This window comes from Infirmifilum lucidum (assembly GCF_014876775.1).
Classification (GTDB): Archaea; Thermoproteota; Thermoprotei; order Thermofilales; family Thermofilaceae; genus Thermofilum; species Thermofilum lucidum.
Genome location: NZ_CP062310.1, coordinates 394,596 through 451,242, shown reverse-complemented (window position 1 = coordinate 451,242; position 56,647 = coordinate 394,596). Strand labels below are relative to the sequence as shown.

The 56,647-nt window shown below is 55.4% G+C and carries 62 protein-coding genes (2 of these 62 only partly in view); 38 read left to right on the top strand and 24 right to left on the bottom strand.

Annotated features, from left to right (window positions below):
• On the top strand, positions 1-1,278 hold the 3' portion of the coding sequence (locus IG193_RS02485; protein ID WP_192819321.1) for a molybdopterin biosynthesis protein. The gene continues 678 nt to the left of window position 1, outside the view; only the last 1,278 of its 1,956 coding nucleotides appear in the window; its start codon lies beyond the left edge, outside the window; it ends in the stop codon at positions 1,276-1,278.
• Here the strand turns inward: IG193_RS02485 and IG193_RS02480 are convergent.
• The 4 genes from IG193_RS02480 to pstS form a co-directional block, all read right to left on the bottom strand.
• The gene (locus IG193_RS02480) at positions 1,275-2,042 is read right to left on the bottom strand and encodes a phosphate ABC transporter ATP-binding protein (protein WP_192819320.1); all 768 of its coding nucleotides are present in this window, start codon (positions 2,040-2,042) and stop codon (positions 1,275-1,277) included. The genes IG193_RS02485 and IG193_RS02480 overlap by 4 nt on opposite strands.
• Positions 2,042-2,881 carry a PstA family ABC transporter permease gene (locus IG193_RS02475; protein ID WP_192819319.1) on the bottom strand — a complete coding sequence of 280 codons (840 nt, stop codon included), beginning with the start codon at positions 2,879-2,881 and terminating at the stop codon, positions 2,042-2,044. Before IG193_RS02475 ends, IG193_RS02480 begins: the two co-directional genes overlap by 1 nt.
• Positions 2,878-3,759, bottom strand: coding sequence for a PstC family ABC transporter permease (locus IG193_RS02470; protein ID WP_218042166.1), 882 nt, complete (start codon positions 3,757-3,759; stop codon positions 2,878-2,880). Before IG193_RS02470 ends, IG193_RS02475 begins: the two co-directional genes overlap by 4 nt.
• Positions 3,760-3,835: 76 nt before the next feature.
• A complete protein-coding gene (gene pstS / locus IG193_RS02465; RefSeq protein ID WP_192819317.1) occupies positions 3,836-4,948 on the bottom strand; it encodes a phosphate ABC transporter substrate-binding protein PstS in 1,113 nt (370 codons plus the stop codon).
• A 117-nt stretch (positions 4,949-5,065) separates the two neighbouring features.
• Here pstS and IG193_RS02460 point away from each other — a divergent pair, with 117 nt between their 5' ends.
• The 7 genes from IG193_RS02460 to IG193_RS02430 all read left to right on the top strand — a co-directional run bounded on the left by IG193_RS02460 (position 5,066) and on the right by IG193_RS02430 (position 10,709).
• Positions 5,066-5,845 (top strand): KaiC domain-containing protein, encoded by a 780-nt coding sequence (locus tag IG193_RS02460; RefSeq protein WP_218042165.1) that lies wholly within the window; start codon positions 5,066-5,068, stop codon positions 5,843-5,845.
• Between the two features lie 83 nt (positions 5,846-5,928).
• A complete protein-coding gene (locus IG193_RS02455) occupies positions 5,929-6,855 on the top strand; it encodes an SDR family NAD(P)-dependent oxidoreductase (protein ID WP_192819316.1) in 927 nt (308 codons plus the stop codon).
• A 9-nt stretch (positions 6,856-6,864) separates the two neighbouring features.
• A complete protein-coding gene (locus IG193_RS02450) occupies positions 6,865-7,641 on the top strand; it encodes a biotin--[acetyl-CoA-carboxylase] ligase (protein WP_192819315.1) in 777 nt (258 codons plus the stop codon).
• A 13-nt stretch (positions 7,642-7,654) separates the two neighbouring features.
• The gene (locus tag IG193_RS02445; RefSeq protein ID WP_192819314.1) at positions 7,655-8,488 is read left to right on the top strand and encodes an MBL fold metallo-hydrolase; all 834 of its coding nucleotides are present in this window, start codon (positions 7,655-7,657) and stop codon (positions 8,486-8,488) included.
• Positions 8,489-8,544: 56 nt separating this feature from the next.
• A complete protein-coding gene (locus tag IG193_RS02440; RefSeq protein WP_192819313.1) occupies positions 8,545-9,006 on the top strand; it encodes a helix-turn-helix domain-containing protein in 462 nt (153 codons plus the stop codon).
• Positions 8,972-9,166 (top strand): hypothetical protein, encoded by a 195-nt coding sequence (locus IG193_RS02435; RefSeq protein ID WP_192819312.1) that lies wholly within the window; start codon positions 8,972-8,974, stop codon positions 9,164-9,166. The genes IG193_RS02440 and IG193_RS02435 overlap by 35 nt, the downstream gene beginning before the upstream one ends.
• Positions 9,167-9,191: 25 nt before the next feature.
• Complete coding sequence (locus IG193_RS02430) at positions 9,192-10,709, top strand: B12-binding domain-containing radical SAM protein (RefSeq protein WP_192819717.1); 1,518 nt, start codon at positions 9,192-9,194, stop codon at positions 10,707-10,709.
• A gap of 86 nt (positions 10,710-10,795) precedes the next feature.
• Here IG193_RS02430 and IG193_RS02425 read toward each other — a convergent pair whose 3' ends face one another.
• Genes IG193_RS02425 through IG193_RS02410 form a run of 4 tightly spaced genes read right to left on the bottom strand, consistent with a single transcriptional unit; the run spans position 10,796 to position 14,871 of the window.
• Positions 10,796-11,122, bottom strand: a complete 327-nt coding sequence (locus IG193_RS02425) for a DUF134 domain-containing protein (RefSeq protein WP_192819311.1) — start codon at positions 11,120-11,122, stop codon at positions 10,796-10,798.
• A gap of 50 nt (positions 11,123-11,172) precedes the next feature.
• Positions 11,173-12,738, bottom strand: a complete 1,566-nt coding sequence (gene guaA, locus IG193_RS02420; protein ID WP_192819310.1) for a glutamine-hydrolyzing GMP synthase — start codon at positions 12,736-12,738, stop codon at positions 11,173-11,175.
• Positions 12,728-13,822, bottom strand: a complete 1,095-nt coding sequence (locus IG193_RS02415) for an amidohydrolase family protein (RefSeq protein ID WP_192819309.1) — start codon at positions 13,820-13,822, stop codon at positions 12,728-12,730. The genes guaA and IG193_RS02415 overlap by 11 nt, the downstream gene beginning before the upstream one ends.
• Positions 13,822-14,871, bottom strand: coding sequence for an IMP dehydrogenase (locus IG193_RS02410; protein ID WP_192819308.1), 1,050 nt, complete (start codon positions 14,869-14,871; stop codon positions 13,822-13,824). The genes IG193_RS02415 and IG193_RS02410 overlap by 1 nt, the downstream gene beginning before the upstream one ends.
• A gap of 82 nt (positions 14,872-14,953) precedes the next feature.
• Here IG193_RS02410 and IG193_RS02405 point away from each other — a divergent pair, with 82 nt between their 5' ends.
• From IG193_RS02405 to IG193_RS02395, 3 genes are read left to right on the top strand one after another with little or no spacing between them, the layout of a single operon-like run.
• Positions 14,954-15,913, top strand: a complete 960-nt coding sequence (locus IG193_RS02405; RefSeq protein WP_192819307.1) for a phosphate signaling complex PhoU family protein — start codon at positions 14,954-14,956, stop codon at positions 15,911-15,913.
• Between the two features lie 26 nt (positions 15,914-15,939).
• Positions 15,940-17,205: a putative sugar nucleotidyl transferase gene (locus IG193_RS02400; protein WP_192819306.1), complete on the top strand. Its 1,266-nt coding sequence runs from the start codon at positions 15,940-15,942 to the stop codon at positions 17,203-17,205.
• A gap of 41 nt (positions 17,206-17,246) precedes the next feature.
• Positions 17,247-17,663: a hypothetical protein gene (locus tag IG193_RS02395; protein ID WP_192819305.1), complete on the top strand. Its 417-nt coding sequence runs from the start codon at positions 17,247-17,249 to the stop codon at positions 17,661-17,663.
• Here IG193_RS02395 and IG193_RS02390 read toward each other — a convergent pair.
• Together IG193_RS02390 and IG193_RS02385 are read right to left on the bottom strand one after the other, a co-directional pair.
• Positions 17,644-18,078, bottom strand: a complete 435-nt coding sequence (locus IG193_RS02390) for a ParB N-terminal domain-containing protein (protein ID WP_192819304.1) — start codon at positions 18,076-18,078, stop codon at positions 17,644-17,646. The genes IG193_RS02395 and IG193_RS02390 overlap by 20 nt on opposite strands.
• A 74-nt stretch (positions 18,079-18,152) precedes the next feature.
• Positions 18,153-19,166, bottom strand: coding sequence for a phosphate uptake regulator PhoU (locus IG193_RS02385; protein WP_192819303.1), 1,014 nt, complete (start codon positions 19,164-19,166; stop codon positions 18,153-18,155).
• Positions 19,167-19,381: 215 nt separating this feature from the next.
• Between IG193_RS02385 and IG193_RS02380 the strand changes: the two genes are divergently transcribed.
• From IG193_RS02380 to IG193_RS02285, 20 genes are all read left to right on the top strand, one after another.
• The gene (locus tag IG193_RS02380; protein ID WP_263971732.1) at positions 19,382-19,792 is read left to right on the top strand and encodes an NADH-quinone oxidoreductase subunit B family protein; all 411 of its coding nucleotides are present in this window, start codon (positions 19,382-19,384) and stop codon (positions 19,790-19,792) included.
• The gene (locus IG193_RS02375; RefSeq protein ID WP_192819302.1) at positions 19,779-21,407 is read left to right on the top strand and encodes a hydrogenase large subunit; all 1,629 of its coding nucleotides are present in this window, start codon (positions 19,779-19,781) and stop codon (positions 21,405-21,407) included. Before IG193_RS02380 ends, IG193_RS02375 begins: the two co-directional genes overlap by 14 nt.
• Positions 21,404-22,099: a 4Fe-4S binding protein gene (locus IG193_RS02370; protein WP_192819301.1), complete on the top strand. Its 696-nt coding sequence runs from the start codon at positions 21,404-21,406 to the stop codon at positions 22,097-22,099. The genes IG193_RS02375 and IG193_RS02370 overlap by 4 nt, the downstream gene beginning before the upstream one ends.
• A gap of 7 nt (positions 22,100-22,106) precedes the next feature.
• Positions 22,107-23,075: a complex I subunit 1/NuoH family protein gene (locus tag IG193_RS02365; protein ID WP_192819300.1), complete on the top strand. Its 969-nt coding sequence runs from the start codon at positions 22,107-22,109 to the stop codon at positions 23,073-23,075.
• Entirely contained in the window at positions 23,072-23,509 is a 438-nt protein-coding gene (locus IG193_RS02360; protein WP_192819299.1) for a hypothetical protein, read from the top strand. Before IG193_RS02365 ends, IG193_RS02360 begins: the two co-directional genes overlap by 4 nt.
• Positions 23,506-23,805: an NADH-quinone oxidoreductase subunit NuoK gene (locus IG193_RS02355; RefSeq protein WP_192819298.1), complete on the top strand. Its 300-nt coding sequence runs from the start codon at positions 23,506-23,508 to the stop codon at positions 23,803-23,805. Before IG193_RS02360 ends, IG193_RS02355 begins: the two co-directional genes overlap by 4 nt.
• Before the next feature lie 2 nt (positions 23,806-23,807).
• Positions 23,808-25,478: an NADH-quinone oxidoreductase subunit 5 family protein gene (locus tag IG193_RS02350; protein ID WP_192819297.1), complete on the top strand. Its 1,671-nt coding sequence runs from the start codon at positions 23,808-23,810 to the stop codon at positions 25,476-25,478.
• A gap of 3 nt (positions 25,479-25,481) precedes the next feature.
• Positions 25,482-26,771 (top strand): complex I subunit 5 family protein, encoded by a 1,290-nt coding sequence (locus IG193_RS02345; protein WP_192819296.1) that lies wholly within the window; start codon positions 25,482-25,484, stop codon positions 26,769-26,771.
• Positions 26,772-26,907: 136 nt separating this feature from the next.
• Positions 26,908-27,264, top strand: coding sequence for an NADH-quinone oxidoreductase subunit A (gene ndhC / locus IG193_RS02340; RefSeq protein ID WP_192819295.1), 357 nt, complete (start codon positions 26,908-26,910; stop codon positions 27,262-27,264).
• Positions 27,265-27,277: 13 nt separating this feature from the next.
• On the top strand, positions 27,278-27,796 hold the full coding sequence (locus tag IG193_RS02335) for an NADH-quinone oxidoreductase subunit B (protein WP_192819294.1): 519 nt from the start codon (positions 27,278-27,280) through the stop codon (positions 27,794-27,796).
• Positions 27,774-28,253: an NADH-quinone oxidoreductase subunit C gene (locus tag IG193_RS02330; RefSeq protein WP_218042164.1), complete on the top strand. Its 480-nt coding sequence runs from the start codon at positions 27,774-27,776 to the stop codon at positions 28,251-28,253. The genes IG193_RS02335 and IG193_RS02330 overlap by 23 nt, the downstream gene beginning before the upstream one ends.
• The gene (locus IG193_RS02325; protein ID WP_192819293.1) at positions 28,237-29,457 is read left to right on the top strand and encodes an NADH-quinone oxidoreductase subunit D; all 1,221 of its coding nucleotides are present in this window, start codon (positions 28,237-28,239) and stop codon (positions 29,455-29,457) included. The genes IG193_RS02330 and IG193_RS02325 overlap by 17 nt, the downstream gene beginning before the upstream one ends.
• A 5-nt stretch (positions 29,458-29,462) precedes the next feature.
• Positions 29,463-30,485 carry an NADH-quinone oxidoreductase subunit NuoH gene (nuoH, locus tag IG193_RS02320; protein ID WP_192819292.1) on the top strand — a complete coding sequence of 341 codons (1,023 nt, stop codon included), beginning with the start codon at positions 29,463-29,465 and terminating at the stop codon, positions 30,483-30,485.
• The gene (locus IG193_RS02315) at positions 30,478-30,954 is read left to right on the top strand and encodes a NuoI/complex I 23 kDa subunit family protein (RefSeq protein WP_192819291.1); all 477 of its coding nucleotides are present in this window, start codon (positions 30,478-30,480) and stop codon (positions 30,952-30,954) included. The genes nuoH and IG193_RS02315 overlap by 8 nt, the downstream gene beginning before the upstream one ends.
• A complete protein-coding gene (locus tag IG193_RS02310) occupies positions 30,941-31,438 on the top strand; it encodes an NADH-quinone oxidoreductase subunit J family protein (protein WP_192819290.1) in 498 nt (165 codons plus the stop codon). Before IG193_RS02315 ends, IG193_RS02310 begins: the two co-directional genes overlap by 14 nt.
• A 5-nt stretch (positions 31,439-31,443) precedes the next feature.
• Positions 31,444-31,749: an NADH-quinone oxidoreductase subunit NuoK gene (locus IG193_RS02305; protein ID WP_192819289.1), complete on the top strand. Its 306-nt coding sequence runs from the start codon at positions 31,444-31,446 to the stop codon at positions 31,747-31,749.
• Positions 31,742-33,256 carry a complex I subunit 4 family protein gene (locus tag IG193_RS02300; protein WP_192819288.1) on the top strand — a complete coding sequence of 505 codons (1,515 nt, stop codon included), beginning with the start codon at positions 31,742-31,744 and terminating at the stop codon, positions 33,254-33,256. Before IG193_RS02305 ends, IG193_RS02300 begins: the two co-directional genes overlap by 8 nt.
• A 15-nt stretch (positions 33,257-33,271) precedes the next feature.
• Positions 33,272-35,350: an NADH-quinone oxidoreductase subunit 5 family protein gene (locus IG193_RS02295; protein ID WP_192819287.1), complete on the top strand. Its 2,079-nt coding sequence runs from the start codon at positions 33,272-33,274 to the stop codon at positions 35,348-35,350.
• Complete coding sequence (locus IG193_RS02290) at positions 35,344-36,702, top strand: NADH-quinone oxidoreductase subunit N (protein WP_192819286.1); 1,359 nt, start codon at positions 35,344-35,346, stop codon at positions 36,700-36,702. Before IG193_RS02295 ends, IG193_RS02290 begins: the two co-directional genes overlap by 7 nt.
• Positions 36,703-36,852: 150 nt before the next feature.
• Complete coding sequence (locus IG193_RS02285; RefSeq protein ID WP_192819285.1) at positions 36,853-38,139, top strand: glutamine synthetase family protein; 1,287 nt, start codon at positions 36,853-36,855, stop codon at positions 38,137-38,139.
• 2 nt (positions 38,140-38,141) lie between these two features.
• Here IG193_RS02285 and IG193_RS02280 read toward each other — a convergent pair whose 3' ends face one another.
• Positions 38,142-38,936: a sugar isomerase domain-containing protein gene (locus IG193_RS02280; RefSeq protein ID WP_225876107.1), complete on the bottom strand. Its 795-nt coding sequence runs from the start codon at positions 38,934-38,936 to the stop codon at positions 38,142-38,144.
• Positions 38,937-39,130: 194 nt separating this feature from the next.
• On the opposite strand from IG193_RS02280, the gene IG193_RS02275 reads away from it, so the two are divergent.
• The gene (locus IG193_RS02275) at positions 39,131-39,892 is read left to right on the top strand and encodes a hypothetical protein (RefSeq protein ID WP_192819284.1); all 762 of its coding nucleotides are present in this window, start codon (positions 39,131-39,133) and stop codon (positions 39,890-39,892) included.
• Positions 39,893-39,987: 95 nt separating this feature from the next.
• Here IG193_RS02275 and IG193_RS02270 read toward each other — a convergent pair whose 3' ends face one another.
• The 3 genes from IG193_RS02270 to IG193_RS02260 form a co-directional block, all read right to left on the bottom strand.
• Positions 39,988-41,241 (bottom strand): RNA-guided endonuclease InsQ/TnpB family protein, encoded by a 1,254-nt coding sequence (locus tag IG193_RS02270; RefSeq protein WP_192819283.1) that lies wholly within the window; start codon positions 41,239-41,241, stop codon positions 39,988-39,990.
• Positions 41,228-41,659 carry an IS200/IS605 family transposase gene (tnpA, locus tag IG193_RS02265; protein WP_192819282.1) on the bottom strand — a complete coding sequence of 144 codons (432 nt, stop codon included), beginning with the start codon at positions 41,657-41,659 and terminating at the stop codon, positions 41,228-41,230. The genes IG193_RS02270 and tnpA overlap by 14 nt, the downstream gene beginning before the upstream one ends.
• Positions 41,660-41,820: 161 nt before the next feature.
• Positions 41,821-42,528 carry a nucleotidyltransferase family protein gene (locus IG193_RS02260; RefSeq protein WP_192819281.1) on the bottom strand — a complete coding sequence of 236 codons (708 nt, stop codon included), beginning with the start codon at positions 42,526-42,528 and terminating at the stop codon, positions 41,821-41,823.
• A 117-nt stretch (positions 42,529-42,645) separates the two neighbouring features.
• Between IG193_RS02260 and IG193_RS02255 the strand changes: the two genes are divergently transcribed.
• Positions 42,646-42,927 (top strand): transcriptional regulator, encoded by a 282-nt coding sequence (locus tag IG193_RS02255; RefSeq protein WP_192819280.1) that lies wholly within the window; start codon positions 42,646-42,648, stop codon positions 42,925-42,927.
• A 138-nt stretch (positions 42,928-43,065) separates the two neighbouring features.
• Here IG193_RS02255 and IG193_RS02250 read toward each other — a convergent pair whose 3' ends face one another.
• Positions 43,066-44,799: a hypothetical protein gene (locus IG193_RS02250; protein ID WP_192819279.1), complete on the bottom strand. Its 1,734-nt coding sequence runs from the start codon at positions 44,797-44,799 to the stop codon at positions 43,066-43,068.
• Between the two features lie 153 nt (positions 44,800-44,952).
• On the opposite strand from IG193_RS02250, the gene IG193_RS02245 reads away from it, so the two are divergent.
• Complete coding sequence (locus tag IG193_RS02245; RefSeq protein ID WP_192819278.1) at positions 44,953-45,636, top strand: hypothetical protein; 684 nt, start codon at positions 44,953-44,955, stop codon at positions 45,634-45,636.
• Positions 45,637-45,735: 99 nt separating this feature from the next.
• On the opposite strand, the gene IG193_RS02240 is transcribed toward IG193_RS02245, so the two are convergent.
• Positions 45,736-46,488, bottom strand: coding sequence for a polysaccharide deacetylase family protein (locus IG193_RS02240; protein WP_192819277.1), 753 nt, complete (start codon positions 46,486-46,488; stop codon positions 45,736-45,738).
• 371 nt (positions 46,489-46,859) lie between these two features.
• Between IG193_RS02240 and IG193_RS02235 the strand changes: the two genes are divergently transcribed.
• Complete coding sequence (locus IG193_RS02235) at positions 46,860-47,732, top strand: glycosyltransferase family 4 protein (protein WP_192819276.1); 873 nt, start codon at positions 46,860-46,862, stop codon at positions 47,730-47,732.
• On the opposite strand, the gene IG193_RS02230 is transcribed toward IG193_RS02235, so the two are convergent.
• A complete protein-coding gene (locus IG193_RS02230) occupies positions 47,666-48,616 on the bottom strand; it encodes a glycosyltransferase (protein WP_192819275.1) in 951 nt (316 codons plus the stop codon). The two genes, IG193_RS02235 and IG193_RS02230, sit on opposite strands and share 67 nt — an antisense overlap.
• A 96-nt stretch (positions 48,617-48,712) precedes the next feature.
• Between IG193_RS02230 and IG193_RS02225 the strand changes: the two genes are divergently transcribed.
• From IG193_RS02225 to IG193_RS02215, 3 genes are all read left to right on the top strand, one after another.
• Positions 48,713-49,747: a glycosyltransferase family 4 protein gene (locus IG193_RS02225; RefSeq protein WP_225876106.1), complete on the top strand. Its 1,035-nt coding sequence runs from the start codon at positions 48,713-48,715 to the stop codon at positions 49,745-49,747.
• A 242-nt stretch (positions 49,748-49,989) separates the two neighbouring features.
• Positions 49,990-50,394 (top strand): HEPN domain-containing protein, encoded by a 405-nt coding sequence (locus IG193_RS02220; RefSeq protein ID WP_218042163.1) that lies wholly within the window; start codon positions 49,990-49,992, stop codon positions 50,392-50,394.
• Complete coding sequence (locus IG193_RS02215; RefSeq protein ID WP_192819272.1) at positions 50,364-50,858, top strand: nucleotidyltransferase domain-containing protein; 495 nt, start codon at positions 50,364-50,366, stop codon at positions 50,856-50,858. The genes IG193_RS02220 and IG193_RS02215 overlap by 31 nt, the downstream gene beginning before the upstream one ends.
• 113 nt (positions 50,859-50,971) lie before the next feature.
• Here IG193_RS02215 and IG193_RS02210 read toward each other — a convergent pair whose 3' ends face one another.
• The 7 genes in view from IG193_RS02210 to IG193_RS02180 are tightly spaced (at most 38 nt apart) and all read right to left on the bottom strand, a layout consistent with a single transcriptional unit that may run on beyond the window.
• Positions 50,972-51,889 (bottom strand): glycosyltransferase family 2 protein, encoded by a 918-nt coding sequence (locus IG193_RS02210; protein ID WP_192819271.1) that lies wholly within the window; start codon positions 51,887-51,889, stop codon positions 50,972-50,974.
• Positions 51,890-51,909: 20 nt separating this feature from the next.
• Positions 51,910-52,461: a DUF1616 domain-containing protein gene (locus IG193_RS02205; RefSeq protein WP_192819270.1), complete on the bottom strand. Its 552-nt coding sequence runs from the start codon at positions 52,459-52,461 to the stop codon at positions 51,910-51,912.
• A 1-nt stretch (position 52,462) separates the two neighbouring features.
• Entirely contained in the window at positions 52,463-52,957 is a 495-nt protein-coding gene (locus IG193_RS02200) for a DUF1616 domain-containing protein (RefSeq protein WP_192819269.1), read from the bottom strand.
• Entirely contained in the window at positions 52,954-53,370 is a 417-nt protein-coding gene (locus tag IG193_RS02195) for a hypothetical protein (RefSeq protein WP_192819268.1), read from the bottom strand. Before IG193_RS02195 ends, IG193_RS02200 begins: the two co-directional genes overlap by 4 nt.
• Positions 53,371-53,408: 38 nt before the next feature.
• The gene (locus IG193_RS02190) at positions 53,409-54,101 is read right to left on the bottom strand and encodes an ABC transporter ATP-binding protein (protein ID WP_192819267.1); all 693 of its coding nucleotides are present in this window, start codon (positions 54,099-54,101) and stop codon (positions 53,409-53,411) included.
• Complete coding sequence (locus tag IG193_RS02185; RefSeq protein WP_192819266.1) at positions 54,082-55,641, bottom strand: hypothetical protein; 1,560 nt, start codon at positions 55,639-55,641, stop codon at positions 54,082-54,084. Before IG193_RS02185 ends, IG193_RS02190 begins: the two co-directional genes overlap by 20 nt.
• Positions 55,634-56,647, bottom strand: the 3' portion of a protein-coding gene (locus tag IG193_RS02180) for a hypothetical protein (RefSeq protein WP_192819265.1). 84 nt of this gene lie beyond the right edge of the window; only the last 1,014 of its 1,098 coding nucleotides appear in the window; its start codon lies off the right edge, out of view; its stop codon occupies positions 55,634-55,636. The genes IG193_RS02185 and IG193_RS02180 overlap by 8 nt, the downstream gene beginning before the upstream one ends.

Genomic DNA, 56,647 nt, shown 5'->3' with positions numbered 1-56,647 from the left:
GCGAGGCCGAAGATATACGAGAAGGCGCTGGACGACCCCAAGATGATAGAGGAGTACGTTCACAGAGCGCTGGAGGAGAACGACGTCGTAGTGACTATCGGGGGTACAAGTGCAGGCCTAGAGGACTACACTTACCGCGCACTAGCGAAGCTGGATCCAGGCATAATTATACACGGTGTCCGGGAGAAGCCGGGGCGCCCGCTTGTCGTGGCCCTCCACAGGGACAAGATAGTCTTGGGCCTACCGGGCTTCCCGATGTCATGCCTGCAAACAGTGTACCTGTACTTGATCCCTATAGTCTCGAAACTCCAGGGCATGCGTGCCCCACCCGTGAAAACAGTAAAGGCCGAAGTGGCCCTGCCGGTAAGGGGGGAGCCGGGGATACGCGTATTTGTACCAGCAGTAGTCACGAGCGACAGAGAGGTTCTTAGAGCATTCCCGTTGCCCGGGCACAGCGGGCGCGTCTCGTCCGTAGCGCTTTTCGACGGCTTCATAGTTGTACGGGAAAACGAGGAGTTCAAGCCGCAGGGATCCACCGCAGAAGTCATGCTCAATCCGTTTGCTAGGCAGTATGCAGTGAATGTTATAGGGAGCCACGACCCCCTGCTACAGGACATGGTCAAGGACGTAATAGGCGAGGCTGCTAGGCTCGTTAACATCGGGAGCACTGGCGGTCTACAGGCTGTCAAGAGCGGGATAGCAGACCTCGCGGGAACCCATCTCCTGGATCCCCAGACAGGCGAGTACAACATTTCTTACGTAAAAGCTTACGGCATCAGGGACGCTGTCCTAGTGAGGGGCTTCCTCCGGGAGCAGGGCTTCGTATTCAGAAGGGATTTAGGCCAGGTAGACTCGGTCTGGGACGTAGTCGAGCGGGATCTGCACTTCGTGAACCGCAATCCTGGGAGTGGGACTAGGGTGCTGATCGACAAGATGCTAGAGGAAGAGGCCAGAAAGAGAGGCATGCCTGTTGACGAGTTGAAGACGGGACTAAGGGGCTACACGTTTGAAGTAAAGACGCACGAGGCTGTGGCATACCTTGTAGCCAGGGGTGTCGTGGACGTGGGGGTGGCTATAAGGCTCGTAGCCGAGAAATACAATCTCGGTTTTAGGAGCCTTGCGTGGGAGAGGTACGACGTACTGGTGAGCAAGAAATCGCTGAAGAAACCGGAGGTCGTGGCCCTAGTTGAGAGGATTAAGGGCCTATCTCAGGCAGACCTTGGCAGTTACCCAGGCTACAGGGTAGACGGGGAGACGGGGCGAGAAATAGAGTTCTAAAAGGCCGCCCTTGCCTCAAGAACTAGGTTGTTAATCAGTTCCTGGTAGGGCGTCGAGAGCACTGCACTAATAGACCCCTCTCTGACTACTCTACCCATGAAGAGGATAGCGCCCCTGCTCGCGACTCTCTCGGCCTGGCCAGGGTCATGGGTCACGATGACTATAGTTATCTCTCTGGAGAGTTCTCTAATGACCTCCTCGATTCTCCTGGCGTTCACTGGGTCAAGGCTCGCTGTAGGCTCGTCCATGAGCAACACTTGAGGCCTGAGGGCAAGTGCCCTCGCGATGCAGAGCCTCTGCTGCTGTCCTCCGCTCAGCGTTGAGGCAGGCTCTCGGAGCCTGTCCCTCACTTCCTCCCAGAGCGAGGCCTTCTCGAGAGCCCACTTCACGAGCCTCTCTAGCTCTCTCCCCTTGGCCAACCCATGCATCTTGGGGCCTATTGCCACATTATTGAATATACTTAAGTGCGGGAATGGGTTTGGGGTCTGGAAGACCATCCCGGTTAAACGCGAGAGCCTGTCGGGGCTCATGGAGTCCCCGTAGACGTCCAGGCCCAGAAGCTCGACTCTCCCAGACACACGTGCCCCAGGCCTTAGCAGTATAAGGCGGTTTATTGTTCTGAGGAGGGTTGACTTCCCGCATCCAGACGGCCCCATGATCGCGTAGACAGAGTTTCGCGGGACTTCCAAGTTCACGTTATAGAGAACCTGCTTAGCACCATACCACACGTTCACGTCGCGGAGCCTGATTGCAACCTCTCCCATCAGAACCTCACCCGCCCGGCAAGCCTCCTAGTAGCGTAGGATAGAACTACTGAAGACACCAGCAGGATGCTCGCGGCTGTCCAGGCGAGAGCTCTGTAGTTCTCGTAGGGGGTCACGCTAAACCTGTAGATAGCCAGTGACAGGGTGTTTGAAGGCCCCGTGAGGCCGTAGAACCCGTACAGTGCGAAACCCGCCGTCAACAGTACGGGCGCCGTCTCCCCCAGAGCCTTCATAAGCCCTAGCAGGATCCCGGATAGCACGCCCGGCCTAGCCATCGGAACCAGTATTAGCCAGACAGTCTTCCACCTAGGTAACCCCAGAGAATACGCCGCCTCCCTGTAGTCGGGGGGTATCGAGTTTATCGCCTCGCGAACCTGGGTCACGATGAAGGGCAGGATGGCTATAGCCAGGCTGGTAGCCCCCGCGAGCGCAGAGTAGCTCTTCATCGGTACGCATATGACGCTGAAGACGAAGAGCCCGATAACGATCGTAGGTATCTCGGACAGCATGTACACGACGAGCGAGAGGACGCTCGGGAGTAAACCTTCACGGGTCTCGCTGAGGTACACGCCCACCACTACGCCGAGTGGAGCGGCCAAGAATAGGGCGAGGCCCGCTACGAAGAGCGTGCCGACTAGGATGGGGCCGATGCCCCCGAGCTCGCCGCCGGGCGGGCCTGGGGGCGCTACCAGTACTTTAATCCCCTCCGAGACAAATGCGGTGGTGGCTCTCGCCAGCGACACGGCAGCAATATGCGTGACGCTGGAGAGGAAGGTGAGAGTTGCGAGAGACGCGAATACTAGGAACGCCCTGTCTAGCAGGAGCCTCCCGATCCTCATTTTCCACCACCCCTACTGACAAAGCCTACAAGCTTCATGCCAGCGAGTATGAACACTGCGTTCATCAACAGCATCACTAGCGCGGCGCCGTGTAATGCGCTCAGCATGTGGCCGTAGAGCGGCGCCTCTGTGGCATAGTTTACAATGAGGCTCGAAACAGTGATGCCCGGCTCGAAGGGGTTTAAAGGCGCGTTGAAAGAGTTGCCGACAACAAGGCTAACGGCAGTGGTCTCGCCCACGCACTTGCCGAAGCTCAGTAGAATCGTGCCGGCGAAAGCTCCTCGGACAAACCCCCAGCTCACCGCGAACCTCTCGAAGCCGTTTGCCCCGAGACTGTAGAGGGCCTCCCGGTAGGTGAACGGTATAGACCTGTATGCCTCGCCTATGATTAGGGAGGCATAAGGCGCGTTCATGACAGCCAGGACAACAGCGCCCGTCATGATAGACTGGCCCGTAGGCGAGCCCCCCTGGAACAGCGAGGAGGCCATGTTCCTGACCACTGGGGCGACAGCATCCAGCCCCCACAGGCCGTAGACGACTGTTGGCAGAGCCGCAGCGTAGAAGATCAGGCCTTGGAGGGCCTCGCCCAGCCTAGCAGGGAGGTACTCGAGGGTGAACGCAACGAATCCTAGCGAGAGTAGGGAGAGAATAAGCGTGGCGAGAGCCGACACGTACAGCGTCCCAAGTAAGGCGGGAAGGATCCCGTAGGAACCGCTCTGCGGATCCCATGCTGATGTCAGTACAAACCGGACGCCTTCCTCCAGGATTATCGGCGCGGAACCGATCGCAAGAGTGGCTGTAATACCAGCTAAAATAGCTATAACGGCTAGGGCGAAGGGCAGCGACGTTACGGTGAACTTATCCACAGCCACCCTCATACTTCGCTACAAGAAACCTATAGAGAAATATATACTTTTCCTCCAAAATATGTAGAAAGAATATTAAATATATAGTCTATGGTTTAGCCAGCGACTCGGCTACAGCAATGCCCACATCCCTGAACACTTTGCCTATAGGGGCGTACCCCTCAGCAATGTTCACTCTCTCCTGCCCCTCCGTGAACACCCACTTTAAAAAGAGTGACAGCGCCTCAGCCTTTTCCGGGGGGTAGGCATCCCGGAACTTGACGATCACATAGCTTACGGAGACAATGGGGTAGGCACCGCTCACTCTGACGTTGAGAGTTTTATCTAGGATGTCGACGCTACTGACATCGCCTGAGGGGTCGAAGCTGACACTTGCACTCTCGACAGCTCTCAGGACAGACTCCAGGCTAGGCGTTACGAACTCTCCTACCGCGTTCTCCAGCGCAAACACACCCAGACCTCTGGCGTACGCAAGCTCGACGTAGCCGAGTGAGTATGGAGTGTTTCTCACTGTTTGGGCTACGCCGGGATTGCCCTGAGCGCCGATGCCCCTCCCAATCCTGTCGAGCGGCCACTGCACGGTTAGGCCCGACCCAATCCTGTCCCTCCACTCGGCCGAGATCTTGGACAGGAACCTGGTGAAGACATACGTTGTCCCGCTTGCATCGCTCCTGTGCACAAAGATTATCTTCGCGTGGGGGAGCTTGACGCTCGGGTTTAGATCCGCTATGCGGGGGTCGTCCCAGTGCTCTATCCTCCCGAGAAGGATATCGACGAGAACATTCTGTGTCAGCCTGAGCGTTACATTACCGGCCTCTGGGACGTTGTAGATGATTGCAATCCCGCCGGCAACCCATGGTAGCTGGTAGACTTTGCCGTATAAGCTCTTTGCTCTCTCCCAGTCGTCTGTTTTCAGGGGGACATCGCTGCATGCAAAGTCTACGACTCCCTGAAGGAAGTCTGATAGTCCCTTGCCGCTACCACCCCCCGCGTACTCTATTTTGATGCCTGGATACTTCCTGCTGAATGCAATAACCCACTTGTTTACCTGCTCCTGCGGGAACGTGGCGCCACTACCGGTGAGCAGGACAGGTTGCTTGGCACCCGAGCCCCAACTAAGTAGTAAATATAGCGAGAGGGCGGCAACTGCCAGCACTACCGTAAACAGTAGGACTTTCCACATACTACTCGTGGCTCTCACGGGATCGAAACTAAATACCTCTAAATAAATATTTCACTTACTATAGAGAGAAATATAGGTGTGGGAGGGGAAGCAATACATTTTTAGACAAAGCCCGGGGTTTCTAGACTGAGGAACTTGGAGAGATTGTCTACCGGGATCAGAGGCCTCGACGAGATACTTGCCGGCGGCGTACCCGAGGGCTTCTTCGTCGCACTAGTGGGGATGCCGGGTACTGGTAAGACTATTGCGTGTCTTCACTTTATAAACGCTGGCCTCGCCCTGGGCGAGAAGGCCATATACGTGACGACAGAGGAGAGCAGGGAAAGCATAATACGCCAGGCGGCGCAGTTCGGCATGGACTTCGAGAAAGCTGTGCGGGAGGGCAGGCTGATAATAATAGATGCTCTAATGCGTGCGTCGAGCGACGAGTGGAACCTCAACCTTGTTACAGTCGAAGAGATGCTGGACAAGGTGATAGAGGCGAAGAAGAGGCTTGGGCTGAAGGCGAGGAGGCTCGTTATAGACTCTATGAGCGCGTTCTGGCTAAGGGCCCCTGTGAAGGCCCGTGAGGAGAGCTATACAGTCAAGAGGATACTGGCGAAGTGGAACCTGACGGTGTACGCTACATCCCAGTACGCAATTACCACTGGCGGGGCATTCGGGTGGGGCCTCGAGCACATCGCGGACGGCATTATACACTTCAAGCGCCGCATAATAAACGGCGTCCTTACCAGGTACATTATCGTGGAGAAGATGAGGCAGACCCCCCACGACCTCCGGGCATGGGAGATCGCCATAATCGACGGCAAGGGGCTAGTCCTCTTGAACCCCCTGACGCGTAGGCTGGAGGACGAGGCCCTGCCAGAGAAGGTCTCCAGGAGGATTAAGAAGGTCTTGAGCGGGGAGGGCCAGTAAACTATTCACTCTCCCGGCAGGAGGGGCAGCTAGCGGAAAGCATAAGGGGAGGGGTAGGGCAAGGCAGGTAGAGGCTCTGGGGTATGGCCACAGTTATAGTTACTGGAGGCGCGGGCTTCATTGGGCACAACGTAGCTCTGTTCCTCGCCACTAAGGGCTACGAGGTAATCGTTGTCGACACGCTTGAGAGGGCTTCGCGCCAATCCGTAGAGAAGCTGAGGGCGAGAGATTTGCCAATCCTCCAGCTAGACGTCAGGGACAGGGCTGCTATCGGGAAGGCTATACGCGGCGCAGACTTCGTAGTCCACGCCGCCGCATACGTAAGCGTCGAGGAGTCCCTGGAGAAACCTGAGCTATACATGGAGAACAACGTCCTCGGGACACTATCCGTTGCTAGAGCTTGCCTCGAGGCGGGAGTACCTCTGGTGTACCTGAGCTCGGCTGCAGTCTACGGAGACCCGGAGAGACTACCCATAGACGAGGGCCACCCAACTAAGCCCCTCTCACCATACGGCTTGAGCAAGCTTTTCGGCGAAGAGGTTCTCAAGCTCTACGGCAGGTATGGCCTGGAGTACGTGGTACTCAGGCTCTTCAACGTCTACGGCCCAGGCCAGACCAGTAGCTATGCAGGGGTAATAACGAGGTTCGTTGAGAGAGCTGTCAGGAGGCAGTCACTCATAATATATGGCGACGGCACCCAGACACGCGACTTCATACACGTCGGGGACGTGGCCAGGGCAGTGGGACTAGCGCTAGAGAGGAAGCCCTTCGGGGAGAAGATTAACATTGCCAGCGGGAGGCCAGTCTCCATAAACGAGCTTGCCTCCATCGTGAGAAGGCTGGCTTGCGAGGAATGCGGGGTCGAGTACGCGCCGCCCAGGCCGGGAGACATAAAGCACAGCTACGCCGACATCAGAAAGGCGCAGAGCCTCCTAGGCTTTCAACCCTCTATAAGCCTGGAAGATGGGCTTAGAGACCTGTTGATCTCGTATACGGGTAGCCCGGGATAGGGTGCGGGCATGGAAGAGTCAGTCAGGGAGAAGCTCCGCTCTCTATGGCCAGGGCTCGAGACCCACTTCGCGGAGACCTGCAGGGAGTCCTCGCAGGACATAGCACGCAGGCTGCTGCGCCCCGGGAGGCCTTGTCTAGTCGTGTGCAGCGAAATCCTGGAGGCACGCGGCCGCATGGGCAGGAAGTGGCTTGCCCCCAGGGGAGGGCTCTGGTTCAGCCTCGCGCTAGGGCCACTACAACTAGAGAATCTGGGGCTCCTGGCTCTCGCGTGTGGGGTCTCTGTAGCGAAAGCTATAGCCCGGCTGACAGGACTGGAGGTGAGGCTCAAGTGGCCGAACGATGTCTTGGTTAGGGAGAGGAAAGTCGCGGGTATACTCGTGGAGGCGTTTCAAGCCGAAGGCGGCCTGGTCTACGTGTTGGGCGTGGGCGTCAACGTCAACAACCTCCTGCCCGGCGAGATGGCAGGAGTTGCCACGAGCCTCGTGTACGAGACGGAAAATCCCCCCGAAAGGGGGACATTACTGGTAGAGATCCTGGCAAGCCTAAGAGAATACCTCCAAGAGATTGTAGAAGGCCATGTGGAGAGGGTCATCAGCGACTACCGGGGGCTTTCGGCAACTATCGGCCAGAGGGTGAGAGTGAGGCTACCTGGAGGGGTAGAGTTAGAGGGTAAGGCTGTTGACGTAGATGAAGCTGGGCGGCTTGTAGTCGAGACGATGAGGGGCGTTTTCTCTGTAGAGGCTGGGGATGTAGAGCACCTGCGCCACACAGATATAGGCTCTTAACTCATTCATCCGTGTGCTAGGCCAAGTCATTATCCTAGTGGACGACTCTGCCTTCGGGACTAGAGGCCTCTTAGCGGAACATGGTTTCTCGGTGCTTATCTCCTACAAGGGGAAGAGGGTTCTCTTCGATGCTGGGCAGATGGGGGTGCCGCTCCTACTCAACGCTTCAGCCTTAGGCATCAACTTGGCACACCTAGATGCCGTTGTTCTGTCGCACGGGCACTACGACCATTCAGGAGGTCTCTACACACTAACGCGCGTACTCCGCGGTAAACCCCTCCTAGTCGCGCACCCCCTTGCGCTCAAACCCTCCCTGAAAATTGAGGGGGGCGAGAGGCGAGACGTAGGGATCCCCTACTCTGCTGCTTTCCTGGAAGAGCACTTCCAGCTCACCCTAAGCGAAGGTGTTCTAGAAGTTGCTCCGGGCGTGTACTTCCTCGGAGAGATTCCGAGGTACTATCCAGACCTAGTAAGCCACATCCCCGGAGTATACACGGTGAGTGAAGAGGGGCTCTCACAGCACACCTTTGCAGATGATACCGCAGTAGCGGTAGACCTCGGGGAGGAGCTACTCGTCGTGGCGGGCTGTAGCCACAGCGGAGTAGTCAACATAGCCCTCCACGCCAGCAGGCTCCTAGGGAAGCCCCCGAGCACAATCCTGGGAGGCCTCCACTTGTCGGGAAAGCCTCTAGATTTCCTCGACAAAGTTCGTGAAAAGTTAAAGGAGATTGGCGTGGTTAAGGTGTACCCTGGCCACTGCACGGGCACCGTGGCAACAGTGAAGATTCTGGAGAGATTTAGAGGAGAGGAGCTCGGAGTAGGTAAAGTAATCGACTTTGATCATTAACTGGCGTTATTAAAGCAGTTTTTTGTACTGTTTTTCCAGTTTTCTGTGGAAAGATTATGTTGCCGGTAAATATCCCGAGTAGCATTCTCCATGAGGCTATAGCTGTGCTGTCGGGGACGTTTGCCCCCCTCAACCTGCCAAAGTCGAGTTCACTTATACTGGCGTTGCTCTACACTCTCGGAAGACCCCTCGACTGCATTGAGATCCAGCAAGCCACAGGTTACAGCAAGTCCGCCGTCTCTGCCGCTCTCCGCGTGCTCGAAAGCCACAGGCTCGTCCACAGGGTTAAACGTGGAAGGAGGAGCGCCTACGCCCCCTCGCACTCGCTAGCTAAGCTTCTAACCGAGGCGCACGTAAGGATGCTTAGGTCGGCTAGGGAGCATCTACACGAGATATCCAAGCAGATTCCCAAACTCAATGATAACATTGCGAGGCTCGACTCTGAGCTATCTAATGCCATACGCATCCTGGAGGCTGGTATCCGTGGAGCTCAGAGCGAGAGTGGCTTCAAAAAGTGACGTCCTCAGAGTTATAAGCGAAGCCAGGAGGAACAGCGTCAAGAGGCTAGTACTCGAGATTGTTGCACAGAACCCCGCAGAGGCAGCCGAAGTCGTCCGTGAGGCGCTTGGGGAGGTAATACCTTTCACGATCGAAGTCAGGGTGGTGAGGAGTGTTTGACGTAATAATAACCTCAGACCGCTCCATGATGACGAACCACCACAGGAAGGAGTTCATAGGCTTCTTCACAACAGCTCCGCCGGTCGGGATGCCAGAGTGGGCTTGGATGTGGCTCAGCGCGCCAAAGCTTAAGGTCGACAAGTACGGGAGACCTGTCGAGGCCCCGTACGGCTTGAGGAAGGTTGAGGCGAAGCTCCTCGAGGAGGGCTTCAACGCAGCAATCATAGACCCCGATTACATTGACCGCTACCTCAAGAGCGCCAAAGTGCTGATGGTCGGCCACCACGACTACTTCGCTATGAACTCGCCAAGCGTGGAGTGGTGGGCCATCACGGGACAGGAACCCATCAACAGCAGGAGCTTTAAGAGGCTCATGCGCATGCAGAGCATCCGGGAGGCTAAGAGGAGGGGCCTCAAGATCATAGCAGGAGGGCCCGCGGCCTGGCAGTGGCTCTGGCAAACCGAGTACTGGAGGGAGTTCGGCGTCGACACAGTCGTCGACGGCGAGGCTGAAAGGGTCATAGGCGACATAGTCCGAAAAGCCCTTGAGGGCGACGACCTGCCAGCCTACGTCTACGTAGGACCAGAGGACGCGCCAAGCCTCGAGGAGATCCCAGAGATAAAAGGCGCCAGTATAAACGGGCTTATCGAAATCATGAGGGGGTGTCCGAGGAGGTGTAGGTTCTGCCCCGTAACGCTCAGGCCGCTGAGGTACTATCCACTGGAGAAGATAGAGAAAGAACTACAGGTGAACGTGAAGGCGGGTATACGTTCAGGAGTCATACACTCAGAGGACGTCCTCCTGTACGGCGCTAGGGGCATCGAGCCTAACCCCGGCGCACTCATAAAGCTCCACAGCCTCGTTAAGAGGTACTACAAGACTCTGGCATGGAGCCACGTTACCCTAGCTGGAGTGAAGTACGCAGAGGAGAAGTACAGGCTGATAACCAGGCTAACCGAGATAATATACGACGACCACCAGGACTGGCTTGGCGTCCAGGTCGGGCTCGAGACGGGCTCGCTGAGGCTTGCCAGGCTAATAATGCCGGGCAAGGCAGCACCCTACCCGATCGAGAAGTGGCATGAAGTCGTCGAGGACGCGCTAGCCATAATGCACGACAACCGCATAGTTCCGGCCTTGACGCTAATCCTCGGCATCCCCGGCGAGACGGAAGACGACTTGAGGCAAACCGCCGAGCTGTTAGATAAGATAAAGGACTACAGGAGCCTCGTAGTACCGATGTTCTTCGTCCCGATGGGCTACCTCAAGAACCACGAGGGCTTCATAAGGGACAGGGTCACCGAGGCCCACGTAGAAGTCATGTGGCGTGCACTGCAGCACTCGCTGAAGTGGGGCGAGGAAATCGCCTTCAAAATGTATTTCAGGTCGCCGAAACACTTGCCCTTGAGACTTCTCTTTAAGGCATTCCTCCTCTACGTCAAGTCGAAGACGAAGGAGCTAGAAAGCTTAATGAGAGAACAGGGCACCTCAGCCCTGCTAAGGCCGCAGCCAGCACTAGCTGTACAAGCAACCCGAAGGTAGCCTTTTATCCTCCCAAGGCAATTTGTACTCGATGATGAATGACTCCAATGCCCGAGGGGATGGGGTATGGTGACAAGTCTGAAATCTCAAGATACTTTAATTATAATTATAGGCCTCTTCTCAACTAACGCCTGAACCAGCTTCTTCCTGGCCGACTCTACTGTTCTCCAAAGCGTACCTCGTGAAACCCCCATCTTGGCGGCAGCCTCGTCCTGTGTGAGGTCTTCGAGGTACACGAGCCTAAGAGCCTCGACCTCGTCGGGCGTGAGCACGATCGGCTCACCCGGCAGTTCCACCCCGTTCTCGTCGACGGGGATAAAAGACACCCTCGGGATGGATCCCCAGATCCACCTCCCCTTAGGCGGCCTGCCCCTCCTGCAGCCTTTGCGCCAGATCCAAGGTGGGCCGTGCATGCAGCCTCTCTAGGCTTATCTCTCTGCCCGGAAAAAATAAAGGTTTACCGCTACTCGAACTCTATCGTAGCAGGTGGCTTGTGCGTGATGTCGTAGAGCACTCTATTGACGCCTTCAACCTCATTTACGAGCCTCTCAGCAACGTGCTCGAGGAACTCCCACGGCAGCTTGGCGAAACTGGCGGTCATGGCGTCCTCGCTCTCCACCACGCGTAGGGCTAGGGCATACTCGTAGCTCCTCTCGTCCCCCTTAACCCCCACTGTCCTAATTGAGAGAAGCGCGGGGAAGGCCTGCCACACCCTTTCATAGAAGCCCGACTTCCTAAACTCCTCCTCTACTATCCTTGTTGCCTTCCGCAGTATTCTAAGCTTCTCCTCTGTGACCTCGCCTACTATCCTGACGGCGAGGCCGGGACCCGGGAATGGGTGCTGCGTTACGATCTCGTCCGGTATGCCTAGGCTCCTGGCTATCTTCCGCACTTCATCCTTATAGAACTCAGACAACGGCTCAACGATCTCTAGGCCAGGTATAGCCTCCATAACCACGTTATGGTGGCTCTTAATCCTGGCTGTAGCCTTCCCAGTCGCTCCACTCTCAACTCTATCCGGGTATATTGTGCCCTGGACGAGGTACTTGAAACCCCCCACTTTCCGGTTTAGCTCCAGCGCCTTCTCCGCGAACACTTCTGCAAAAGTCTTGGCTATAATCCTCCTCTTCTCCTCTGGGTCTGTAACGCCCCTAAGCCTCTCCAGGAAGAGCCTGCTAGCGTCCACATAGAACACGTTCTTAAACCCCAGCTTCTCCAGAGTCTTCAACGTCCGATCGCTCTCGCTCTCGCGCAGTAGCCCTGTGTTGACGTGCACGACGTAGATGTTGTCACTGCCGATAGCCCTCTGAACCATCACAGCCGCTGTCAGGGAGTCGACACCGCCACTAACTGCTACTAGGGCTTTACCGCTCAGCCTTCTCCGCAGGTCGGAAATCACCTCTGCGGCCACGTCCTCCACGAACCAGTTGGGCTTCAGCCCTGCCACCCTCCTGAGAAAGTTGTCGAGGATTACTCTGCCGTACTCGGTGTGCCTGACCTCGGGGTGGAATTGCACGCCGTAGACCGGCAGTGTCTTGTGGCGGAAAGCGGCTACTTCGGAGTAGTCCGTGGAGGCTATGACTTCGAGCTCTTCAGGGAGCCAGACAACAGCGTCGCGGTGGGACATCCACACCCTCTGGGAAGCCGGCGTTCCGTGAAAGATAGGGTCGCCTGTAAGCACTCTCAACACGCTTAGGCCATACTCGGCTTTATCTTTCCGCGCCACGCGCCCGCCGAGCATGCTGGCTATAAGCTGGTGGCCGTAGCATATGCCTAGGAGAGGCATCCTGTTGTTGATTATGTACTCGAAAACCTCTCTCCTCGGCTTGGGGCTACCCTCAACATATATGCTTGCAGGGCCCCCGGAGAATATGACGGCGAGCGGGCTGGCCTGCAGGAATTCGTCGAGGGTAACGTCGTACGGGACGAGTACTGAGTAGAAGTTCAGTTCTCTAACTCTCCTCGCAATAAGGTGGGCGTACTGGCCGCCGAAGTCCAGTACGGCCACGCTACTCCTTCTAGACTCCATACCTTTCAAAAGCCAGCCTCACAGCTTCTTCTTTAAGCTTTTCAATATCTCTCCTCCCAATACCCATCCGGGGAATGGCTCCTTCGCCGACTACTAACTGCCCACTCACAATAACAGCCTTAGGCCTCGCCTCACCCCTAATAACCTTGTCGAGGCCCTCGTCGAACGCAACGATATCGCCCACGCCGTTCATGCCGAAAACCCTATAGCCCCCAGAAGTCGCCTTCCTGAGGAGCTCCAGGCTTGGGCCGTGTACGCGGACAGCGTCCCTGTAAGCCGCGAGTATAGAGCCCGTGACAAGCGGCCAGTCACTGCCCAGTGAGTCGAAGAATTCCAGGCCCTTAAGCGTCCTACCGTACAGGTAGAGGTTGGATGTAGGACAGTGGACAACCCTTAGCCCCAACTGCTTGCAGTTCTCGGCCCCCTCGATGCAGTGGACGGCTATGACGTTCCTCGGAGCTTCTCCAAGCACTTCGACTAGAGCTCTACTCTCGTCGACGCCCTCCGAGAGGTGGAGAGCGAAGGGTACGCCGAGCTTCGTAGCCGTCTTGTAGGACGCCAACAGGTAAGATTTCCCGGCTTTCCTCAACGAGTGCACGAAGAACCCCATGTTGAAGTACCCGTCCCACCTTGAGAGGTTGCGCACGTACTCGGCGTAAACATGCTCCGGCGTACTCCACCCGTCGCTCTCCATAACTGTAGGCAGTAGTACGACACGCGGTGCAACTGGTAGTGCTAAGAGGGCCGCTACGTTACCCTCGAGGCTCCCCGTCAGGGCGACGAGAGTAGCTCCGTCGACCAGCGAGGATAGGATAGCGGCCATGGCCAGCATCGACGAGAGCTCTCTGTCCCTCCTTATACCGGCCTCGTCTACTCTAAGCCTCCTATTCTCGAGCCACTCATAGGAGTGTCTCCACAAGCCAGGCCCGCCGACATCCACGACCTGCGGGTGTGCGTGCGCGTCGGCGAACCCAGGGGAAACTGCACTCTCGAAAAACAGGTCTTCGCGCCCCCCGTACACTATCTTCACGTTCCTCCTCAGGACGCCGTGGTCAAAGAACTCGCCAACCTCTACAACTCCCATCAATACCTCACCTCGAATAAGCCTCTAGGCCCGCTCTCCCTTACACCGGCGCCTGTAAGCCTAACAAAGACGCTCTTTTCCCTGAGCTCAGCTAGGCTCCTGGCTCCAACGTACCCCATCCCTTGTCTTATCCCGCCAGTTATCCACTCAACGACTCTAGCCACGCTGCCCCTACACTCGACAAGTCCCTCTACGCCTTCAGGTACTCTCTTGAACTCCCCGTACCTCGTAGACCCGCTCGCAAGCGCGCTACGGCTCCCCATCCCTCTGTACACCTTGAAGCACTTCCCGTCTCTCACTACGAGAGCCCCCGGGGCTTCGTCTGTACCGGCTAGGAGGTACCCCAGCATCACGGCGTCGGCGCCCACAGCCAGGGCTTTCACTGCGTCTGCCGGCTTCTCTATGCCGCCGTCTGCCACGACGGAAACGCCGTAGCTCCGGGCTGCGTCGGCAACTTCTGCTATGGCGCTGAGCTGGGGGCGGCCGACACCGGCGACTTCGCGCGTCGTACAGGCGTGCCCGGGGCCTACACCGACTCTAAGCGAGGAGGCGCCGGCCGCGATGAGGGCCTCTGCGGCCTCTCCCGTGACAATGTTCCCGGCCATGACCTTAGCGCCTAGGGCCACGTACCTCTTTGTCGCCTCTATGACGTTCCTGCTGTGCCCGTGGGCAGTATCTACGACGATTATGGAGACACCCACGTCCAGGAGCTTACCAACCCTCTCGTCGTCGAATGGTCCCACAGCGACACCCACAGGTATCTTCTCGTCGACAGCCTCCCTCACCACGGAGAAAGCCTCCTCGAGTGGGAGGTTCCTAGGGAGTACTCCAAGCCCCCCGAGCCTCCCCAGCGACAGAACCATTTCTCTACCTGTAACAGTATCCATTGGGGAGCTTATGATGGGGATCTTTAGGGTTAGGCCGGGAGCTATTCTCGTGGATATGTCGATTTCGTCTAGTCTGACGTCAGAGTACCTGGGTAGCAGTAGCACGTCGTCGAAGCTCAGAGCGAGTTCTGCATTCTTGAGTTTCTCTACAAGCAGTTCCATGTTAAAACAGCACAGTACTAAGCCTATAAGTGTACTCCCTATACAAAACTAATTTATTAATGCATGTATATACATGTTATGTATGAGTCTGGCCAGGAGAATAATCAGGCTGGGAAGAGCGAGCCTGTCGATAACACTGCCTAGAACATGGGTCGAGAAGAACAACCTGAAGGAGGGGGACACCGTCTTCGTCGAGGACTACGACAACTATCTATTAATATCTCCGGTGCGACGGCACGAGCAGTTCAAGGAGGAGGTGAAAGTGCTGGAGGCGACGCCTGGGGACGAGGACTCCCTTGAAAGAATGATTATAGCGCTCTATCAGGCGGGATACACTTCTATCAAGGTCGTCTCGAGGTCGGGGAGAGTGACTCCAGAGCTCCGCGACAGCGTGCGAAAGACCCTTAAGAGGCTTGTTGGCCTCGAAGTGTTCGAGGAAGGGTCTGACTACATCCTCCTGCAGATGGTTGCTGACGCGTCCTTGATTGAGATACCGAAGGTCTTGGGCAGGATGGAGGTTCTAGTACTCAATAGCATAAGGGATTTAGAGGAGTTCGTAGCTACGGGCGATACGTCGTACCTCAGGGACATCATAGAGAGAGACGAGGAAATAGACAAGTTCTACTTCCTCCTAAGCCGACAGGTAGCCTTATCCATAATGTACAGCTGGTACTCTCCGAAAGTAGGCGTCCGGAATAAGGCCCTCCTACTCCCCCTCTTCAATTACGGGAAGACCCTGGAGAGAGTTGGAGACGTGATAGCGAGCATAGCTAGGATAGCCCACCTAGTGAACATAAGCGCAGACTACGTCCAGCTGATAAGGTCTTCCTTCGAGAACGCCGTAAGAGCCTTCAAGACGGGCGAGGAGGGGGCTAAGCTCGAGATAATGAAAGCCTACAGGGACTATTTCAGCCACTTCGAGCCCTCAAGCCTCCTAGACCACCTGGTCGGGAACATACTGTCCCTAGCGCTCGACATGCTGGAGTCAAGAGTTGAGATGGAGGTCTTCGAAGAGTTTTCAAACTACATATCGCAACCTTAATTTCGCAGGCTATACACTTCTAATAGGTGTTCACTATCGCTGAAGGAAGGGAGAGAACCCTAGTGGTTTTCGAAAGCCCCGAGGACGCGGCAAACCTAGAGCCGCTAACCCTTACCCGCCCTGTTTTCCTCCTCAAAGCCGGCCCTAGGACAGTACTAGAGGAGATAAAACTAACCCTGGGCACACCTAGCGTCCTTTATACGAGGCCTTACCTCGCAGAGCTGGTGTTCAGGCAGACAGGCATACCTGTAAACTTGAAGGGCCGCCTGCGGAACGTCATCGCTGTAAACGCGAGCTACATCCCCCTGGGAGGGGTGGAATGCGGCTTCGGCGAGGCCTACTTCTACAGGGGTAAGCTTGTCTACGCCTGCATAAGGGAGCTCGTGATAGACGAGCCCTCCAATGCGGCGGAAGTAGTAGCCGAGGCCTCGACTAGGCTCGGGGCACAGGAGTTGAAGGAAGCGCTTACGGTGATCAGGCTCTGGGATCTCCCTAGGCTCGCGCACGCCACTATACCGCGCGAAGCTAAACGCCTTCCCTGGACTCCAGCCACCCCTAGCGGTGTAAGCCTAGTCGGGGAGCCCTCCCGTCTTTACGTTCACCCTGAGAGCAGGGTAATCCCGCCTGTCACTGTTGACACGAGCAAGGGTCCGGTGATCATCGAGGCCGGAGCAGTAGTAGGTTCATTCACGTACATAGAGGGGCCAGCGTACATCGGGGCCGGGACGACTGTTAGGGCCTCGACGGTAATAAGGGCTGGTACAAGCATCGGTGAGAAGTGCAGGATCGGCGGAGAAGTTTCTGAGAGCATTGTACACGGGCACAGTAACAAGGCCCACGACGGATTCCTCGGGGACTCCTATGTTGGGGAGTGGGTCAACATAGCGGCCGGGGCGATAACCGGTAACCTCAGGAACGATTACGGCGAGATCGTATTGTATACCCTGAAAGGGTCTATCAGAACCGGCGAAATCAAGGTTGGGTCGTTTATCGGCGACCACGCAAGGGTAAGCATCGGGACAATGCTCAATGCCGGGACAATAATTGGAGTAGCGTCGAACGTCATTGCACCAGAAATGGCCCCGAAATACATACCGAGCTTCACGCGCTTCTACAGGAGGAGGCTGGAGGAAATACCGCTTGACGAGGCGCTAGCCGCGATTAACAGGATGATGGAGAGAAGAGGGAGGAAGCTCTCCCAAGAAGAAATCGCAGTCCTGAGACACATACACGAGTCAACAGCGGAGGAGAGGAAGTACTACATGAAATTCTACGCGGAGCGTTACGGCTAGAAAACGATAGCTTTATTTACTACGTGTTCAGGCTCGCCTTCTTGAGGAGTCCTTTGGCAAGGCTCAGGATATCCGGAGAGCTGCACAAACGCGTCCGGAGAGGTAGGAAGGTCTACAGAGGTTTTTTCGTCTTGATAGCCGACGGCAAGATGCTTATGAACCTCGGGAGAAGAAACGGTAGCGGGGGGTTCGAAAGCGAAGGGGAAATAGCGTTTGAACGTGTATTCTCCGTGGTCGCGAAGTCAGGTCCCAGCGGCCTTGAGGGGAGCATTCCAGACGGTGGCAAGTGGTTTGTCCTCCAACTAGCCCCCTCCGACAAGGAGAGGAGGATCACACTGAAACTACCAATCCTCGAGGGTGAAGACGTGCGGCTGGAGCTCACGGGCTTCTTCGACGTTGTGGGGCTAGAGCTGTGCAGCGACTGTAGCTACACGGAGTTTATCGAGTTAGAGCCTTGAGGTTAGAGATATTTATGTTCACTTCAGGAACAATCTCCGAAATGTGCTTCTCGTAGAGCCCATCAATAAATACGTGGCGTGTCGTGCGGGGTGGGAAGAGATCCCCCCTCAGTGCACGCCTTATGACTTCTTGCTTACTGCAAGTAGCGCCATTGACCCAGCTTTTCACTACTATTCTTGGATCCCAGTAGTCCACCAGGACTGCCGGGATAATGCTAATGCCCAGCCTCTTGAGAGCCTCAAACCTGTGATGACCGTCGAGCAGGACGAATTCTCCGCGCTCTACGACTACAGGCTTTATTAGAACCCCCCTCCCTGTCATATCCTCCATAATAGCTCTAACTCGTTCTTCAATGTACATCTCATGTGGCTTTATTAAATAAATGTTCAGTAATGAAACTTTCAGATCAAGCATGTACATAAATGAGTATTTCAGTACCATATATTCTTTACTCTAGGCTACTACAGGGAGGACGTGGGGTTCCGCGGCTACAAGTCGTAGAGGTCGATCGTGGCTTCCAAGATGTCGGAGCTGTAGTCTGCCACGCGCCTGTAGCTCCCTGCGATTATCCTGAGAGTAGTGAGGAGCTGAGCGTCACCGATTGAATATATGCTAGTGAGCCTCTTCTCGATCTCCCTCAATTCCACAGCCTTGGCGTCGAGTAGATCGTTGGCAGTTTTCTTGTCTCTGTTAAGGAAGGTTTTTACACTCTTCTCGAAGAATGCCGTCACCTCCTCGCCGTATAGGAGGAGGTCTTCAAGGCCCGGGAACTCGCCCGGAATATTTCTGGTATTAATAGCTATGTTTACTGCATGGTCGCCGATGCGCTCCAGGTTCTTCAGAACCATGCTGTACGATAAAACCTCCTCAGAGCGCGACAGGCCAATTTCCTCTAGGCTGATATAACCCTTGAGCGCCGTGTTAAGTTGCCTGAGCCCGTAGAGGTAGAGTTTGTCGACAATGTCGTCCCGTGCGAGGAGCTCCTCGAGGTTTAGAGAGCCAGCGGCTCTCCTCCTGATAGCGTCCATAGCGTCTTTAAGCACACTCCTATTCGTGTCTCTCATCTTGAGGATGATGCTCGAAATAGGGAGGTCTTCAATGTTGACTAGAACCTGTATTGTCATCTCGTGCGAGTCCTCGTGTAGGACTTCAGCCCCTATGAGCTTTTTAACGGCGACCTCCTTCAAAACTCTTCTTAGCTCGGGGTCGTCTCGTAGAAACTTCAGGTGTATAGTCTTGTACCCAACGAGGTACTTGGACATGACCTCGCGCACGACAGCTCCCTGCGAGGTGTCCTTAGCGACGGTGACCTCAGCTGTGGTGGCTGCCTGGGGTTTCTTGGCACTCGGGATAACTCTGATAGTACCGTCGTGCTCTAGGGTTAGAGTCACGAGGCTACCCTTAGATATGCCCACGCTTGCCGCCCACTCTTTCGGTATAGAGACTATGTATGTTGAACCACCAGTTAGTTGCACTCTTCTAACGAGCCTCATAGTACTCATTTTTCTAAAAATTTCTATTCACATAACGTAAATATATAGTTTACTGTATGACTATGTAGGTTAGTTGAGTTAGAGAAAAACAGGGATTTCTGCCCTTGACTTGTTTTGTCATATGTAAAAATTTGAGTAAAGATTTTTTAATAAGAGATGATATTAAAATCACTTGATATATCTTTTTTGAAATAGATTAAATCGTGGAGTATGGTGTGTCCCGTTTGAGGCGTAAGAGCTTATGGGTCTACCACTTCAACTCGGGCGGCTGCAATGGTTGCGATATAGAATTCGTCGCCTCTCTTACACCCAGGTACGATATTGAGAGACTTGGAATACAACTAGTACCGAGCCCCAGACACGCAGACGTCCTCGTCGTGACAGGGCCTGTAACCACTCAATCGGCCCAGTCCCTGAGAACTATTTACGACCAGATGCCAGAGCCGAGACTTGTAGTCGCGCTGGGAACCTGTGCTTGCTCCGGGGGCATATTCTCCAATTGCTACAACGTGGTGGGCGGAGCTGAGAAGGTTATTCCCGTGAACATAAAGATCCCGGGGTGCCCAGTCCGCCCGGGGATGTTTCTCAAGGCCCTAGCAAGGCTTTACGGGGTCGAGACAGATGGGGAGCGCTAAAATCCAGGCGAAACACCAGGTAATTCCTAGCGAACTAAAGCAGAGACTACTCAGTCTACTAGCTCAAGGCTTTTCACACTTGATAGCTATAACTGCTGTAGACAGGGGGGATCACCTCGAAGTCCTCTACCACCTCGGGGATCTAAACGGCAGAGTTGAACACCTATCAGCCGAAATACCCAAGAGCAATGCTGTTCTACCAGATATTTCTCCGTTGCTTCCCGGCTCACTTTTCTACGAGAGAGAAATCAGCGACCTCTTTGGGGTGAAGTTCGAAGGCTTGGACAGTCAAGGCAGGTTCATCTTGCCAGACTGCTACCCCAAGGAAGCCCCGCCTCCCCTTCTTAGAGAAGTGAAACCTGAATCAGTAAAGGAATACATCTCCCAGGCACAGAGCTGCGAGGTTCAAGCCTTCACGCAGCCTGCACCCCTCTCTCCCGAGAGCGTGGTTGTCCCGTTCGGCCCCTACCACCCTGCCCTTAAAGAGCCAGAGCACATAAGTTTGGTGGTTGAGGGAGAGGTTATCAAGAAGGCTTTCCTAAGGATAGGGTTCGTGCACAGGGGGATCGAGAAGGCCGCCGAGTCTAGGACATACCTAAGAGATATTTTCCTACTCGAGAGGGTCTGCGGAATATGTAGCACCCACCACGCGTGGACGTTCGTGGAAGCTGTCGAGAAGCTCTTAGACCTGGGGCCTCCGAAAAGGGCACTCTACCTGCGCACTCTAGTAGCCGAACTTGAGAGAATGCACTCGCACTCCCTCTGGCTCGGACTAGTAGGCTACTGGATGGGCTTCGAGACGATGTTCATGTGGGTCTGGGGGATGCGGGAGGCAATAATGGATATTCTCGAGGAGATCACGGGGAATAGAGTTCACAAGTCATTTGTCACGATCGGTGGAGTGAGGAGAGATGTAAGCGACGAGGCCGTGAAAGGCATTGCGCGCAGGGCTGCAGACTTCGAGAAGTCAGTTAGCAGGGTACTCGAAGAGATAGTGAGTGTAGACGAGTTTGTCGAGAGGACGAGGGACATCGGCTCCTACAGCCTCAAACAAGCCCGTAAGTATGTTACAGTGGGCCCGGTGAGGCGTGCTGCCGGCGACCCGTACGATATAAGAAAAATAGAGCCCTACGGGGCCTACGGCGAGCTGGAGTTCGAGGTCGTAACTGCGGACAGAGGCGACGTGTACAACCTCGTCCTGGTAAGGCTGAAGGAGCTACAGGAGTCTGCAAGGATTATCCAGCAGATCGCCGAGAAGATCCCCTCGGGCAACCCGGTTCCCCAGAGGTACTTCATGGGGACTGTCCGGGAGAGCGAAGCCTACGCGAGAACAGAAGCCCCCAGGGGCGAGCTCTTCTACTACGTCAACTCAAACAATACACACACGCCCTATAGAGTGAAGATCAGGACACCCACTCTGCCCAACATCCAGCTCGCGGCCAGTATACTGGAGGGAGCCACGCTGTCAGATTTGCCGCTCATCGTGACGAGCATCGATCCATGCTTTAGTTGCATGGATCGTATCCAAGTCTACAACGCTGCCACGAATACTTCCCGCACTTTGACCCTAGAGGATCTGCTAGCAGAGGTGAAGAAGAGAAGGGTGAGAAAGTGAGGGCGAACAGTTCACTAGTAAGGATAATGGCGATGTCTGTTAGGAACCTCTTCGAGAAACCCCTAACAGCGGACTTGGGGCTCGCGACGGGAAACGGTGCAAGCCGAGGCTACCCTAGGGTCAGCCAGGAGAAGTGTCTGGGCTGTGGGCTCTGCGCCCGCTCGTGCCCCCCAGGGGCAATATCCATGAAGAGCGTAGGCAAGAGAGTAGTTGGCGGCAGGGAGGTAGAGAAGCAGGCGCCAGAGTTCGACTACTACAAGTGCATCTACTGCGGCATGTGTGCAGATGTATGCCCTGCCAAGGCCGTCGAAATGGTCAGAAGGTCTCCACTGGAGGTGTTGCCCGGAGCCATCCTGGTAGCAGGCCCTCTAGACCCTAGAGTAGGGGCTGTTGTGGCTTTTCTCTCAATACTGTTCGTAGTGTTAGCAGTGTACGTTATTTCTGGTTTTCTGGCGCCCAAAGGCAGGCACTCCGAGAAAGCTTACGAACCGTTCACGGGTGGCATGCCGTCTAACCCGCGCTGGGAGAAGTACTACGTGCCAGGAATTTTCGCCTTTGTACTGTTCTTTCTCATAGTCGAAGCAGTCGCATTTATACTGGTACTAAAGCCTACTCCTCAAACACTACTACTCTTCCTCGTTCTCCTGGTTGCGATCCTTATCGAAGGTATAAACCTGTTCGAGGAGAGGTGATCCCTGCTTGCTGGAAGTAATATTCCAGGCGCTGGTGTTCCCGGGCCTACTCTTCACGGTGGCCATGGCCTTCTGGTTCGAGTATATCGAGAGGAAGGTAACTGCAAGGGTACAGTCCCGTGTAGGGCCCCTCTACACGGGGCCTAGAGGGCTACTGCAGCCAGTGGTTGACTTCCTAAAGCTCCTCGGAAAGGAGGAGCTAGAGCCCAGAGGAGCGGACAAACTGCTTCTCCGCCTAGCTCCTGTCCTCGCGGTAACAATACCGATCTTCGGCATGGCATACATACCCGTAGCTTCAACCTCTATGCCGTTGAACTTCCAGGGAGACGTTCTACTAGTCTTCCTGTTGTTGGCACTGTCCACCTTAACAATAGCCATAGCAGGCTACAGCGCTATAACCCCGTATACTTCGCTGGGCGTTGGAAGGTTGTTAATACAGTACAGCATGTACGAGAGCGTTTTCGCGCTATGCCTAGCCGCTGTGGTTGTCCAGGCATCGTCTGTAAGCCTGGAGGGCATAGTAAGATACCAGGCAGAGCACGCGCCTCTAGCAATATACCAGCCCATAGGGTTTATTATCTCGCTGATAGCCCTCCTAGCAAAGCTCGAAAAGAGGCCTTTTGACTTACCCCACGCCAAGCAGGAGATAGCGGCAGGGTGGCTCACAGAGTTCTCGGGGAGGAACCTGGCGTACATGAGGCTCTACAGTGACCTGAGCATGACTTGGGGCATCTCGTTGGTAACGGTGTTCTACCTGGGAGGCCCCCTGGGGCCAGGCTACCCCGTGCTTGGCCCGCCAGCCGGTTTCTTCTGGTTTGGGCTCAAAGCACTCCTGGTAAGCGTCGTAATTACACTGGTGAGCGCCTCGAGTACCCGCGTCAGGACGGTTGGTCTCGCCAGGCGTTTCTGGGGGAGGCTTTTCCCCCTCATGCTTCTCCAGTTATCGCTTGCATTCCTCTTGAGGTGGCTCGTATGATGTTGGAATTGTCTTGTTTACTAGGTCTTGCCTTGGTGGTCTGGGCTCTGTTCTCCAGGAGAACAACGTTCAGCCTGCTGACAATGTCTGCCGGTAGCACCATAGTTGCTCTCGCAATCTCAGAGCTAGCAGGCTGGGTTCCGGCGCTGCTCGTAGCTGCTTTCTTTGCGGGCGCTCTCGTAGCGCTCATGGTGGTGTGGCTGGTGGTTGTCGTGAGGGAGGAGGCGAGAACAGACACCGTATACACCCTAGCTCTAGTGTTCATGTTCCTCACACTATTTTCACTCCTATTACTGATAGGGACGAACCGGATAAAAGTGGGGGGTGGGGTTTCTTTGAGGGTTGCAGAAGATACCGACTTTGCTCTCTTAGCAGTCTTGTTGTTAACAGTTCTTCTTGGAGGGCTTCACGTCGTCCGGGGTGGTAGGGGGTGAGCGGCGAAATCATAGTCGTATCTACGGCTCTAACGCTGGTTGTAGCAGGTCTCGCGGCTATAGCGGCTACGAGGAACATGATCAAGGTTGTTATGGGGATCCAGTCCATGGTGCTCGGCTCCCTCCTCCTCTTTGGGCTTGCATGTAGGGGTTCAGGGGTAGTAGCCCAAGACTTATTCCTCCTTGTCGCCACGACAGCCGCGGCCTCTGAGGCTCTCGTGATGGCTATAGTCCTCCTGGTCTGGGAGCGCTTCAAGACGATAGATCCTCGAAGAGTCTCGGAGTTGAGGTGGTAGGCATGTACGCAGACATACTCGTCCTCGAACTGTTCACCGCCCCTGTACTTGTACTCCTCCTGGGGAGAAATAGGAGGATTGTAGAAGCCTTGAGCGTAGCGTCGTCGCTCCTGGCGGCAGTGCTCTCATTACTCTATGCGGTATTCACGGAGCAGTCTCAGCTTATAGGCCTTCCCTTATACAATGATCCTTTATCGAAACTTATGTTGTGCGTCGTCAACGTCCTCGGGTTCCTAATAGTTGTCTACAGCCTAGGATACATGGGGCGCGACCCAGGCTATACAAGGTACTATTCTCTAATCCTCCTCTTCGTGGCGTCCATGAGCCTACTAGTACTCTCAACAGACATAGTCATCCTATACCTCTCCTGGGAGCTCGTAGGCGTCTGTAGTGCTCTCCTGATCTCGTTCTGGTGGGAGAAGCCGGAGGCGAGAAGGGCAGGGCTTAAAGCCTTCACGGTTACGCGGATTGGGGACATCGGCCTTATAATAGCCATTGCGATGATGCTGACAACACTCAAAACTACGCATATACCAGCAGTACTATTATCCTTCTCCAGCCTCGGGAGCCAGGTGCAAGCAGTCGCGCTCTTACTCGTCCTCGCCGCCATTGGCAAATCCGCACAGTTCCCGCTCTTCGTGTGGCTCCCTGACGCGATGGAGGGGCCTACCTCTGTGAGTGCCTTGATACACGCAGCTACAATGGTTAAGGCAGGCGTGTACCTGCTCTCTAGATTCTACCCGTTGATATCTTCGAGCGAGGCCGCGCTCAGCGCCATTACATGGATCTCGATAACGACCGTGCTCCTATCTGCTCTCTCAGCGCTGGGGGCCTCTGATGTCAAGAAAGTCCTAGCCTATAGCACGATTAACCACCTCGGACTCATGTTCCTAGCACTAGGGCTCGGGGCGTGGACGGCGGCCCAGCTCCACCTGGTATCCCACTCCCTCTTCAAGGCGCTCTTATTCCTGTGCGCCGGCCTCATAATCCACGAGTCGGGCACTCGAGACCTAGACAAAGTGTGGGGCTTGTGGAGTAGCGGCTTGAGAATAACAGGGGTAGCTTTCCTCATAGGCTCGCTTAGTCTCGCCGGCGTTCCCCCGCTTCCCGGCTACTTCTCAAAAGAGCTCATCCTCACAGCACTCGGGAACAGGTTCATGGGTTCATGGGGGGAAGTACTGGTCTTCATTGTCTCGTTTTTATCGACACTCTACATCTTTAGACTCTATTTCAGGCTGTTCACGGGCTGTTGCGGTGCGAGGAGAGCCCGCGAGAAAGAGTTGTCCATGTTGCTACCTATCCTAGCGCTAGCCCTGCTGACTCTTGGCGGCTACTTCCTACTAGTAGCAGCGTCCAGTCTACTAGGCGTCGAGCCGGAGCTCTCCGAGGTAAACCCAACCGCAGTCCTGGGAGTTGTCGCAGGCATGCTACTATCCTATTCAGTCTGGGTTAAAATGAGGGGAGAGCCCATCAGGAGGGCAGTACTACCACTAGCCCGGATTGCCGACAGAGGGTTCTACGTGGATGCTCTCTACACGCTAGTAGCCTCCAGGATTATGGGGTCTCTCTCAAGCCTTTCCGTCAAGCTCCAGAGAGGTATTCCCTCGGTCAACACTCTATGGTTAATGGGCCTGTTCCTAATCCTCCTGACGGTTATTCTAGGGGTGACGTGACAAATGTTTGAAGAATTAGTGGTTTATACAGCGCTTTCCGGAGGACTCTTACTAGTCCTGGCCCGGGCGGCTAGAGGGAGAGTACGGAGAGCGCTGTCAACGGCAATCGCTGCGTGCGCGCTGGCTTTCTTGCTTCAATGCTCAATCTTAGAGAGATCACCCGCAGGCCTCATCGGACTAACGTCCTCACTCATAGGGCTAGTAGCCGTGCTCTCAGCCTATAGCCTCGTAGACGAGGACGTGTCAGCACACAATGCACTAATCCTCGCCCTCTGCTCGTCCTCAGTGTTGCTCGCAACTTCGACTGACCTCATAAGGCTCTTCATGGCATGGGAGATCCTCAGCGCATCCGTTGTAGCCTTGACGGCATACCATAGAGACAGAGAGGGGGCGGAGGCTGCTATGAAATATGTCATGCTCTGCGGCGCCGGAACAGCACTAGCACTATCCGGAGTAACGCTAGTGGTCGTGGAGACGGGTAGTACGTCCCTAGAAGCCGTATATTCCGCGAGCCCACTGGCAAAAGTATTACTACTCACGGGTTTCGGCGTCGAGGCCGCAATCTTCCCCCTCCACTTCTGGCTACCAGATGCACATATGGCTGCGCCGAGCACGGCCAGTGCAGTCCTATCGGGAGTGGCCATAGAATCTGCGGCTGTCCTAGTGTTCAGGCTTGTCGGGAGCGATGCCTTTGCGAGAGCAGTTGTAGCCCCACTCGCGCTAGCAGGAGCCCTGGTGGGCAACTTCTCGGCCTACAGGCAGGACGACCTCAAGAGGCTTCTAGCCTTCAGCAGTGTGGCAAACGTGAACTACATCCTGCTAGCCTGGGCCTCCGGGAACGCTCTCGCCACAAAATTCGCCTTCCTACACATCTTCGCGCACGGGCTACTGAAAGCCTCACTGTTCATAGTGGCTGGCGTGCTCTTGACAGCCTACGGGACGAGGCTACTCTCAAAACTGTCTGGAGCTGCGTCAAAGAATAATGCTCTAAGACTCACTGTAGTCTTCGCAGCTTTAGGGCTTACGGGCGCGCCCCCGCTCCCCACGTTCTGGAGTGAACTGTACATCGGGGTTGGACTATTCCAGTACAGCACTGTCCTCGGGCTGGGCTTTCTCCTCTCGGTCGTCGTGTCGTTCGCATACTACTTCCGGGTCATGTACACCCTGGTCACAGGTAGCCGCGAAGGCGGGCTGAGAGAGAATCTCCCAGTAATTCTAGCTCTAACCCTCATAGTAGTAGGCATTGCAGCTTCTCCAATTTACAGCACAATTATTGAATACTTTTCAATATAACCTTTTATTTCGTAAAATAAAAACTACTACAGATAAAAATTTTGAAACTGTTTTTACACAATTCTGTATCCCCCTGTCTTATATATCACTATGCTAAAGTTTAAATACACAAGGACGTCATACACAAGGGTGTTTCATGCCTAGCCCCGCTACGACACTCCTCCTAGTTACAGTGCTCGGGCTTCTAGCCGGTTTGCTTGTTATCATTCTTGCCCTACTCCTCGAGAGAGGCCCTGAGGGCAGGTTTAAGAGAGCCCGGTACGAAGCCGGGAACATCCCCTCGGGCGAGGCTAAGACCCGGCTACCCTTCCAGTACTACGGTTACGTCATCTTGTATTTGGGTGTAGAGCCGTTAATAGTGCTGCTCTACCTGTTGCCGTTCTCCCACTCATACAACTCTCTAATCACTCTAGCCTCCCTCCTAGCAGTGCTTCTACCCGTCATCGCCTGGGGCGTCGCTATGTCGGAAAAAATTAACGAGTGGAGGATCTAGCTGGGTCAGGCCTATGTCGTGCCCGTTTGGACTCGTTCTCATCGGGAATCTCGAGGAGTCGGCCAGGAAGGCCACGAAGTGGCTTGTTGAGAAGACCCCAGTGAGGTCTCTCCGGGACTGGGCTATAGCGTTCAGCCTCTGGCCCGTCCACTTCACGACGTCTTGTTGCGGGGCAGAGTTTGCGGCCGCGAGTGCCCCCCGCTTTGACGCAGAGCGCTTCGGGTTCCTGCCCTTCAACTCGCCTAGGCAGACAAACTTGCTCGTGGTCGAGGGGACGCTCACGAGGAAGATGGGTGAAGCGGCGAAGATAGTCTACGACCAGATGCCGTGGCCCAAGTTCGTGATAGCAATGGGCGCCTGCGCTATTGACGGGGGCCTGTTCTATAACAGCTATAATATTGTGAGGCCTAAGGACATCTTACCGGTAGAGTATTTCATCCCGGGTTGCCCCCCAAGACCTGAAGCGGTTGCACGTGCTATTATAATGCTCCAAGAGAAGGTGAGGAGAGGTGAGTGGAGTAGAACTAGCTAGCTTGGTTGAACAACGACTGAGGGAGAGGGGTTTCGAAGCACAGGCTGTGCGCAGCGTAGTCAAGGTTAAGGCTACTCCAGAGAGGCTACGCGAGCTGGCAGAGGAGGTGCTCAGAATGGGGTTCGACCACCTCGCCTCCATCGAGGGCATAGACTGGCCACAAGACGGAGTCATAGAAGTGGTGTACCACGCTGAGAGCTACCGGGAAGACCTGCGAGGCGTACTCGTTGAAATTAGAGTCCGCGCCCCCAGGGACACTCCTAGGCTTCCGAGCCTCATCGACGTGTGGCCGAATGCCATACTCTTGGAGCGGGAGACTTGGGAGATGCTTGGAGTAGTATTCGAGGGGAACCCGGACTTACGCCAGCTCCTCCTGCCCCCGGACTGGTCGGGGCCCCCGCCTCTCAGGAAGGACTTCAAGGTCGTAGAGGAGGGTGTCTATGTCGACGTTGAGTGAGCAGGGTGGAGTAATTTACAGCAGGCTGATCGCCAGAGAGGGGGACGAGTCAACCTACGAGCTGTTCATCGGCCCACAACACCCTGCCTCAGGCCACATGCGCTTCATCGTGAGGCTGGAGGGAGACGTTATCGTGAGCGTGGATCCAGACATAGGCTACGTTCACAGGACAATGGAGAAGCTCGCTGAGGGGCGGGAAGTGATCAAGTCGATACCGCTCCTGGAGAGGATGACTATAATCGACAGCCACAACGTGACTCTGGGCCTTGTCAGGGCGATCGAGAAGCTGCTAGACGTTGAGCCACCCCCGCGAGCCAGGTACCTGCGCACGCTCTTGAGCGAGATAAACAGGATTGCGAGCCACCTCTACGGGATGGGTATCGCGGGGATAATGCTAAACCACTCGACGATGTTCATGTGGGCCTTCGGGGACAGAGAAGTCTGGCTCCAGCTCGCAGAAGAGCTGACGGGTGCAAGGCTAACGCACACCTACAGCATACCCGGCGGCGTGAGGCGAGACCTCCCGCAGGGCTTCGCAGACAAGGCCGAGAAAGCTGTGAGGTACATGGAGAGGAGGCTTAAAGACTACATGGCAGTATTCTTCGAGAACCCCCAGGTGCGTGCGAGGTACGAGGGCGTAGGGGTGTTAAAGAAGAGCGAGGCCAGCAGGCTTGGGATTGTAGGGCCAAACCTCAGGGCTAGCGGCATCAAATACGACGCCAGGCTAGCCGAAGACTACGCGGCCTACAGCGAGCTCGAGTTTGAAGTTCCGACACACGAGGAGGGCGACGCTATGGCGAGGATGCTCGTGAGAATCGAAGAGATAAAGCAGAGCATGAATATCATAAGGCAGATCCTAAGAAAGATTCCGGACGGTTCGATCCTTGCGGATAAATACGTGCGGCTGCTACCGCCACCCCTACGCGAGCAGGTCGCGAAGACCGGACGGGTGAAGTTCCCGGGAATATTCGCCACGCTCAAGCTCCCCGAGGGCGACGCCGTTAGCAGGGTGGAGATGGGCCACGGGGAAATATTTTACCACGTGACGGGCAACGGCTCGACTAAGCCGTATAGGCTTCGCGTCGTAACACCATCCTTCCGCAACGTCATCCTCTTCAGGTACCTCGCGCCCGGGCACAGGTTTATGGACTTCCCCGCAATATACGGAAGTCTAGACTACTTCCCGCCAGAAGCAGACAGGTGATTGAGATGGATGTAGCAGGCGTACTGCCTTGGGTTTTAAGGCTCCTGCTAAGCCCACAAGTCTTCGCCCCCGTCGTGTTCCCGGGGCTTGCAACTGCACTCGTCGTACTGTTGACGGTTATATGGGCGGAGAGGAAGATTGCCGCCCGCGTGCAGATGCGTGTAGGCCCGCTGTACGTAACTAGGAGGCTCGGCGGCGTACTGCAGATGCTCGCGGACGGCACGCGCTACATGTTCCAGGAGTTCATAATCCCTGTAACAGCAGACAGGGTGCCGTTCCTCTTCGCCCCCATACTCGCGCTTACTCTAGCCATCATACCGTTTGCGTTCATCCCCTCTGCCCCCGGCTTCTCTCCCATAAAGTCCCCATACTCCCTCCCGGCAGCCCTAGCGGCTATTTCAGCCATACCCCTCTCAGTCCTGCTCATGGGGTGGGCCTCAAACAACAAGTTCGCCATACAGGGGGCTGTCAGGGAAGCATTCATGGGCCTTGCGTACGAGGCAGTAGTCTTCATCAGTGCACTCTCCATGGGAGTCCTATACGGCACCCTGGATCTAGAAGAGGCAGTGGCCAGGCAGTGGCTCCCAGGCATAGTCCTGAACCCTGTAGCGGCCTTCACGTTCTTTGTGGGCATGGTTATGAGTGCTGGGAGGCTGCCCTTCGACATCGTGGAGGGCGAGCAGGAGATAGTCGCCGGCCCCTTCGTCGAATATAGCGGGATAATATTCGGCATAGGAATGGGCCTGGCATACCTCAAGCTGTACTCGCTCTCGCTGCTCTACACCCTGCTCTTCCTCTCGGGTTGGGAGCCCCTAGTAGCACCCCTCTACAGCGTGTACCCAGGCATCGCCGGCATCTTCCTATTCGTAAAGGCCTACCTCCTAATGCTCTTCGTGGCATTCCTCAGATCAGTCTACGGCAGGTACAGGCTGGATCAGGCCCTGAGGGCCGGGTGGAGGGTGTTCCTGCCTCTCTCGCTAATATCCCTGCTTATATCTGTAGTTGTAAAGGTGGTGGGATGTGTCTAGGCAACTGGCCTCGTTCAAGCTACACTTGAGAGCAGTAGCGACTGGCTTGAAGTACTTGTTCCTCCCGAACAGGATAACGGTCTACTACCCCGAGGAGTACATCGAGCTCCCAGAGGGTTACAGGGGGTTGATACGCTACTACCCAGACAGGTGCATACAGTGCGGGCTCTGCGCGATGATATGCCCGGCTTCGGCCATGAAGATGTACAGGACAAAGACGGACAGGAAGGGTAGGCCGGGTATAAACTACCAGAGGTGCATTTTCTGTGGCTTCTGCGTAGACATATGCCCGCAGAACGCGCTCGAAACGACCAAGGTGCATGACGTCGCGTACAAGAGCCTCGAGGAGATGATACTGCCGCCCGAGAAGTTTTCGCAGGAACCTATATCCCCTGCGGTTGCAGGCGGGGCTAGGAAGCTTAAACCAGTATTCGACGAGGAGAGGGGGTTGAGGCATGAACGGGTTTAGCTTGTTGGACGTTTACCTTGCTTTAGCGTCGCTAGTAGCAGTAGTGTCAGCGGCCCTAGCCGTGAGGTCGCGCGAGGACTTCTACTCAGCCATCATGCTCGGGCTAACAGGCCTCGCAACAGCGTCCCTCATGGCGTTAATAGGCTATGGCTTCGTTGCAGTGTTCCATGCGTTCGTGTACGTAGGGGCTACAGTAATGTTCGTGGTCTTCGGCGTCGTGCTGATAGGCCGTACGGGCGGCTTCGAGAAGAGAAGCCTCTTGCCCGCTGCTCTAACCTCCTTACTCCTAACACTAGCCCTCTACGTTTTCTTCTACAGTGTAGGGCGGGGGGCCGTGGCCACAGCGTCGATAGACCCTTCCAGGATCCAGGAAGTTCTATTTAGAGACCCGCTCACGGTGTTTTTCCTAGGCGTGTCGCTCGCGGTGCTTGTAGTTGCTGGGATAATGATAGCATCGGGGGATACTCCTGAGTTGAAGAGGTGATGCACATGGATTCTACAGTGTTGCTTGTACCGGCTGTTCTAATCGGTCTAGGTGCACTGGGCGCTATTACAGCTAGAAGTGCCGTTAAGGTGCTAATATCACTCGAAGTAATGTTCAACGGGGCTCTACTAGCCCTCCTGATGCTGGCCACCAGGATACCCAACGAGGCTTCATCTCTGGCTCTCATAGCAATCTCACTTAGCGGTGTTGAAGTCGGTGTACTGGTTTCGATTTTTGTCCTCCTGTTTAGGAGGACTAGGAGTGTTGATGTTTACGAGATTCCCGGTTTGAGGGGTGGTGGGAGTGAGTAGTATACCGTTATTGTGGGTGTCTGTCCTAGTGCCACTAGCATCGGCCGTCATAACGGTATTCCTTGGAGACAGGAAGAGAATTGCTGGAGTAATAAACTCGCTAGCACTTTTCGCTTCAGCGCTCTCTCTCCTGGCCGCATACATTCTCCATGGGTCTAGCAAGCCGTGGCTAGACCCCATTAGCTTCACCGTAGACGGCCTCGGGACCTTCGGCATGCTCCTAGACGCACCCTCGTTCCTAGTAGCATTCTCCATAGCCGTGACAACAGCCCTAATCGCACTGTACAGTATGCCCTACATGGAGCACCGCTTCGAGGAGATGAGGCACGAGGGCCTGCAGCCGCCAGGTTGGAGGTCTTACTACTTCCTCTACACGCTCTTCTCGCTGGCAATGATAGGGACTGTACTATCAACAAATATAATCGAGTTCTACGTGTTCCTCGAGCTCACACTCATACCTAGCTTCCTCCTCATAGCCTTCTACGGCTACGGCGACAGGATCAGGATAGCGATAATGTACCTGCTGTGGACCCATATAGGCGCACTCCTATTCCTCATCGGGGCCCTCACAGTAGGGTTCCAGAAGGGCTTCGACTTCATAGACGCTACGGGCTCGTACAGGCTTGGAGTGGGCGAGAGCATACCGCTAGCAGTCTACGCGTTCTGGCTGATGGTCGTAGGGCTCGCAGTAAAGCTAGCAGTCCTAGGAGTACACATGTGGCTACCCTACGCACACGCCGAAGCCCCAACCCCTATCTCTGCTCTCCTGAGCCCCAACCTCATAGGGCTCGGCGGAGCCATGATTTTCAAGATAGTCTACGTCCTGTTCCCGAAGACTTTCGAGGCAAGCGGACCGGTACTGGCAGTCTGGGCTCTAGCGACAATAATCTACGGCGGCTTAATGGCCCTAAGCCAGACCGACTTCAAAAGACTACTCGCATACAGTAGCATCTCCCAGATGGGCTACCTCCTCCTAGGGCTATCAACGGCCACAGTATACGGGGTTGCGGGGGTATTCCTGCACTACATGGTTCACGCGTTCGGTAAGGCAGTACTCTTCGGAGTAGCCGGAGTGCTGATAGCAACCTACCACGGGCTCCGCGATATAACGAAGATGGGGGGCCTGGCAGAGAAGATGCCGTACACAGCCTCAATCGCACTTCTAGGCTTCATGCACATAACAGGGATCCCGCCCACAGCAGGGATCTGGAGCGAGTACCTCATCGTAAGGGGGGCAGTAGAGCGGACACTACAAATGGGCTCCGCGTGGTACATAGGCACGGCGCTGGCGTTGCTCGTCGGCATAGGCCTCTCAACAGCCTACTCCTTCCTGACCATGAGGAGGATATTCTACGGGCCACTGCGGGTAAGCGAGGCCCACGAGGCGGGGAAGCAGCTAATAGTCCCCCTGGCAGTGCTGGCCGCAATGGGTGTGTTCTCCTTCCTCCTCGCGTCCCCACTGATAGATCCCCTGGTAACGCAGCTGTCGCAGGTTATTCGCAGCTAGAAAGGGTGAAGATGGTTGCAGGAAGCACTCGTACTCGCTTGGCTTGCACCGTACCTTGCTACGGCCGCCATCATAGCTCTAAACAGAGCATCATGGCGGGTGAAGTCCCTCGTCTCAATAACAGCTATTTTCGCATCAGCTATAGCTTCGGCTGTAGGTCTTCTCGAAGTAGCTCGGGGACATGAAGTCCGCGTAGCTTTCCAGTGGGTTAAGACGCTAGGCGTAAATATAGGTGTCTTGTTCGACGGCCTCTCATCGCTCATGGCAGTAGTAGTCTCCTGGCTGAGCTTCCTCATAGCAGTCTACAGCCACGAGTACATGAGGGGGGAAGGCGGGGAGACGAGGTACTGGCTGTTCTTCACATTCTTCGTCGGGAGCATGATGCTACTAGTCCTCTCAGACAACCTCCTCGCAATGTTCATAGGCTGGGAGGGAACGGGCCTGGCGAGCTACGCTCTCATAGGCCACTGGTTCACAGACGAAGAGGAGAGGTGGGTTGGAGACCCAGGCCGGAGAGCCCTAGGAGTGCCGATGTGGTTCGAGCCGAGTCACTCTGGCCTCAGAGCACTCGTATTCACGAGGCTCGGGGACGTCGGCATGATATTCGGGGTAGCAACCCTCCACACGCTGCTCGGCACCACCCTACTCGCCACAATCGCTGAGGGCGCATGGGCCACAAGCCTGCTGGCGAGGGGGGTTCTACCTGTATTCCTGTGGCTCCTCTTCCTTGGAGCCATAGCCAAGAGCGCCCAGTTCCCGTTCCACGAGTGGCTAGTAACGGCAATGACAGGCCCCACATCCGTCAGCGCGCTGATACACGCCGCCACAATGGTCAAAGCAGGCGTCTACTTCTTACTCCGCTTCGCCCCGGTGCTAGTGGTTGCTCACACCCTGCTCTCGGCGTCAGGAGCCCCACAGGCTATACCGTCGTTCTTGGAGGGCCTCGCCCTACTCGGTGCCCTAACGGCATTCATGATGGCTACAATGGCCCTCGTGAGCAGAGAGCTGAAACTAATACTCGCGTACTCCACGGCGAGCCAGCTAGGCTACATGTTCATGGGGGTGGCTGTCGGAACCCTCGCTCTAGGCTCAGTCGGCGGGCTCGTGGCGGGGTTTGCACACTTGATGAGCCATGCAGTCTTCAAGGCCACGCTCTTCCTAGCCGCTGGAGCAGTCATACACGCCGTGCACAGCCGCTTCATAGACGACATGGGAGGGCTAGCCTCCTCCATGAAACTAACGGCGCTAGCATTCCTCCTAGCCACACTGAGCCTATCAGGCATACCGCCCTTCGCGGGATTCTGGACGAAAGACGAGATAATCCACCTCTCGGCCGAGGCAGGCCTGCTAGCCCCGACAGTACTCGCCGTAGTCACTGCTGGGCTCACAGCCACATACTCTGCCCGCGCCTTCGCACGAGTGTTTTCGGGTAAACGCCACGAACTCCACGCCCACGAGCCAGGCTTGGCAATGCTTGCGCCCTACCTGACTTTAGGATTTCTCAGCCTAGCTCTCGGCCTGGCGTGGCCTCTCGTAGGCCACAGCCTCGAAGCTCTACTCGAACACACACTAGGAGCGGTAGAAAGCCATCAGCTCCTGAAGGCGAGCCCCCTTGTGGGAGCCACTGAGGCCACTCTAGTCCTGGCCCTGCTGGGATTCTCGGCTACTCTATACCTGTACGCTTTTAGGGGCTGGAGCCCCTATGTAAGAGTGAAGGGAAGCGAGCTACTGTACAGCGTCTACAGCTTCCTCTACGACAGGTGGCTCATAAACTCCCTGTACTACAGGTTCATTGTGGCGGGAGCCAAGCAGGTCTCGAGCCTTACGAGCCGGCTCGTCGATACGGGCATCGTGGACAGGTTCTACCACAGACTCCTGCCGACACTCTTCGCACGCCTTTCAGGCATAGCTTCGAGGCTTGTCGAGGCCAGCTACGACTCGCTACTCCACGTCCGCCTCGTAGGCCTCTTCAAGGGCCTCTGGTCAAGCTTCAGGAAGATGCAGACGGGGAGGGCCCCCCACTACTTGATATACTTCTGGCTCGGGGCGTCGGTAGTGTTGCTGTTGCTAGCAGCGGGGTGGTTTAAGTGGTAGCGGTGTACGCTAGCATAGGAGTTATAGCCGCGGCGATGGTCGCTGTACTATTCGCAGGGAATCGTAGAGGACTAGCGCACGCGCTCACGCTCGCAGCCCTCGCGGCAGCACTCACACTAACGGCAAGCGCTTGGTATAGAGGCCAAACCCGGCCGGGCGGAGCCGTAGCAGACTGTTTCCCCCTCGCAGTGGCCACCGTAGCCCTAGTAGACGTGATTATCGCCGTCGTAGGCTTCCGCGGGCCGGCAGGCGAGTACAAGTACGAGAGTGGAGCATACATACTAGCCCTCGCGGGCGCAATGGGTCTCCTGGGCGTAGCGTGGTCCGGCAACATGCTAACGCTCTTCACCTCGTGGACCCTATTCTCAGTGTCGAGCTATGCCCTCATCGCTGTCCCGCGGGACTCGTACTCGGCATCCGGCGCCGTGAAGTACGGCTTGATGAGCCTAGCCGCCTCAAACCTCCTTCTCCTCTCACTCGGCGTCGCCTCCCTCGAGACCAAAACCCTTGCACTGACGGAATCAGCCAGAATTCCTCTAGTAATAGCGCTGGGCGCTACGGCACTTCTACTGGCAGCCCTAGGCTTCAAAATAGGAGTCTTCCCGTTCCACGCGTGGCTACCAGACGCCTACGGGTACTCGGATCCGCTCCCCGTCTCAGTAGTAGCCCCGCTGTCGAAAGCTGCTACAATACTAGCAGTCTACAAGCTATCGCCCCTCCTAGCCCCACAGATCACTGACAAGTGGCTCGCGCTCCTGGGACTCTTCGCGCTCCTGACAATGACCTACGGCAACATCACAGCCCTCCTTCAGAGAGGCCTCCAAAGCCTACTGGCCTTCAGCAGCATAGCCCAGGCGGGCTACCTGCTCGTGGGCCTAGCGGCGCTCGCAGTACCCGAGGCAAAGAGGGTAGCGCTCTACGGCCTAGCACTACAGCTACTGGCATACTCCCTGGCGAAAACAGGTCTATTCCTGCTAGCAAGGGCGATACGCAGGTATGGAGACGAGCCCCCCACGCTCGACGGGCTCAGAGGCCTAGCCCAGGCTAACCCAGCCCTAGCGGCGTCGACTGCAATACTCGTTCTAAGCCTAATGGGAATGCCGCCACTAGCAGGCTTCTGGGGCAAGCTCTACCTGTTCCTAGCACCCGTGTACGTGGCCCCGTGGCTCACAGCACTGGCACTCATCAACACGGGTATTGCTGCAGCGTACTACGCCCGGCTGGTAAAGGCGGTCTACTTCGAACCCGGGAGCACCAAGCTGCAAGGTTATAGAGCGACAACTCTGGCTGTGGAGGCGTGCGCGGCCCTAACACTCGCGTCAGGGGTAATACCACTCTTCCTACAGCCCTAAACACGAGCTTGCGAGGAAAATAAATAATCTTGAATGCGGCTGAGTCTGACTATAGTACATGTTTTTTATACAACAGCACCCTAGAAGGGCTAGAAAAATCTACAACACTCTTAGAGAAAATCTTTTCTACAATCTCCCTGTCCGCAAAATATGCAGGCGGCAGAAGCTCTTGAGCCGGAGGAAAGGGAGAGGCTTCTGTCCAGGAGTAGCGCGAAGTACTACTCTGTAGTGTTCCAGGATCTAGAAGGCAGGCTGCATGAGAGAATACTGAGAGCCACTAATGCTGGAGAACTCGAGGAAGGATTCCGGGTGGACGGCTACTCTGTCGGTCTAGCAAACATTGAAGACTCAGACCTCCTGGTTAAACCAGACTTCGCGACGCTGAGAGTGTACAATTCACCCTTCGGCAGAACAGCCTTCCTCGTGGGCGACATCTACTATGAGTCCAAGCCGCTACCCTACCACCCCCGCTACATCTTGAAGAGCGTAGCTGAGAACCTGAACTTCGAGGTTCTCGTCGGGTTCGAAGTAGAGTTCTACCTTACACGAGGTGGCAAGCCCGCAGATAGCGGGTACTACTGGTCACCAATAGACAATACAGCGCTCCATGCCATAGCAGAGATCCTCGAAGAGCTCAGCAGCACCGGGGTGGAAGTGCGCTCAGCACACCACGAAGTAGGACCCGGCCAGTACGAGGTGCTCCCAGCTCCTATGAGCCCTGTAGCTGCAGCCGACACGCTGCTTCTCGTGAAGAAGGCGATCTGGAGCGTAGCCGCGAAGTACGGCCTGAAGGCGACGTTCATGCCGAAACCATTTACAGGCCTACCCGGCAACGGCTTACACCTGCACTTAAGCGCCCACAAAAACGGGAGGAATATCTTGTCGGAGGACGGCCAGCTCAGAGAGGAGGGCCTGAACTTCATAGCAGGGCTACTAGCCAACGCTAGAACAACCGCCCTCCTGACAAACCCGACGGTAAACTCCTACAAGCGCCTCGTGCCGGGATTCGAGGCCCCAGTTCTAGTAGCGTGGGGCATAGGAAACAGGTCTGTACTAGTCCGCGTCCCCAGAGGCCTGAAAGGGGCCTCCAAGACAGTAGAGTACAGGCTGCCCGACTCGTCCGGGAACATCTACCTGGCGCTGACCGCTGCCATACTAGCGGGGGTAGAGGGGCTCGAGAAGAGGCTTAAAGCCCCGCCGCCCTGCAGCGAAAACGCCTACAGGCTGTCGGGGCTAGAAGCCATCCCCCGTACACTTGCCGAGGCAGTAAGCCTCGCCAGGCAGGCGACACTACTCAGCGGGGACGCCAGGAAGGCTCTAGAAATGCTAGTAGCCTCTAAAGCCGAGGAGTGGGAAAACTACCTCAAAGCCACGGGGGCAAGCCCTGACTCAACAGAGGTGACAGAGTGGGAGCTTGAAAAGTACTTCGACAGGTAGCTTTAAAGCGGTTTAAGCTTCTCAAGGTACTTTTCAACGTACTTCTTGTTCGCCTCATCGCCCCCAGGCACGTTAGCACTCATCCACACCTCGGGCTGGACACCCTTCTCCAAGAGTATCTCGACAACCCTCGCGACGATAGACTGGAGTATGAAGGCGCAGACAATCGTAGAGACAGGCGCGACCCTCTGCGGGAACCCCTCGAGCTTGAGGATCGCGTCCCCAGCGGGAACCTTGTTGTCTATGACTACGTCTGCAACCTCGTAGAGCTTCTTCCCAAGCGGGTTAGACGCCGGCACGCTCCTGCTGTACTCGACGCTCGTGACAGCTATAACCTTCAACCCCCTCCTCCTAGCCTCCTCCGCCATCTCGACGGGCACGGCGTTCTTCCCGGAGTTCGATACGATGATGAGGACGGAGTTGGGGTAGATTGGCACGGAGTCCAGAATAGCCCTCGCATAGCCAGGAGTGCGCTCGAGGAGAGTACTCCTCAAAGCCCCTCCAAAACCAGACAAGCTCAAGTCGAAGAGCGGGTAAACCCTCACAAGCCCCCCAGCCCTGTAGAACATCTCCAACGCCATGACCATGGAATGGCCAGTCCCGAAGACGTACACAAACCCTCCCCTGGCCAGGGAGTCGGCTATAAGCTGGGCCGCCTTCTCAAGGTTCCCCTCCTCCGAGAAGAAGACGTGCCCCAGGAGATCAGTAACACTAACGTAAAACTTCTCCAGGGCAGTACCCGGCAACCACCAACACCCCGTGACAAACACCGCCAAAGATCTATTTAAAACCTTCACTCTAGCGCCACCCAGCGACAACCTTACAGCCGAAAGCCTAGCCCCTGGTCGGAGCACCGGCCCAATAGACTTTCCTTATTCTAAAACTAAGAGTTTTTATGTTTCACTCGTAGAGGAAAGGACTTTCCGATAAAAATACAACTTCATGAAACGTTATACTAATAAAGCATCAATGCCTGGAAACTATGACATGCATGAAGCCGGCGAGGAAGTTTCTACCCTTTCATAGTGGCAGGATTGTAATAATCCCCGGCAGGAAGCCGTTCACGTTCAAGGTGGAGTTCGACCCACAGGCGCTAACAGCCAGGGGGATCCTGGCCTCTATTTCAAACTGCTTCGCGAAGTACGATACACCAATACTCTCCCTCCACGTCGCAGGCAAGCCCGACGAGCCCCTATGGGCTTTCATAGCCTGCGACCTCCAAGACCCCCGGAGAGCAGAAGGCATCCTTGCCTGCGTGAAGGCAGTGCCCTACGTGAGGAACGCGGAGTACTCGCCCCCGATAACCGAGGGCGTAGCAGTGGACGTGTGGGGGTACCCGCCCCTCCTGGGCGGCGTCCGCGCAGTCATGCTGCGAGAGCCTGTTTTCCGGGCTTTCCTGCAGTACGGGTGGCGGCAGATGGGCACGGGCTTCGGCTCCATACTCTACCACACCTTCTTCGACGCCGGCGCAGAAGCCTACAGGGAGTTTTACTCCGTGTTCGCCAAGAGGAGGGAGGATCAGGCCAAGCTCGCCGAGCACGTGTTCAGGCTCGCGGGCTACGGCATACTCGAGGTAGTCGAGTACACTGACAGGAGGTTTGTGGCGAGAGTCTACGACAGCATCGAGTGCAAGCACCTGGGGGAGTTCGAGGAGGCCGAGAGCATGATGATCCGGGGCCTGCTCGCGGGCTCCGTGGCCGCCAGCTGGGGCGTAGACAGGGGGATATCGAGCCACGGGAGACTAAGTGCATAAAGAGGGGAGACCCCTACTGCGAGTTCGTCATAACTAGGAAGAAGACAGGCCTCTCACTACTCCCCTAGCCGCCTACGGCTGACCTCCTCCCCGCCCTAAAGGGCGAGGGTTCCTGCCAGGGCGGGGAGGTTTGGGGCTACATTCCCGTCGGGTTCAGCCCCGGGCCGGGTGTCCGGCCCATTACCCCTATCCCCCGCGGGACTCGGGGCTATGGACTTGGCCATTATGTTGTATGCGCCCACCAGGTCTGCGTTGAATACGATGCCCGACTTCGTACATTTAAATAGCCCTCTTTTTATCCTAATGCCGCAACCCTCGCCGTGTATTGGGCATCTCTTTGATGTCCCCTCCTCGGGGACGAGAACCGCATTGATCCCGTACTCCTCGGCCACCTCGACGACCCTCTTAAGCAAGTAGCCGTAGTGCCATAGGTTCACCGTATAGAAGTTGCCATTATTCCGCGCTATCTCCTTCGGATAGCCAACGTATATTGTGGACACGCCACCCTCGTAGAGCCACTCGATAGCCCTCCTGACCTGAGTGTTTATGAAGTGCCTTGCCTTCCTAAGCCACTTCCTGTAGAGCCTCCTAAGCCTCTTGGACGTTCTCGACCCGTTAAGCGTGGATTGATAATCGGCGATTTTGCGTCTGTAGTAGAAGGCGATAGCCTTAAGCGGCCTCCCGCTGTACAGCGCGGTTCTGCCGTCCTCAACGTATACGGCCAAGAGGTTGTTTATGCCGACGTCGACGCCGGCCCTTAAACCGCCTCTGGGCGTCCCGGGCACCTCGCGCCAGGCCCCCCTCACGGCCTTCTCCTCGGCCTCGAAGCTGATGTGGGCATACCATGCTCCGTCTACGTTTATTATCTCAAGCCTGCCCTGCTCCCCCCTCAGGTGGATCTCGCCCCTATACTCGACCTCGAGCCTGCCGATTGCACCCAGCCCCTTGAGGATAAGCTTGTCGCCCTCGATCTTGTACTGGTCATTTCTGAGCACGGCCCACAGCTTCCTCCTCCCCCCGTCCTTCATGTACCCGGGTGGATCCACCTTGGTTATGTGCCTAGGCAGTCCACCAGTTTTCTTTTTCCTCAGCGAGGCGAAGAAGGATCTCCAGGCCTCGTCGTTCTTATTGAGCACTTGTTGCGCCGTGGCCGAGCCGATCAGCACCTTATATTTCTCGTAGTACGTCTTATACGTGCCTCTCATGTCGACGCCCTTTTTGGAGAAGAACTGCCTCCTCCTCTCATAGTTCACTTCGTTCCACAGCCTAGCCGAGAGGGAGCAGAGCAACTTTAACTTACCCTCCTCGCCTTTATTCGGTAGTAGCCTAACAACACTAGTCCTCCTCATGTTTCCACTGCTCCTCCACGTACTTCCTTACAACGTCCGCGGTCACGTTTCCCACCGTTGCCACGAAGTAGCTCCTACTCCACAACTTGCCGCTTTTCACCCTTGCCCTCAACTCCGGGAACTTCTGCAGTATTTTCCTCGCACTCTTACCCTTTAGGTACCGCGCCACGTATGATGGGGAGTGCCTCGGGGGACATATGGTGAAGACGTGGACGTGGTCGGGCATGACCTCTAGCGCCAGGGGCTCACAGCCCAGCTCTTTAAGTATTTGGGACAAGACCTCCCTAGCATATTCCCTAACCCCATTAATTAAGACGTCTCTGCGGTACTTCGGAACCCAGACGAAGTGATAAGCGCACCAGTACTTGACGTGTCTAGTGCTCCTCAATCTCGTCCACGTTTGGGGGTTGTCCCCCAAGGCGCCCCCACTGAATATACTAGAATATACACCTTATAAACCTATTGTCAGCATCCCCGCCCTAAAGGGCGAGGCTTTCAGCTGTAAAGAGCGGGCTACAAGCTTGCCCCTCCCTGGGGCCCTTCCTCCCGGTGCTCTCCCAACACGCGGGGGCTAAAGAGCTAGCTCTCCCCCAGGAAGGCCTTCAACCGCGGCACGACGTTCCTCTCAGCCTCCTCGATGTCCTTGTGCGTGTCGACGCTCTTCCACGCCGCGCCCTCGTACTTCACGGCCCTCAAGAACCCCTCCCTGGCGATCCTCGGGAACGCCTCGCGCTCGATGTCCCCCTTCTCGGGCAGGTACTCGAAGACCCTGGGGGTGAAGGCGTAGACGCCAGCGTTGATCCAGTAGCCCCTCAGCAGGGGCTTCTCGACGAAGCTCGTCACCACGTCCCCCTCGGTCTCCACCACGCCGTACGGGCTGGGCAGAGGCACTAGTGCAATCGCGCCGACAGCGTTCCTGGCCTTCTCGAGGAGCCTGGAGACCTCGATGTCCGTCAGGACGTCTCCGTTGACGACGAGGAAGACCTCCTCGCCCCCCAGCAGGGGCTCGGCGTTCTTGAGCGCGCCCCCAGTCCCCAGGGGCTCCTCCTCAACCGAGTAGTACACCTTCACGCCGAGCCTCGAGCCGTTGCCGATCACCTCGAGGAACTTCTCCTTGAGGTAGCCGACACACACTATGAAGGCCGAGACGCCCTGCCTCCTCAGCCACTCAACCTGCCAGGCGACGATGGGCCTGCCGCCGACCTCGACGAGGGGCTTGGGCCTATCATCCGTAAGCGGCTTCAGCCTCTTCCCGGGCCCCCCAGCCAGGATAACTGCTTTGGGCACAGCCTAAAAGCGAAGCCGTCAAAAATATTCTTTACTAAGCTTCCATCTCATGGAGGTTCCAGGGCTTGGGAGAACATGGGAAAAGTATAAGTACAAGTAAAGACACGACAGAAGTGTATGTCGAGAGACCAGATCGTAGGGGCAGTCCTATTGCTCTTGTCAGTAGCAGTAATACTGGCGTACGCCTGGCTCGTATTCTTCACGCCCTGGAGCCAGCTAGTAATACAGCTGACAGTCTTCCTAGCGGTAGCAGGAGTATTCGGAATACTGGCGTGGATAGGCTACACGCTCGCAACAACCCCGCCGCCGAAGCCCATAGAGGAGATAGAGAAGGAGATAGAGGAGGAGCTGAAGAAGCTTGAGCAGGAGCAGCAGAAGCAGGAGAAGCCACAGCAGTAACAAGGTTATACTGCAACATACCATAGTTTTGTTCTAAACAAACAATATTATATCCTAACAAAACAACGTTTGCATTAAGTAAAACAATGATATAATAAGAGTGTGTGCCCCAGAACTCTCTGAATAGGTGAGAGGCGACTACGGGGACTTCAGCTTGTGCAGGAACTTCCCAAGGAGGCTTGTATCCACGGGCAGTATACCTAGCCTCAGGGCCTCGACCGCCCTGTAGGGGTTATCCACAACCCTCACGGGGTAGAAGCCCATCCTCATGGCAACCACGCAGTTGTAGAGGTCGTCGTCGAACACTACGACAGGCCCCCTCCCCCCAGCCCTCCTGACGCACTCCCGGAACATCTCGCTCTTTAGGGGGCCGAGGCCGCTGTCGCGCCCCAATACGACGCCCTCCCCTATGAACTTCCTCAGGACAGACTCGGGTTGCATGCTAGCTACGCAGAAGTCTAGGCCTCTGAGCACGCCTTCATCTAGGATCCTTTCAGCGCGGGCTACACGCTCGAACTCCTCCACTGTGCGGGAGGCCTCCTCGAACTTGTATACGTCTTCAAGCCACAGCCTGCGGAACATGCCTACCACAGTCTCCCACCGCCTGCGGTAGCTTCTCTCCTCGAGAACCCTGTACACACGCTTCCAGTCCACATGCAGCCTCGCGATGACGCCGTCGAAGTCCAGGATTACGAGGGGCCTCCCTCCCCTGAACAGCCCCCTGTAGAATTCTCTCAGCTTCGCGTAGTCCCTCTCAAGCGAATGCGCCCAGCTACTCTTCTCGGTCTCCAGCCTCTTGGCGGCAGCCACTACCTGGAGAGCAACCCTAGCGGGGTCTAACAGGCTGAAGTCGCTACGCCTAGCCCTCCGGGCCATGTAGAGCCATGTTCCCGGTAGCTTGGCCATGTACCTGAAGCCGTCGAGGAGCCAGTAGAACTCCCCGCTCCCCACTCTGAGCTCTCCAGCAAACCTCCTCGCCTCCTCTACCCCCTCTAGAAAGGCCTTTACGAGTACAGCGGGGAAGTGGTAGCCAAGCGATACTGGGAGGTCGAGGCTCCCCCAGAACTTCGGGTTAAGCTCGATGACGAAGTACCTGCCCTCAGCCGGGATCCACTTGAGTTCAACCATGAGCGGCCCAGTCCAGCGTAGCCTGGAGACGACAAACCTGCCAAGCCTGTAGAGCTCCGGGTCTAAAACAGGGCCCCTAGCCCCCAGGCTAGCCCCGCCCCCAGGGTCGTACTCGACAACTCTCTCGTGTGCAAACTCAAGTAGAGGCTCACCCTCGAAGGCCACCACCTCGTAGCCCCTACCTCTCCCCGGCACGTACTCCTGCACGAGGCAGGGGGCTCTGGCCGCAGCCGCCCTTGCTGCACTGCTAGCGTCGGGGAAGAACTCGGGGCTGGCAGCGTCGCTTAGACCCTTAACGACGAGAGGGGGCCTGAGGCTGTAAACCGCGTCGACCCCTGAACTGTCCGGTACTACTACAGAGGCCGGGACGACTCCGTCCCCCAGGAGACCCCCAAGGCTAGCCTTGTTCGAGGCCGCGGCAACAGACTCGTAAGCGGGGGCCGCCACCGTAGCCCTGGCGCGGCCCTTGACCCTGGACAGCGAGACGACGTCCAGGAAGTCCACGGGCACGATAACCTCAGCGCCAACTCTCTCAGCGACCTCGAGGACAGCAAGGCCCCATTCTAAACCTCCTCTCGGGGCGCCCTCCAGTACGAAGACTTCGTCGAAGAGCCTCGAATACACAAAGGGGTGCTTCCTGTGCGACACGCCGACAACTGTAGCCCCCAGAGCAGTCCTGAGGGAACTGCCGATAGCGAGGGCCTTGCGCGAGGCTATTGAGGCGAGCACGACTTTGTACCCCAAACCAGCCACCCGTCTTAGGCACTAGGACTAGATCTCACGCCTGAGTATTATACTTTCACTCCGGGAGGCGTCTCACGTAACCCCGTAAAACAGCTTGCAAAATCCCTGAGTCCAAAAAACGTATAAGTAACTCTACGGCACCGTTCACCAGGGATGGAAGACATACTTAGCATCCTCTCGGCGATTGGCGGGATAGGCGGGCTAGCAACAGTACTCTACCTGTCGTACTGGCTAGGGGGCAAATTCAGAGAAATAGACATGAGGTTCAAAGAGATAGACATGAGGTTTGAGGAGTTCAGTGCAAGATTCAGAGAAGTAGATAGAAGATTTGAAGAAATTAATAAAAGGTTTAATGAAGTGGACAAGAAGTTCGACGCCATAGATAGAAGGTTCGATGACGTGAACAGGAGGATCGAGGGGCTGGAGGAGAGGCTCTCCAGGCTAGAGGAGAGGGTTGACAGGAGGCTCGAGAGGCTCGCCTATGCCTTCATAAGCTACCAGGAGTTTCTCACAGGGTACTTCGTCTCGGAGGGGGTTCTAAAGCCGAGCGCTGCTAGCTTAGTCGTGACGGAGGCCAGGAACCTCATGAGGCTCGCAGTCTCGAACCCGTTCACGAAGGACGAGTGGAAGAGGCTCGGCGACCTCCTGGACAAGAGCGAGAAGGAGGAGTTGACGCTAGAGGAAGCCCAGGAACTCCTAAACCTCGCGAGGAAGGCCGTAATGGAGTACGGGGAGTACCCGGAGGCGTGGAAGCTACACATGTACGCGGCTATAATGGTAGGGCTAGCCTACAAGAGGATGAAGGAGCGCGAGAAACAACAGGGAGAGAAGAGCTAGCCTCCAGGCGCAGGAGGCGGCTCCAGCTTTTCGCCCCTGAGGAGACGGTACTGGGAAAACGCCCCTGGAAGACACGGGCGCAAGATCCCCGAAGACTGCTCAGAGCTCGTTACCAGCAACCATCCTATAGGCAGTCGCCATGTCCAGGAGCTCGAACCTCGACAGCGCCCTGAGAACCTCCGGGTAGACACGGCCACCCCTCATGTACACGGAGCTGTCGTGCCAGAGTATGGTGGCGAGCTTTACACCGCCCTCCCTGAGCTTCTCGACGCAGCTCACGATAAAAGAGGTAACCCTCTCCTCAGACATCCCGTCGTAAGTAAACATGTACGCGTCCATGAACGTCACGGGGAACTCTACAACGCCGCCAGCGTCGAAGAAGCCGGCGTTCCTGGCGTCGCACCCACCCCTGCTATACACGACACTGGAGTCGAACTTCACGCCCAACTCCCTTAAGACGCTAAAGTCCGCGACGCGGAGAAAGTGCCCCCTAGTCCCCTCCACCCTGAAGCCCAGAACCCCCTCCATGAAAGCCTTCTCCTCCCCCACACGGCCCGGATCATTGTAGTGCAAGCCCACACTCCACCCCCTCCCCAGCAAGTCCCTTATAACCCCCGCGTACCCCTCCACGGTCTCGCCGTCGTCGTAGAAAGCCCTGAAGAAAAACGTAGACCTAACCCCAAAGCCCTCCTCAACCTCGACAACCCTCGGCACGCCGAAGTACGGGTTGAAGCCCTCGCGGAGAACACGCTCGACAACCCACTCCTCAAACCTCTCCCTACGCCTCAGAATATGGTCGAGTCCGGGCCCCCTTCTCGAGTAGTCCACGTCATGGGTTAAAACAACAATCACAGAGTTTCCAATACATTTCCTTAATAAATTTTAATCGGAAGCTTCCCCTAAGAGGCAGAGTTAAAAATGAAATATTGAACACAACAACTATTAGTTGTGGAACTATGTTGTCTAATAGGAAGAGCATCTACGTGTCCTTCCGGGATATAAAGAACATTTCCCGACCTTTACTTTTCCATCAAGCCTTAAAGAATCTAGGTTATTCCATGCACTTTATCACATACAAGTCAATATTAAAGAAATCGCTAACGTGGCCACTTATCGCTGGACTGGATAAACTCAGGCCTTTTAGACCTATAACTTGGTCACTTCAAGGATTCCTCTTAAGTTTATATAGCACCGAGTACCATATTGCTTTCCTACTTAACCCTATGGGAGCTTTAGAGTTAAAGAAAAGCATTTTCAAAGGCTTAGCGATAATAGATTATATGGACGTTATCCTTGAAGAAGGTGCAGAACTACCCTACTATCACTATCTTAATTTAAAAAATTCTGATGGCGTTATTTTCTGGAGCAAAGCTTTTATGAGCCGTTTGAAGGGAATCATACCCAATATACGCTCACTGTATCTACCATTTGGTGTCTCACTTAATTTATTTAATCCGAGGAAAATAGGGGACTCAATATTTATTAATAAATATCCGTTTTTAAAGAACAGATTTAAGCTTTTATACAGCGGAGGGATTTGGCGTGGATCGAGAGGAGAAGACTACCAAGGTGTCGACAAATTACCTAACATTCTAGACAGACTTAGGAAATATTTACCGAGTAAAAAAGTTACATTAATCCTAAATTCTCCATTAGATAGAATACTCTACAAAGCTTTTAAGGAGACTGCAACACTCAATCAAGTTTTATGGATCCCTCCTCTGCCATCATCATCTATTATTAGGCAGAGTATGTTTAGTGCCGCAGACATATGTATCCTACCGGCATCGACTTACCCATCAATTTACTATGCCGAGCGTATGAAAATGTTTGAGTATATGGCTGCAGGAAAAGCCATAGTAGCCGAGGAAACCCCTGGAGCAAAAGGTGTTCTAAGGAATGGGTTTAATGCCTCGCTTACGAAATTAAACGATGTAGAAGATTTTTCTGAAAAAATAGTCACTTTAATAGAAGATAGAGATTTGCGATTACAACTAGGTGAAAACGCGTACAATGATATTTTACAGAACTACGAGTGGCGTATCTTAGCGCAGAGACTAGCCTTATTCCTTGAAAGTTTAGTAAACAGCATATAATCATGTAAACCTCTAATAAAGCCCAGTAAGAATGCGTACCTCCTAAAGACCCAGAAAGGTAAGAAGCTCATGTTTCCAAGGCGGATTGAATTCACTAACCCACCTATGGGAGCCGCAATTGCTCTTAATACAGGGATTAAAAACCAATAACAGCTTGGAATAATATTGTATAGGATCTTACTATAGCGAAGTGAGAGCCAAAATTCTTTCTCCTGGTTGTATTTTAGCAAGAGGATAGCAAAGCCTTTCCCCCAGCCATATTGTTCACGAAATAGTTCCCTTAGTGTCGGTCTGGGAATATGAAAGGATCCATGAACTCTTATTCTCTTGCATTTATAACCTTTTTTATACACTCTATAGCTGAAGTCCATGTCGTCTGAGCCATAAGGAGGATATTTCCAGAAACCGCCCACTTCCTTCCACAAGCTTTTCCGTAATGCCATAAAAGTTCCACCAGCATATATGACGTTCTCGCTTCTGAGTTGTGCGACTCTTCCATATTTCCAAACAAAATTCTCGAGAAGTTGGACTTTAGTATAGTTTTTAAATGATTTTGGACTGAAGGTACTTATAACATCGACGAGTCCTACGGATGGGTCATCAAAAGTTTTAAGAATCGTGCAGAAATGGTTTTCCCCTACTACAGCATCTGGATCAACAAAAGCTACTATTTCGTTTCTCGAACTAGCTATGCCATAATTTCTTGCAATCCCGATTCCACACCCTGGATCTTTTACAAGCCTCGCTTTTGGGCAAACTTCCTCTACCCATATAAACTTTTCAGGGAAAGGTGTAACTAGGATTATTTCATCAAGGCAATCAGCATTGCATACTGATGAGAGTGAAATTTTAAGTGTATAGGTGTCTGGACTCTTAACCATCATAACACAGGAGACCTTATACTCATAAGGCCTTCTCATAGCGTAAGTTAGGTTTAAATTACGACAAATATAAAAATATCTCCCTTGAGTGCACAAAAGGTGTTATATACTTTGAAAATACTAATTATATCTCCTACATTTAGTGGCATTGGAGGTGTCGCTCAGCATGTTTCAAAACTTGTCAAAAAGCTTATTGAGAGGAATTTTGAAGTAGAAGTCTTAGCCTGCGGGAAAGTCGGTTGTCTAAGGAAAAAAGGCCTAGCTAATTTAAGTTTCATTGCATTATCTAGCCTCATGTTGATTTCTAAGAGGAAGAGTTACGATGTCGTGCATGCACATAACATCCCGTCCGCCTTTGCTATGAGGGTTGTGAGTGGGAGGAGGGTTCTCACTCTCCACGGTGTTTTTTCTGACCAGATATCATTCCTCTATGGGCGCGGGCTTGGCCATCTGGCGCGTGCTGTTGAGCGCGTCGCTCTGGGCTGGGCTGATGCCATCACTGCTGTCTCGAGGGATGTTACGGAGAAGTACAGGAGGATGGGATTCAGCGTCAACCACGTTCCAAATGCTATAGACCTAAGGGATCTTCCGCGTGAAGCTGTGAGGCTGTACGACAGGCAGGTAGTGTACGTTGGGAGGCTTTCAAAAGAGAAGGGGGTATTAGACCTGGTCAAGGCTTTCCTGCTACACGACGTTGACGCAGACCTACTTATTGTGGGTGACGGCCCCCTGCGGCCGCTAGTCGACAAGCTCTCCGCTAGGAGCCCCAGGATACACGTCCTAGGCTATAGGCCCCGCAGCGAGGCGCTTAAACTACTTAAAGGCAGCGACGTGTTCGTGCTACCCTCGTACCACGAGGGCTTGAGCACCGCGCTCCTAGAGGCGATGGCCCTGAGAGTCCCCTGCGTGGCGACGAGAGTGGGGGGCAACGTAGAGTTGCTAGAGGGGGGAGCGGGGCTCCTCGTCGAGCCCGGCAGGCCGGCCGAGCTAGCAGAGAGAATTAGAGAGCTCTTGAGCGACAGGAGGCTAGCCGAGAATTTGGCCAGAACCGCCTACGATAGGGTAGTGTCCAGGTACAACTGGGACGTCGTCTTCCAACAGTACCTAGATGTGTACCTTAAGAGCCCCCTCTAAGTCTGGCCGCCCCTGGGCCTCGTGGGCCGGCCCATGGGGCTGGAGTCCTCGCACCCGGGAGAGGCCTCCGGTTGTAACATTCCACGTGGCAAATAGAGAGTGAGGCCTCCTTAAAGGCTGCCAGTATTGTTTCTTAGAGAAGGAGGCACGTGGTCAGGGAGGGATTTGAGTCGTTAAAATTATTCCTGGCTGTGCTAAAGCTTAAGTAAATGGTAAATTTAACGCGTGCATGACGCTAGTTGGTGAGTGGTTTGCCGAGGCTAAATGATGATGAGTGGAGGAGCTGGGTCGTTTACGCGCGCCGGGATAGGGTTGAGGCCCACAATGCTGTCGAGAGGGGATCCTGGAGCGAGGCTTGCTTCCACGCTCAGCAGTCTTGTGAGAAGCTTCTAAAGGCGCTCTTGATCAAAGAGGGGGTTTTCATGCCTGTACACGATTTAGGGAGGCTCGCTGAAGAGGCCTCGAGTAGGGTTGTCGAATTGGTGGAATTGGTGGAGTCCCTGGGAAAACTCACCGTCCACTACTATGCTTCCCGCTACCCTGACGCTGCCACGAGGTTTAGTATAACGTACGACGAGGGTGTGGCTAGGATGTGTGTAGAGGTGATGGATGAGTTATGGCGGGTGCTGGGGAGGCATCTAGCGTAGATATTGGGGAAATCTGGGACGGGAGCAAGGCCGTTGATTTTGCAATGAAGTTTCTAGGAGAGCTCTCAAAACACGCTAGGATAAGGTCTGCAGTTGTTATCGGGTCTAGGGCTAGGGGGGCCTGGAAGAAGTGGAGCGACATAGACCTGGTCATAGTATCCGACTGTAAGTTGGGGGAGGCCCTGTGGAGCACGAAGGGCTTTGGGGTCGTCGATGCAAGGCCGTATACGTGGGAGGAACTAGTAGAGGGGATAATGAGGGCTGAAGTCGAGATAATAGAGGCCTTTGAGTACGGCAAGGTTCTCGTGGACGACGGAACGTGGAGCAGGGCTAGAGCACTTTACGAGAAAGTTAGAAATGCGTTAGGGATAGAGAGGTACGGTGAGGGATGGAGGATAAGGAGGAAGATTCCCAAAAGCGAGCTTGAAAAGATGCTGGGCGAAATACCACCAGGAAGCAAGTAGCGAGCGCCACGAGTGAGAGCCAAGTCTCCAGGCGAGCACACGCGGACTGCAGGCTTACGGCCCTCTAGTGGAGACTCGCTAACGCCTCCAGCCCTGACCCCCCTCTAGTTGCACTATGCCTGAACCTGCCTGAGCCTCTTCTCAATCTTCTCTATGAGCCTGTACTCTAGGCGTTTAAGGTAGAGAGACAGTATTGAGAGCAGTACTGAAACTAGGCCCACGCTTACCATCTGTAGCGATATAATAGCCCAGACGAAGTGCTCCACTCCCCTGAAAACGTACTCGTAGAAGACCCAGAGGAATATCGGGACGCCAGGCATCAGTGACAGCGAGCCGAGCAGGAATATGACCAGCGTGGGGTTGTAGCGCCACGCGAGCCTCACGGTGTCGAAGAGTATTAGGAAGCCGTGCCGTTTACCCAGCTTCCCCTTACCGACGCGCCTGCGGTAGCGTATCGGCACCTCTGCTATCCTCCTAGTCGTATTAGCTACGTGCGCTGCTATCTCGACTTCGACGCTGAAGCCCTTACCCTCAAACCACACCTCCCTCGCTATCTCCGTGCGCACGAGGTACATGCCCGAGCAGACGTCAGAGAGTCTCACGCCGAAGAGGACGTTAAAGGCCTTCGTTATAACCCAGTTGCCGAACCTGTTTAAGAGCGGTATGTTCTCCCTGCCCAGGAGCCTCGCACCTATAATCTCGTCGTAGTCCTTTGCAACGCTGAGCATGGCGTCGACGTAAGAGGCGTCGTACGTGTAGTCGCCGTCGATGACAAGCATCCAGGGGGTTTCAACGTACTTTAGTGCAGTCTTTATGGCGAGAGCCTTGCCCCTACCCTCCTGTAACACGACTCTAGCCCCCTTGGAAGAAGCTACTTCACGGGTTCTGTCAGTGGAGCCCCCGTCGACGACTATTATCTTCTCGACGCCATTAGCCTTAAGCTCGTCAATTACCAGGCCGATCCCCTCCTCCTCCTGGAGGGTCGGGATAACAGCTGTGACGTCGCTTTTAGACGGTGAACCCGAGGACATAATTTAAAATCATTTTCATTTCACTTATATTTTTCCCGGCGGATGAGCTCAGCTCCAAGCACAGTTACGATTGTTTTCCTGTAGGCGGCAACTACAGCGACAGCTAGTATGAACGCGAATAAGGTGTATGCGACGGGTGTGAGCCTTATCCCCCAGGGCGTGTAGTTGAGAAAGAGCCCAAGCAGAGGCACTATCGCGAGCGACAGCCCTATCGACAGGGCAAGGCGCTCTAGAGGACTCAACTCCCCCTCAGACGGGTATAAGGCTTCCACAACCACGTAGCCAGGAAGGTAAAGCACGAAGAGCGAGCCGAAAACGTACCTGAGGATTGTCAACGCGGGGTGGGCCCAGCTGGAGTATATGAGGAGCAGTGTCGCCGTCGAGAGGGCGATGACAGACCAGAACCATAGGCTGTAGTCGAGCCTCGAGAGGTACCCCCTAAGGCTGGTAGGCGGTGAAAGGTCTACGAGCTCTAACTCGCCTCTGCTGACTTCACTGTAGACCTCCCTGAGCACCCTGAAGCTACTCCTCCCCCTGGACTTCTCCAACACGTACTCCTCGAGGGTAGGCATACTACACGCCCGGCTTCACTACATCCACATAGAGATGCGTCCACCTACCAGTGTACCGCCACCTCCCTGTGCTCGTGTCGTAGACCCAGAGCTCGAATATCAGAGCCACCCTACTGCTGTTGAGGCTCGGTGGGACTACCACAGAGACCTTGAAAGTAGCATTCTCGCCGTGTGCCAGGACACCCCTCCACGCCTTGAGGGGAGGGTCTGGAGAAGGCGAGGAGTTCGAGGGAATCGTCTGGTTTGTCCCGACTTTAAACACAACCTTGTAGTATATCGGCTTGCCCTCGTAGTTACCCACGAAAACACACAAGTCGACAGGCTGCCCGGGGACTACCCTCCTCGGGTAATCTCCTATCCTGCACTGCGAGTTCAGCAGGCCTAGAGCAGTAAAAGGCTCTGTGACCTCCTGCCGCAGTATCTGAGCAGCCGCAAACACCGAGGCCACAGTGATTATGGCCAGTACTACAGCAAAGACCTCCTCATCCAATATCACTTCCCGCCACCCCTCCTCTTCCTGACGAGCCAGCCACGACGGAGCCTGAACCACAAGTAGAGGTAGGCCCGCGGGACTGCGAGGTAGGCGATTAGAGGCAGGGAGAGGGCGAGGGCCGCAACACCATACCTAGCCACCGTGCGCCTAAGGTAAATGCCCTCGGCCTGCGACTTCAAGGCGTCAACCTCCGAAGAGATGCTGTCCAACATGCCCATGGTCTCGCTAGTCCTGTTTGCATCGTAGAGCCTGATAGCGGCATCAAGGCTCTTCGTGATATTCGAGACGTCGACTCCTCGGCTGTCAAGGTACTCAACGTCTCTAAGCAACGCTGAGACCCTGTCGTCTAGCGGGTCGCAGAGAGCCGTGTACGCTACAAGTAATACTAAGACTACAGGCCAGAGAGCTCTAAGCAAAAGGGACGCACCTCTCTCCTCAACGAAAAGTCACTATATTACCTTATCGCTGCTCTCTCGACAATTCTGCCATCAAGGAGAACCATGTCCCTATCAGCTGGGAAATCTGTAACAAGGTCGGTCGTGGTCATGAGCACGGCCACCCTACCCTCTGCGGCGAGCCTCCTGAAGAGCGACACCACTAGAGCCTCGGAGTAGTTGTCGAGGTTAGATGTCGGCTCGTCCGCCACCAGGAGTACAGGCCTCTTAGCGATAGCCCTGGCAATAGCAACTCTCTGCCTCTGCCCACCGCTAAGCTCGCCCGGGAGAGAACCCGCTAATTCCTCAATCTCCAGGAGCCTCAAGGCATCGGCTACTCGCCTACGCCTCTCTTTCTCAGGAAGACCCATAATCCTGAGTGGGAGCTCTACATTCTCGTAGACAGTGTAGGAGTCTATCAGCGAGAAGAACTGGTCAACGTAGCCGATGTACTTCAACCTGACCTGGGAAAGCCCGCTATCACCCAGCCCTGTTACGTCAACACCCCTAAACAGCACGCGCCCAGAGTCGGGCTTGAGCATTAGGGCCGCTATCCGTGCAAGAGTAGACTTCCCGACGCCGCTCTTCCCCCTCACGACTACAAACTCTCCCACTGCTACGCTGAGGCTAGCCCCCTTGAGCACCCTGGTGTTGCCCAGGGTTTTTGAGACGCCCTCGAGCACGAGGACAGGCTCATCCGTCCAGGGCGACAAGAACCTCACCCGAGTCGAACACCCTGCTAGACCCGACTAGTGAGGCCAGGAAAGAGTCTACCTGGTAGACGCTCAGGCCGCTAACGTAGCCCCTCAGGTAGTACTCCCGGAGGACGATGAGCGGGGCGCCCGGAGAAGTGGCTTTGCCAGCGTAGGAGCGGGCCAAAATACAGCCAGTGTCGACCCTAACGGCACCCGCGTAAAAGTAGTACACCTTATCGTCTCCACATGCAGAGCCCCCTGGCAGAAACTTGGAGATGGCTTCAAGGCCCCAAACTTCTGACCTGCTATACCGCCAGTAGAAGGCAGGGCCACGCCCGCTGGCCGAGAGGGCCACGAGACTCGCGGAAGAGAGGACGAGCGCAAGCACGACGGCCGCTACACCAGCTCTGAAGACTCGCCGCCTCATGTTTGCCACGACGCCCAGGAGTATGCCTGCCGGGAGGAAGTAGTAGTTCATAAACCTGTGCAGCGTAGAGGCCAGCTCGGGCCTTGCAAGGAATACGTATAGCGAAAAAACGCTCGGCGGGACTGCCAGCGCGTACACAAGGGCTAAGTGCTCCCTGGAGGAGTACTTTCTCGATACCAGGAAGACGTACGGGGCGAAAGCGGGGGCCACATACGGTAGTAGCTCCCGGTAGTTAACTCCGAGCCCTTCGACGATGGGGGTTCTCGAGGAAAACAGCAACAACACGACAACGGCTATGCCGACAAGCCCTTCGACGTAACCAACCCTAGAGAACTTCAAATATACCACGGTTCCCAGGGTGAGGTAGCACGCGTAGACGGCGAGCATGACAGCGTCTAGAAGCCCCAGCTTTAAGGGCATGGCCTTTCCGCCGTACGCAAGGTAGTATGCTGAGAAAAACGCCCCTGCAAGGAGCCCGAGCATGGCACTCCTGCCAGCCTTCACAGGGCATGACCCTCTACAGTAGCCCACGTTCTTCAAGGCAAAGCAGACTACAGCTGTGCCCAGGAGTAGCGAAGAGGCCATTACAGACGCCAAGTGGTGACTCAGGACTAGCGCCCCTGCGAGGAGACCTGCAAGAAGCGTGTCCCGGCGCGAGCCCCCCGCGGCTATGAGAAGCAGGGCGAAGAGGAAGGGATACGCGTAAACCTCCTTGAGGAGAGTAGCCGAGAAAACAGCGACAGGCGGGTAGAAGAGCCAGGTAGCGAGCAAGACTAAGGCAGGTATTCTCTCCCTGAACACCCGTCTCCCAAGGGCGTAGAACAGGAGCGAGGAGGCCGAGAGGGATGCAGAGAGGAGGAGGAAGCTGTAAGCCAACCACTGGCTGGCACCTGTGACTCGGGAGACTAGCGCTGCCGCCAGAATGACGCCAGGCCACCTGTTATTGTACCCGTCGAAAGCGGCGTCATCCCATATCCTGACGCCGGGGTTGGAAACAATCTTCTCAGAAGCCCTGATGAGAGGCCAGACGTCCGTCGAGAAAGGCTCCCATGTGACCAGAAAGGGCACGAGGCGCAGTAGTAGGCCTGTGCAGAGAACCAGCCCTAGGAGAAAAGCACCTAGTCTACTCAAAGGCTTCCCCCCTCGCTATACTTGCTGACGCGAAGCCCCACACGAGTACTACGCCCGCCACCAGGCCCGCCGGTTTAGGCCCGAGTTTCATGCCGAAGCCCAGGAGCTGTAGCTCAAGTGGTAGCAGGCTGAGGACGAGGCTTGAGAGCACACCGCCCAGCAACGAGTAGGCTAGAAGCATTAGGATCAGGGAGGCCCTCAGAGCTCTGGAAGATGCCCCCGATAACCGCAAGACTGCGAGCTCGCGGGCTCTAGCACTGAGCACAAAGCCCCCCAGCATCGAGGCCGAAACAGCCAGCGTCGCGCACACAGTTACAACTACGGCATAGAAGACCTCTACTGGTACGCCAAGCCTCTCGAGAACCTCCCCAGCATAGGCCGAGTAGAGCCTAGCACTGAAATTACCACCGGTACTCCTGACAGCCAAGAAAATTCTCTCACCGATGCTCCTCCTAGCAGAACTTATACCTAGAGCGCCCAGCACGGCCTCTGCGCCCCCCTCGGAGTGCACAACTACGACTGAAGCCTGTGAACCCCTCAAGCCGCGGAGAGAGCGGGCAAGCTCGAGCCTCGAGACAAGCATCCACGAATAGGGCTGCCTCCCCGCAAAGCCGCAGATCCGGAGAACATATGGGAGCGAGGTATAGGGCGAGTACGCAACAACGTCCATTCCAGGAGCTAGGCCCAGTTTATGGGCCAAATCCTCCCCCACAAACACGCAATTAGCCTCACGGCTATCCGATGAGGCAATTTTCCCGAGCTCGCGGTCTTCAAGGCCCACGAGGATTGCTGAAGAATGCTGAATTTTAACCAGCGCATAGACCCTTTCCTCCAGTGCGACGCCCTCGACGCCCTTCAACTTACCCCGCAACTGGTCTACATCTACTATAGACGTGAACGGTGCCAGTGAGATGCTCGTTACAACAACACTAGGGCCTCTAGCATCTAGGATGCTGTCATAGAAGTTCTGTACGTCCAGTAGGAGAGAGCCAGAGGCAATGATTGC

Coding starts and splice junctions, on each gene's coding strand:
- guaA (WP_192819310.1), bottom strand. CDS start 12,738: ATGGAGTCTAGAAGGAGTAGCGTGGCCGTACTGGACTTCGGCGGCCAG.
- ndhC (WP_192819295.1), top strand. CDS start 26,908: ATGCCTAGCCCCGCTACGACACTCCTCCTAGTTACAGTGCTCGGGCTT.
- IG193_RS02440 (WP_192819313.1), top strand. CDS start 8,545: ATGTTGCCGGTAAATATCCCGAGTAGCATTCTCCATGAGGCTATAGCT.
- IG193_RS02305 (WP_192819289.1), top strand. CDS start 31,444: ATGGATTCTACAGTGTTGCTTGTACCGGCTGTTCTAATCGGTCTAGGT.
- IG193_RS02385 (WP_192819303.1), bottom strand. CDS start 19,166: ATGAGTACTATGAGGCTCGTTAGAAGAGTGCAACTAACTGGTGGTTCA.
- IG193_RS02335 (WP_192819294.1), top strand. CDS start 27,278: ATGTCGTGCCCGTTTGGACTCGTTCTCATCGGGAATCTCGAGGAGTCG.
- IG193_RS02480 (WP_192819320.1), bottom strand. CDS start 2,042: ATGGGAGAGGTTGCAATCAGGCTCCGCGACGTGAACGTGTGGTATGGT.
- IG193_RS02245 (WP_192819278.1), top strand. CDS start 44,953: ATGGAAGACATACTTAGCATCCTCTCGGCGATTGGCGGGATAGGCGGG.
- IG193_RS02475 (WP_192819319.1), bottom strand. CDS start 2,881: ATGAGGATCGGGAGGCTCCTGCTAGACAGGGCGTTCCTAGTATTCGCG.
- IG193_RS02255 (WP_192819280.1), top strand. CDS start 42,646: ATGTCGAGAGACCAGATCGTAGGGGCAGTCCTATTGCTCTTGTCAGTA.
- IG193_RS02425 (WP_192819311.1), bottom strand. CDS start 11,122: ATGCACGGCCCACCTTGGATCTGGCGCAAAGGCTGCAGGAGGGGCAGG.
- IG193_RS02235 (WP_192819276.1), top strand. CDS start 46,860: ATGGGAGCTTTAGAGTTAAAGAAAAGCATTTTCAAAGGCTTAGCGATA.
- IG193_RS02415 (WP_192819309.1), bottom strand. CDS start 13,822: ATGGGAGTTGTAGAGGTTGGCGAGTTCTTTGACCACGGCGTCCTGAGG.
- IG193_RS02430 (WP_192819717.1), top strand. CDS start 9,192: ATGATGACGAACCACCACAGGAAGGAGTTCATAGGCTTCTTCACAACA.
- IG193_RS02215 (WP_192819272.1), top strand. CDS start 50,364: ATGGCGGGTGCTGGGGAGGCATCTAGCGTAGATATTGGGGAAATCTGG.
- IG193_RS02410 (WP_192819308.1), bottom strand. CDS start 14,871: ATGGAACTGCTTGTAGAGAAACTCAAGAATGCAGAACTCGCTCTGAGC.
- IG193_RS02360 (WP_192819299.1), top strand. CDS start 23,072: ATGATGTTGGAATTGTCTTGTTTACTAGGTCTTGCCTTGGTGGTCTGG.
- IG193_RS02270 (WP_192819283.1), bottom strand. CDS start 41,241: ATGAGGAGGACTAGTGTTGTTAGGCTACTACCGAATAAAGGCGAGGAG.
- IG193_RS02275 (WP_192819284.1), top strand. CDS start 39,131: ATGAAGCCGGCGAGGAAGTTTCTACCCTTTCATAGTGGCAGGATTGTA.
- IG193_RS02450 (WP_192819315.1), top strand. CDS start 6,865: ATGGAAGAGTCAGTCAGGGAGAAGCTCCGCTCTCTATGGCCAGGGCTC.
- IG193_RS02310 (WP_192819290.1), top strand. CDS start 30,941: ATGAACGGGTTTAGCTTGTTGGACGTTTACCTTGCTTTAGCGTCGCTA.
- IG193_RS02390 (WP_192819304.1), bottom strand. CDS start 18,078: ATGCTTGATCTGAAAGTTTCATTACTGAACATTTATTTAATAAAGCCA.
- IG193_RS02205 (WP_192819270.1), bottom strand. CDS start 52,461: ATGCCTACCCTCGAGGAGTACGTGTTGGAGAAGTCCAGGGGGAGGAGT.
- IG193_RS02230 (WP_192819275.1), bottom strand. CDS start 48,616: ATGATGGTTAAGAGTCCAGACACCTATACACTTAAAATTTCACTCTCA.
- IG193_RS02405 (WP_192819307.1), top strand. CDS start 14,954: ATGAGTCTGGCCAGGAGAATAATCAGGCTGGGAAGAGCGAGCCTGTCG.
- IG193_RS02210 (WP_192819271.1), bottom strand. CDS start 51,889: ATGTCCTCGGGTTCACCGTCTAAAAGCGACGTCACAGCTGTTATCCCG.
- IG193_RS02285 (WP_192819285.1), top strand. CDS start 36,853: ATGCAGGCGGCAGAAGCTCTTGAGCCGGAGGAAAGGGAGAGGCTTCTG.
- IG193_RS02350 (WP_192819297.1), top strand. CDS start 23,808: ATGTACGCAGACATACTCGTCCTCGAACTGTTCACCGCCCCTGTACTT.
- nuoH (WP_192819292.1), top strand. CDS start 29,463: ATGGATGTAGCAGGCGTACTGCCTTGGGTTTTAAGGCTCCTGCTAAGC.
- IG193_RS02325 (WP_192819293.1), top strand. CDS start 28,237: ATGTCGACGTTGAGTGAGCAGGGTGGAGTAATTTACAGCAGGCTGATC.
- IG193_RS02455 (WP_192819316.1), top strand. CDS start 5,929: ATGGCCACAGTTATAGTTACTGGAGGCGCGGGCTTCATTGGGCACAAC.
- IG193_RS02345 (WP_192819296.1), top strand. CDS start 25,482: ATGTTTGAAGAATTAGTGGTTTATACAGCGCTTTCCGGAGGACTCTTA.
- IG193_RS02375 (WP_192819302.1), top strand. CDS start 19,779: ATGGGGAGCGCTAAAATCCAGGCGAAACACCAGGTAATTCCTAGCGAA.
- IG193_RS02470 (WP_218042166.1), bottom strand. CDS start 3,759: ATGAGGGTGGCTGTGGATAAGTTCACCGTAACGTCGCTGCCCTTCGCC.